We start from the raw sequence: 57,671 nt of genomic DNA on the forward strand, positions 1-57,671 counted from the left end.
GGCAAAATTAAAACTGAGTCCGGTACAATACCGAACTCAGTTTACCCAAGCTGCCTAAATGAAAAAACCGTGTCTAACTTTTAGGGGTCACTTCAAACAATTGGGGGGCAGTTCATCACGGAGTGGTCTTTTTCCAATAATACAAAATAGGTAAATTACGTTAGAAAAAATCAATTTAATCCCAATATTTATCCATTAATGACGTTGACCAATTTGGCTGTTTCACATCGCCTTTTGGTAAGAACTCTTTCATTACAGGTTTAATATCAATAATAGGTGTTCCGTCTATCGCATCTAATCCTTTAACAATTAATGTTCTTTGTTTTATATCTATTAGTTCTACAATAGTTACCCCCAATTTATTGGGTCTATTTTTTCCTCTTTGTGCAAAAATGCCAACCTCGGGATAATTTTTATTGTTTCTAGGATGTCTTGCATCGTACTGAATTTTTTCATCAGCAACCTTATCAAAATAAAAAATGATTTCCAAGTGAGAAAACTCGTCAACACCCTTTAAAGACGATTCATTAAAATGTTCTGTAAGTTCAATTGTTGATATTATTGAACCCCAATTATCATCCTCAATTTCTTTTCTATTATTATTTACAATCGCTACTGGCTGTATAGAGTATTGCATAGTTAACTCTCCTCCCATTAGACTTTATTTTGATAATTTCCACAAAAAAATCATGTCGATGATTAATGATTGGTCACTTGCTTAGTTTTCCAACTTATTTGTTGGAACATAGCTCTTTAAAATTACATCTCAAACAGCGCCATTTATCTTGTGTTTGCTCAAAATCTTCAAGGTCTACTGGCTCGTTTAAAAGGATATCGGCTTGAAACTTTTTCATTTCTAAAACACTGTGTCGAAATGTATGTAAAATATTGTCCATATCGAACGATGTAAACATATATTGTTTGCGTTCCCCTGTCACTAAATATTCATTATAAACTTCGATTTTTTCTAATGAAACACCGTATTTTTGTTGGATATAATAAGCATAAAGTGCTAATTGCTGACGATCATCGTCTGATTGACCACCTGTTTTCCAGTCAATAATAATCCATTTATCTTCTATATCATCGTAATAATGAAAGTCCATCACGACAAAAACTTGTGTATCCTCAATTTTCATCGAGCGAAACTGTTCGGGCTCACCAATTCTTAATGATCCTGTATGAGCAGTAATTTGTAAAAACGTCTCACTTAGAAGAAAGTTCGTAAACACCGCTTCCATTCGATTTTTATAATCTGTAATTAACTCAGCATTTAGCTTTCCCTCATAATAGATTTCCTGCATCATGTAAAACTTGTTAGGTTTATGTCTCCATAAATCCACATGGCGAGTCGAATCAATAAAGGCAGCATTTAGTTGGCCACGCGCACGATTTACAAGCTCTGACACAGATGGTACTGTCTTCGTTTGCAAATAATCGATAATTGTTTGCTCGATTAATCGATGGACAATTTGCCCAAATAATATAGGCATCGCTTGCAGCTTTTTTAAGCGATACACATGCTGGTGAAATGGTTCCACCTGATGGCTCAGCCATCCATTATGAGAAAAATAGTATTCATAGCCATATTTTCTGGCGCAGCTTGTTAATGTTTTATGGCGTGAAAGTGACCACGAAAATGTTGGAAAAGGTGAAATTTCAAACATGCGAACCCTCCTTATAACTGTTGGAAGAAATCATAAACAAGTTGTAGAATAAGCACTATTGTCACAACACGTAACAGTATCTTTACTTGATTTGCCTTTACCTTTCTTGCAAGGACAATGCCAATTTGTGCACCAATAATGGATCCAAGCATTAAAACGATTGTGAGCGGCCATTCTATTTTTCCAGTGGCAATATACGTAATGGCTGCCCCTGAGCACATCGCAAAAACACCAACACGAGACAAGCCTACAGCTTTTATATAGGAAAGTTTTTCATGCGCATACGTATACAGCGCCAATGTACTACTACCAGGACCAAATAAGCCATCATAAAATCCTACGCCCAGCAAAATGGGACCATTTTTCCTAGTCATTTTAAATCTTTCTACATCACCAAAATCTGCCCCACCTATAAAGGACATGATGAGTGCGAAGCCAAGTAAAATAATAGCAATAAGCGTTAACGTCTGGCCGCTCATAAAGGAAGCAAAGAGCCCACCCAAAGTTCCACCAATCAAAGATACAAGCAGAACTGAACGCATTTCCGCCCAAGACAATTCCTTTCTTCTAAAAATCGTATAAAAGCTAGAAAAAGCACTTACCATATTGGAAACTTTATTCGCTCCAATTGCTGAGTGAACCGGTACACCCATCAACATCATTGTTGGTAATGTGATTAATCCACCACCGCCAACTAATGTGCCGATGACATTACCTGCAATACCGATTACTAAAAATAAAACGTATTCCATCTAATCCTTCTTTCTAACCACTTGATATCAATCTTATGTTACAGTATAACAGAATCCTATTTTGAAAGAAGACAATATCGAGGTGATCTTATGCATGCACAACAAAAAACACCTACTCCAAAGCTGTGTAAACAACTAACAATAATTGTGGCAACCATTTTTACAGCTGGCATTACCGCAACTTTGATTCAATATCGAAAGCTCCCCTCCTCCATTCCAGTTTTACAAAGCTTTACGACGGACCATGCACAGTTCGGGCCTAAAATCGCTATCTTTTATTTACCATTTGTAGCGTTAATGCTCTTTTTACTTTTGCATTACTTGGAAATAAAAGCGGCTTATCCATTAGTACGTAAACATAAGCCTACCTTATCTCATATTGAGCGACAAAATGGGATAATCACCTTCTGTCTTATGAAAAACAGTATTTTGCTGTATTTTACATATTCACTTTTCAATGATTTATCAGTGGCAATGGGACACAATCGTATTTTACAACAATGGCATGCTTATGGATTTCTTGCCTTGTTATTCATCATCTTCATAGCGGGTATCATCCGCGGACTATACCTCCAACCTAAAGCAAAAAGCTAGCTGCACAATCACCTTTGTGCAACTAGCTTTTTCTTATGATAAAACACTGACAAATCGCTTAGTAATGCTTCTCTTTCATCATCAACTATTGGCAAAAAACTAATACAATTTCCCCGCGAACCGATTGACCGAGAACGATTCTCAATGATAAAATTTTAGTAAATAAACCATAATATGACAAAGGAGGACGACTTAAATCGAGTTGGGGAACAAGTATTGCCAATGCAGCTAAAAAAACGGCTAATGATCAGATATGGCCAGTTACAACTATTGCTAGTGCGGTAGTTTGTGGAATATCAGATGCAAAAATAGCTAGAGAAACAGCCAATCAAAACAAAGCAAATGTACACGTTAAAAATGTTGCTAAAACTGTTGTTTCAAAAGCAGTAAAAACAACTGGTATTGGTTTAGGAGTAACACTTGGCGTAAACGGCGCAAACAACAGCGCATATTATCACAATCGAATGGATAAGTCCTGAAGAAACGTATTATATAATGGACAACCTTTTACGATTCGAAAAAGGCGCAACTAAAGTGCAGGCAAATCCTCATTTACGAATCGCCCCTTCTACTATGAAACTAGGTATTTGGCACATAAGGATTTTAATTAGTAACATTCTCGTGCAAAAAGTACAATTCAAGTTATCAAACATTTCGTACTTCAAGGAAAGTTGGTGAAGTATTATGTGGTATTATCAATCGCTCGCACATTTTTTGTACTTTACGCTAATTATTTTTATTCCTTCATTTGTAAGGGGTTCTCCTTACAAGGAGACCCCAAAGTCTTCTTATACAAGAAGATTACTAGCCTCTATGGTAGTGGCTCTTATCATGACATGTATTGTTACTCTTTTAGATATAAGATTTCCTTTTGGATTTGATTAGACTTTTCTTTACTTCGTGTGAATGGTAAATAGACTATACTATATTTGCTCCATTCCCTTTTAATAGGGAATGGAGCATAGCAACTGAACCTACTACCTTCTTATCTTCTTATGCTGGAATACAATTTACTATTTCATTCTTAATAGAGAGTTGGTGACGATTCAAGTGGTATTATCAATCGCTCGCATATTTTTTGTACTTTACGCTAATTATTTTTGTATCTTTGTTTGTAACGGGTTCTCCTTACAAGGAAACACCAAAATCCTCCTATACAAGAAGATTACTAACGACAATGGTATGGGCTCTTTTCTTAACATGTATTGTTACACTTTTGGATATAAGATTTCCTTTTGGATTTGATTAGTACTTCTATTACTAATGAAGTTCGGTGGATAGGCATTCACTCATATATGAACCTCTTCTATTTAAATTAAATGACTCTTCCTCAAAATATTCAGGAGGTGTTTTCCATTAAAGATAATACAAAAAAAGATAAAGCATTAATCGCATCTGGCTTTTTCTTTATCGTTTTTTTCGTTAAGTTAATACAGGATTTTGATGTTATAAATCTACAAGATTTACTTGCATATACTCTTTTTGCTGCAATAGCTACTGGGATATTTTTTATTTTAAAGTACCCATTTAATAGCAAATAATTTTTATTAAATACATTAAACTGGAGTGATATTATGATAAAAAATAGTCCATATACATTATTTAAAGGAACTATGGTCGTTGTTATTGTAATGTTTTCTATTCTTGGTGTATTTACAGAATAAACGGTTGCGAACGAATACCCAGATGACGAAGAGGTTCTCGCTTTGATTGAGGAATCTCTAAAGTTAATTTATGAAAAAGGAATTGATACTGACACTCAAGGTAATTTTTAGGATATAATAAAGAAAAATTTGTAAACAGTTTAAAAAAATATGATAGTTATGAAGAGCTTATTCAAGCATTCGAAGATGAAAATTTAATCATAGATATTAATAAAGTAGATGTTTCTATCCAATCGAACTTTGGAACTAGTGCTGTTGCGTGTGAATGGCATTTAATGAGAACAATGCTGAATACAGAGCGGCACAAAAACAGCTGTCTTTCCAAAGGATTAAAAGCACATTTTGGTTTAGTTTCCTCAATTAGCACCTTAGCGAATTTAATATATGATAAAAAGTTCAAATTAGCTGCTTCACATATATTAAAGCTCTGTATTAAATCCAATATTGCTGGAGCAATTGCAACATTAGGGTATATTTAATATCAGTGTGCAAAAGAAATGAATAAGAAATTCCCTGGAAAAAGTAGTAACTGTGAATAATCAAAAAGTATACTTGGCTAGTTAGAGAAGGTGTTTAAAGTTAAAAATATAATAAAAAATAGATTAGTAGTAGCATCTTTATTTTTCTCTATAAGTATTTTCATCATGATAATTGTGAACACTGATGATATCAGTATATCAAACCTAATAAGTTCAATTATTTTTGGGGTATTTGTAGGTGTCATATTTTTCATTCTAAACTACCCATTTAAAAATAAGTAAGATGCACATTTTCAACTCATAAAATTCAAATCACATGCTCTTTATTAAGCGTTGAAAAGGTAGAATTAACATTTATTGTAAAGGAAGAGGCAGAATTAGATATTATCAAAGTATTTTCTGTATAGAACCACAATGTGCCTATCTAATCGTTGAAATAGTCTGGATTCTTTAAAATAAACCCAATTTTAACATCCCATATCAAAAGTCGATTGAATTCCAACATTTCGGACCAATCGACTTTATCGTTTATATCACATCGTTCACTTTCTTTTTATTGTGAGAAAAACTACTTTCAAAGTATAAATTCATTAATATAAGCCCTAAAGCAAAGGCAATAAGTCCTCCACTAATAAATGAAAGTAACAGTTTATAAAATAAACCAAAATCAGCTGTATATTGATAATAATCTAATATTAAAAAAATAGCGATTGTGCCAATAATTGAAGTAACACTAGAAATACAATAAGCCCAGATGAATTGTTTTCTGCTGTACAAAATACTTTCCACTTCCTTTCGATGTGCTTGTATATATTAGAATGAGAAAAATCAAATGAAAATATGCATATTTTAAACATTTATTTGTAAATTATCACAGAGCTTTTCTTTATTAATTTATACCCCAGAAATAGATTTCTTAGCCATGTATGTTACGAGGCTAAAATTCCGTATTGTACTGAGTTTCACAAATTACGGAAAATAGATTATACTGGAACTAACTATTAACAATCATATTCAAAAAGGGGAATCTCCTATGACAGAAAATAATCAGACTGAAGCACCAAAAAAGAAAATGACTCTGCAAGAAGCAGTAAAGCAACAGCTTGAAAACAAAAAGAACAAAAACGCTACAACTAAGGGTAAAATGAATGGCGACACTTCAACAAAGAAAATGAAAAGCCAACAAACGAAAAAAACAAGTAATACACGTAGAAAAATGGGCGTTTAAGAACGGTTTAAAAAAATTCGTTTAACGCAAAAAAGCATTCAAGGAATCGTCAATTTCCCTTGAATGCTTTTTACTTTATTTAACTTCTTGGCGTAATGCTTGTAACTCTTCAAATGATAAGTTAGTTAAATCCATAATCTCTTTATCACTATTCCCTTTTAAAATCATCTTTTTCGCAATGCTTTCTATCCCTTGTTTTATTCCTTTTTCTATTCCTTTTTCTATTCCTTCTTGTTCCGCGTAGTATTTTGCATCTTCAATTTTAGCCTCTTCATCTAGCAAATACTTGACCCGTGATTGGTAAGCGATAATATTATCTGGATCTTGACTAATTTCTTCCCATGCTTGAAGTGCTTTACGTATGTTTTCATCTGTCATCGCTATTTCTTCCAATGCTCTATAAATATCCTCACGAACTATCTTTTTACCGTCATCTACCATACCAAACATCAGTAACCACCTCTCTATAATATCAATTTAGCATTATATCCACTTACTCCTGTTGCGCTTAGCATTATTACTGATAATCCTAATACTAATACTAATAAAGTTTTGTCATTCTTTTCATGAAGACTCCTCCTTATTAGCAAAAATTATTTATGGAGCTTCTATTAATATATAGTTATCATCTTATTGAAGAATGGCTATAAAATTCACTTTTTATTCTGTCTAAATATAAATTAGGATCTTCCCCATCCTCTTTCGGGTAACGCTCCAGTAAAACTGGCATTAATTTATCCCATAGCGTGTCCATAACATAAAAATCTCGATCAAAGTTATAATCTAAATCATAAAGAGATATACCCAATGCCTTAGCATAGCGCTCTTTTTCGGGCAACACGACATCCGCAACATTTGTAGCAATATATAGATTTACTTCCTCTTGGGTAATACTTACACCATAAATCTCTTCAGCAATTCGAATTGCGTCTATATATCTTGCTGTTTCCTCTATAGCGACTTTCTCCAAGTAAGCATTATCATGTTTCAAATTACTCATCTCATTATGGACTTTCAAGCGAAACTCAGCTTTTTTGTTATCCATCGTATTTTCTACTGACTGTGAATTTAAATTTACACTTTTTCCTAAAGATTTAGCTTGATTTTTAGTCACATCAGGCATTTCATTTAAAACCTTTGCAACAGCTGTTTCTAAATCAACACTAACATTATTTGTAACATTTTTTTCATTACCAAATACTATTTGCCTACTAAACGCTACTATAAAAAACAATGCGCAAACTGAAAAAATAATAATTCTATTTTTTTTTTGCACATCAAGCTCTCCTTTCTGAAATTTTATATAGGTTTCGTAAATGTTCTATCTCCACAAGCCAAACTAGCAGTGTCTTTTTCACATGTTATAACAAATGTTGTTGTTAAGTGAGCATTCTCACCTGTTTTGGCTACAATATTTTTAGTTGAACCTCCAGAACTTATTCTATAAGGATCACCTGGTAGAACATAACTGTATTTATTTCCCTGACTCCATTCCAAGGAAGAGACAGAACCAATCACATTTCCAGAAGCATTTCCTGTTCTATAGATAAAAGATGCATTAAAACCAAGAGAAATATTGGGATCCATAAATTTATTGGTATAGTAACTAGCGGTATATCCACTATAAGTAATTTCTGCTCTAGCAAGATAATTCTTATCAACATCAATGTTATAAGTATAAATTGTATTTGTTAATCCAGTCATTAAACTAAAGTGACGAATAGTACCGCTCCAAGTATCACTAACCCTTATTGCATTTGCAGTTACTGCTTCTCCTCCAAATAAAAACATAGCAACTAAAACAAATGATATTATTATATGTTTCATAAATACACCCCTTCCTTCTTTCATCAAACTCCAACTCTTCTAAACAATACAGTTATACTCTGCTATAGCACACTTATACTCGAGTTAATTAAATTTTATCTTGCAATAAACCGACATTTCAACCGACAAAATTTCAGTCGGTTACCGTCAAGATTGCTGTCGGTTATAGAAAATTTTTCTACTGAGTGGGCTGGAAAATTATTAAATAATTAGAAAATTAAGAAACTAATAACAAGACTTTTCGTCTGATTCTTTAAGGGGGGATTAAAAATTAATACGATAAGAAAATATCCGATTGTGTTAGTCTTTTTAAGTTTATTATCCTTAGCAGCTTGTACATCAAATGAAACAAATAATGAGGTATCGCTACCCGAAGGTATTCCTAATTTTGTTGAAGTAAGTGATTTTGAAAAGATCGACTGGGATAAAAAAGCGGTGACTTTCAATAACAATATTATTGGAAATGAAAATAAGTCAGGTGTTATTGGTGCTGACGCGCCAAGCTTAAATGTTCAAAAATGGATGTGGCATCTTTGGGGAATTGAAAATCCTACAAAAACAAAGTTAACGGTAGTAGGTTATCACAAAAAAACAGGGACAATTCATCAAATCTTAACGACTGGCTGGACAATTGACCTTGGAGGGGCAAATAATGGAGCAGATGCCCATGCCCCATCAGGCGTTAAAATACCAGAAAAAGGACAATGGGCGATACTGCTTTATGCAAACGAAAAGTTATTTGATATTTTAATTTATGACATCAATGAATAAGGGAATTTTTCAATAGCAATTGTAAAACCCGCTACAGAAATGAAATCTGAGTGGGTTTATTTACTTATGTAAAGCGTGATAATGGAACTTTTACCTTCTCAAAATCTATAATATGATCGACCATCTCTTCCATGTAATCATAATATTCATGGTTTGTGAAAATAATATTTTTATTATCTTTTTTTAATTTACGCATTATATCAATAATGATATTTTTCATTTCTTTGTCTAAAAAAGCAAATGGTTCGTCTAGTACATACCACTCTCTTTTTAATGAGAAAATAGCGAGTATATAAATTGCCCTTCGTTCACCTCCTGATAACATGCCTAATTTTGTATTTTTTAATTTTTCTATTTTAAAAGGAAAAGCATTTTGTTCTAGAAAAAAATAAAAATTATTTTTATCTTCTCCACATAAATCATAGATAAAATTTATAAATTCTTTTACTTTTAATCGATTATAAAATGAAAAATTTTGCCTCATATAAATAACATTGTTATTACCTGTTATTGCGTTAACCGGATATTTTCTAATTTTGCATAGATAATCTAAAAAGAATGTTTTGCCCGTACCATTTTGTCCAGTAATATAAGTAATGCCATTCATTATTTTTAAAGTGACTTTTGAATTGATTTCTTTTATCAATAGTTCATTTACACAAATCATTTAATCACCTATTTTCAATAGAAATTGGTTTGAATAAAATTATACTTGGTAAACTAAGAAGAGCGAGTAGGATGAGTATACAAAGCGATCCTAAAGGGATTATACCTTGTAATAAATTAAGTTGAACTTGTGCAATTTTGTATAAAGGATTATAGTGATTGAGGTTATTTGAAAAACCAATCGTTATAAACATTGAAAAAACAATTATATTACAAATTGAAGTAATAGATGTACTATACAAGCTTTTAATGTAGGTAAAGTTATAAGAAATAAAAGCCAATGGAATACAAATAATTAAGCTTAATGAACCATAAAAACATAAAATGATAAAATTAAAGCTTAATAATATGGAAGCAAGCAGATTGAAAAGTATCATACAGATTAAACCATAAACGATTTGAGTTAAGAGGCATCCTAAAAAGAACTGGAAATTTATCCATTTAATTGAGTAAATAAATATTAATATACCAGAATCCTTTTCACTTAAAGCATATAATCCAACACCATATACAAATGATGTAAAAAAAATATATACCCACCAGTATACTAAAACACTTGAATTTTGAATGTTATTTATATTGAATAATAAGGTAATAGTTGGTAGAATTAATCCCCATATTAAAGAAATCTTATCTTTCAGTAATAATGTTAAATTTAATTTCAGGATCGCATTTGCTTGCTGCATAAAATCACCTTCTCCGTCAAAAATCTTGGTAACTAATAATTTCAAGGAAATGGTATCCAATCTATATTATAATCTAGCCTTTTCCCTATAATTTTAGAAACATTATCTATATTTTCTTTAGTGTATAAAGAGGGATTTAAATGTGGAAACCAATTTGTATCGAAAACTTTTACTATTTTTAAATGTGGAATTTTTCTATGGCTTGGGAACATGCTAATCATAGGGTTCATCTTTAGATTAATGTTGCACCAATCCAATAATTCTAAAAATTCAGAATTTAATTGCGCAACAGTTTGCCGAATAATAGTTGACTCTGTCTCTAATAAATAATGATATAATTTCCTAAACTGTGGTATGGTTATCGAATCAAATTTTTTATGATATAAGTCTTTTTGTTCTATATCATCATTTTTGTCAAAATCAATTTCACATTCTTTAGTATGTTTTGTTGCAAAGTATTGTAAAGCTTCAATTTGACTTTTCTTTATTGCTTCCTCTAAAATAAACGAAGTTCCAAGACCTGTACATTTATTTACTTTTCCTATACCTAATGTTAAAATCACAAAAACTTTTGGTGACAAAGAAATATTATAGTAATAAACATTATCAACATAATTCAATAAATAAGTGTTAAAACTATGAAATTTACTTATATTGATCGAATCTTCCGGAGTTTTTGTAAGATAATTAACAATTAAACTTTGTCTCTCGAAAAATTCCAAAAATGCATTTTTTATTACAGCATACGAACTTGTATGTGCTGCCATACCACAAGAATCAACAAATTTATCTTTTGCAATTAATTTATTTTTAGCAACACTTTTCTTTTCTCCATTTAGTAAACTGTTTGAAAACTTATAATCTATTTTGGAATCATTATTATTAATTAATATTTCTCTTTCAAAAAATTCTCCTAATACTTTTTGAATATTTTTTCTTCTATTCTTAAAACCTACTTCGTATGCCTTAACTTCCATTTTATCCTCTCTAATCATAAAATTATTAAAATGGTGATTTAAAAAGACCCCCCTATCAGAAAAATACCTTGTTGAATTCAATAAAAACCCCATATTTATATCAACTCCGATCAAATTTGTTTTAAAATATTAGACTAGTAATGCAATCGAACGATATAACTATAATATAGTTATATATTATCTAATTTCCTAAATAATTATTTCATTATTCCCTAACAATATACATATTCTTGAATTTAAATTAACATCTTTTGTAAACCTTTGACTGTACATGTATATATTAAATTCTTTACATTTTATAGAAAATAAATTTTCTAAATATATTCCAAAAAGAGTTTGTACCTTAGAGACATACTTTGTCCCTTCTAATACAATTGCTTGTCCAAATAAAGCAATAGCAGACTCTAAATCTAAAAACCAATGTATAGAAATGGGAGGATTGTATTTTATTCTTTTAGAGGTAAATTTCATAGTTAACAATAAATTTTTTTGTTTTAAATCAAACATATATGCTCCAGGATTCAAATCATTAATAGTTGTATTTATTACCAATACAGGAATGAAAATTACATATTCAATTTCATTGACTATTTTCTCTAAAACTATGGCTATATTATTGATAAAATATGGTAGACTATCTAAAATTATTTTTTTATGAAATATTTCCGGCTTTTTCATTCTATCCAACTCAAATAAATTAATAATTTCTGTAGTATTCGAATTATAAGTTTTAAGTGTTGAATATTGAAATATTTTAGAAATTTGGTACTCGATATTTTTATCAATATATATATTTTTATATTTGTTCCAATAATTACTCATAACAATCACACATCTCCCAATAATAAGAAAAATCAGTATTTACATAATAATCTTTTAAAGATATTCTATAAACTTTATCTATTTTTAATTCAATTTTTTCATTTGTTATATCCCTTAAAATAATGTTCATCAAAGGAAGATAATCTCTTTCAGAAATCAAGCCATCATATTCAAACTCTATATTTTCTTTGTAAATCAGGTCAATCATCATTTGGAAATTGGGATTATTATACCCATTTATATTTCCTCTTAATTGGGCTTCTAGACTATCAAAAAAACATAATGGACATGGATTATTCCACTTTTTCGAATAATAATTAGAAATATAAATTGAATTATTATATGGGAAAATTACTTTGTATACTAAATTTTCATATTCTTTTAATTTTTCAACTACTCCTTTCAAGTTTTTTAGATTAAATGGATTAAATAATATAAACAATATCCCTATTTCATTAAGTTTCTTTTCATCTTCTAAAGTATTTAAAACAATCATTTCATCAAATACCATCCTAAAGAGATATTCAACTTCATTTTTTTTATCATTTGAATATATAGCTATATTTGAAAAGTCTAAATCTTTTTTCACCTTCGTTTTAAAAATATCATTATCACATAAAAAGCTAATTACTCTATCTGAAAACTCCTTATTTTCTTCAAAAAAATTATAAATTTCAAATTTAGATATACAAGATAATTCATTCTCTTCTAAAAAAGACAAAAAGCTAATTAATGGATTACTCTTAATAATCATTGAATTACTTTTAGTTTGTACAATATGTTGCTTCTCTTTTTCTTTATTTATTGAATACAGTAAATAAGGATTAATTTCATACATTCTTATCTCTCCTTTGTAAGAAAATAAAAATATCTAATGTAATACATTAGATATTTTTATTTTAATGCAATATCGCGCTATCAACTTGATGAGCTGCTATTCATACAACAACAACAGCAGCAACAGCAACCGCCCCCTCCACCGGTCTTATCAGGTTTTTTTAAATAGTTTGAAGACAAAGAAATACCTAGTTCTTGATTTAAATCAAAATCGAATTTTCGTTTTAAGTTTTTTTCTATATATTCCATAAATACAACCTCCTTATTTTGTAATAGATAACCGTTTTTTTCAGTCTAAATTAATCTTTTGGCATAAAATTAAAAACTCACTATAAAAATTAATTTTCTACATAATCAGAAATAAACTTCAGATTTTCTTTAACAGATCTTTAATTATTAGAATTATCAGTTAATTATATAGAGATTAATTTATCTTAATTATTTAATCTGCATTTGTTTATTAATTTGAGGTTTTAGTTTTCTTATTCAAACATGTGTTGCTATAAAATGCAGTCACGTAACACAAAAAATATCAACTCTGCCACAAGATATCCCTGTATGATACTTGAGCATTAAATATTCTAATTAATCAATTCTGAAAACCTTAGAACTTTTAATCTAAAATTTGCTATATATAGCATACTTGCACTCGAGTTAATTTAATCATACCCCCTCACCAACCGATATTTCAACCGACAAAATTTCTGTCGGTTACCGTCAAAATCATCGTCGGTTATAGTCAATTAACTCACTGATATTTACTTTTGAAATAAAAGTACTAGCCGATTCACTTTTTCGGGAGCAAACGTTATTATAAAACTAGAATGAATAATCATCAGAAAAATAAGAAAATAATAATATAATTTTTCGTCTGATTCTTTAAGGGGGAGGTAAAATTAATAGGATTAGAAAGTTAATACTGTGAAAAGTAATAACAAAAATAACAGCCCACTTAAATTAAGAAGTGGGCTTGTAAAAATTTTATTATTAATTACCTAGCTAAATTCATTCTGTTTTTGAAAAGAATTATTAAAATAACTGTTGTACTAATAATTATACCAGCGTAAGGAAAAATCAAAGGTAGTTGAATAATATTAAGCAAAGTTAAGCCCACTAAAAGCCCACAAATCATTAATAACAATGAGAAAATATTTTTAATCATTTTAAATTAAACCCCCTTTCTGGATAATGTTTATCATAAATGCTCTAACTTTAAAAGCGCAGTAAGCGACTACTCCTTCAGAGCTAATCCTGCTCCTAACAAGCAAGGTATACAATCGAGTTTTTTATTTCCTTAAATATTATTTGCTATAGCACATCTCTAATCGAGTTATTTAAATCATAAATCCTCAACTACAGACATTTCAACTGACAATATTTTTGTCGGTACCGTCAAAAATATTGTCGGTTACATAATTATTTCTATTGAGATTTAGACCATAGATTTTTAAAGAGTCGGTTTTAATGGATTATTTTCTTTTTCGATTGATTCGGGCGTTATGATTCTTCATTATCGTATAAAACCATATAAAAAAAAGTGCCGATTATTTATCGACACTTCTCTCATTCACCTTTATATTCATCAATCAATTGTTTTTCTTTCGCAACCTTAACTGCCTCTATTCTTGAAGAAACGCCTAACAGGCTAAAGAGCTGAGATAAATGGCGTTCTACCGTTCGTACAGAAACATTGAGTGTTGCTGCAATTTTCTTATTTGGATAGCCTTTTATTAGCATCTGAATTAACTGTTTTTCTTTATGGCTTAGCTTTAAGTTAGAAAATCTATCATGCATTTTTTCATTAATATAATCTAAAAAACCCGCTGGAACTACAATCTTTCCTTGAACACTTAAACGAATTGTTGAGATGAGTAACTCAATGGAAGCGTTTTTTGAAACAATACCATTCACTTTTTTTTCAAATAGTAGCGAATAATAGAAGCTAATCTTATCACTTGTATATACAATGACAATCGCATGGGGCTGATTTTCTTTTATTTTAGTCACTAGCTCTAAGTCGTTCGTTATCGCCATATTTGCGTCAATTAAATATACACTGAATTCTTCCTTTTGCATTCTACACAAAATATTATGAGGATCCTTCTCTGTTTCCAGTTTAAAATCTTCTATTTCCCTTAACAGCATCTTTAATCCTTTTAAAACAATTGGATGATCATCCACAACTAAAATTGAAATCAATCGCATCCCTTCCTTCGAATTAGATTCATTTTAAGTTGCGACATCTTATATTATCTATTAAATTACAGAGAGTTACCCCCATCTAAAGTTGATAAAAGGGATAAACTCATAAATAATAGCAAGATACTAAAAATAATCAGGCATTCTCCTCTTAATATGAAACAAACATAGCGATAATATGATAAATGACCACATTGCAGAAGATATAATAATCTACGATTGATGATAATTAAACAATACATTTTTATAAAGAAAGTCTAGTTTTACTCACGGTAATTCCTCCTCTCATGCATAGAATTCTGCAAAATAGTATAAGAACTACTTATCAACTAGAAAAGACAATTTGACTCTTTTATTTTAACAACCATATTTTTCTTAGACATCTGGTTCGCCATTCTTTTCACAAAATTTTCAGATAATAAAATGATATACAATAAAACTCTTCAAAAAACAGCCCATTAAAGGTTGTTTATACCTTTCAATCGACTGTTTATGGTCAAACTATACTTTGTTCAAAAACCAAGAAACCTATGTACCTTACCTACAGAACTTCCAATTGAAATCGCGATTTTTTTCCGCTAGTTACATATTCTATATTTAAAAGATTCTATTGTAATTTCTTCCGCATCCTTCTTGTGAATAGTAAGCCAGCTCCAATAAAGAAAATAAGCATCATAACTTTTATAATCGGAAAGATAAATAGCTTACTAACAACAAAAATAACGAAGATATAATAAACGACCATTGCTAATAAAAACAATCTAAGTTTATTCAAACTGTTACCTACTTTCTTTTAATGCTGCTTCAATTGCAGCAAGCGCCTTGGGACCCATGCCATGCAAATTTTTTAATTTCGCTAAATCGACCTCTTTTAGTTGTTGCAATTGTGTATATCCAGCAGCATTCAATGCACGAATAGCAGGCTTAGCAACGCCTTTTGGCCATTCTGTCATATAAAACCGACCTTTCTTTTTCGAGGATTCTCGATTAATAATAGCTAATAGAAGTATAACTAGCAATGCACTATCCTAATCAAAGCTAATGTCTAATGTAGTACGTATCTCTTGCTTCCCATTATGCAAGGAGTGATAGTGTAATGCAATTTCTCATTTAATAGCCTAGTATTGTTTTATTTCTTCTTCTACCATTTCTAATAATGCGAGTTGCTAAAGGGTCATTAACATATTTACACCTTTCCTTATCCATTTTTCATCAGATTGATCAAAGTGGTTAAGACAGATGCCCTTTCTCACATAGCAAATAGCAAGAAGGATGAAATCATGTTCTTTTCTGCATAAACTATGGCGTTTAAAATTTCTCTAATACGCAAAAAAAACCTTAAAAAAAATTTCCCTTAAAGCGATACAACGTAAGGCTAAGAAAAAGTTTTAATGCCGTTTCATATGCACTTGTAGAAAACTAGCAAACACAACACACTTAACATTCAAAGAGTCGGTGACTTTTTTCATCGAGTCACCGATTTCCGTTTTTAACCTTAGTACTCCCTCTTAATTGCCTCAAATCTAAATAGTATGTTTTAAGATAATGCGAAAACAACCCCTACTATAAAGTAAATTTCCCACCATGATAACAATAGTACGTGTCAGCTTGAAGGCTTTTAATATTACGCAAAGACAGTTCTGCGTTCTCTATATTTAAACAAAAATGTGGATTGGCAATGACCAATTCTTGATTTTCGTGTGCAGCTGCATCGCCTGTAATAACGCTGTTTAACTTTGGAAAATATAAAGAAATATGCCCTGAAGTATGTCCTGGTGTAGCTATTACTCTACACTCATTGTTTAAAATCACGTCCCCATCATGTACCTTTTTATCGATTGCAACATGCTTTAAATCCTTTAATTGTTGAATAAACCATTTACCAAATTCTATTTGTTCTGGTGACATATTTTCAAGCAATTTTTCAGCTTGAAGCAATCTCTCAGACTTCATTTCACCACTAATATATTTCGATTCTATTTCACTTGCTATAACATTAACCCAAGGATGTTTTGCTTTAAAATCATATAAGGAACCTATGTGGTCATCATCGTAGTGCGTAATAATAATATGCTTTAAATTCTTCATCTCAAAGCCATTTTTTAATATTTCATCTTCAATCAAAGGGTAAAAATTTGAATACCCTGTATCGACCAACGTTAGTTCATCATTCACAACAATTAAGCTCGGATAAATAGTGTTCTTTTGTCCATTAAATTCAAATTTAATTGGTAGTTCTACTATCTTCATTTTTCTTCCTCCATACGCGTGCATTTGAAATAATCACTAATATCCATTAACTGTACATTATAATATGGCTTTTTTTCAATAAGTACATTTCAAAAAACAGTTATTGTCATTTATAAGCAGGACATTTCCCTTATAAAAACCTCATATGTCATTTCCTTTCAACGTGGATTCCTGTACTATAATACATAACTATCTGACATATAAAAAAGAACATTATTATCTCTTTTTGCATGTCAAGGAGGTCTTACATATGCACGATTTTATTTTTCCATTTAGCAATGAAGAGCCTAAATATAAACAGATTTATCAGCAATTAAAGGCTTTAATTGAGCAAGGAAACTTACAGTCGAATGATTCTCTACCTTCTATTCGAAGGTTGGCGGAGACGTTACAGGTCAGTCGGAATACTACTTTGACTGCCTATGAGCAGCTTGTAGCAGAAGGATACATACGAGGTGAAGGACGCAAAGGCTATTTCGTCAATGTATTGGAACAAGTCTTTTTAAAGGACAAGGAAGCATCATTGCTTCCGCCAAACGTTAAGCAGGTGCCTCCTGCTATAATGATTGATTTTCGGGCAGGAGCTGTCGATCAAGCACATTTTCCGTTAAAGGCATGGCGACACTTTGCTAATCGTGCACTCCAGTTAGAGGAAAGTTTTGTGTATGGGGAACCGTTTGGGGAACCTTTATTAAAAGAGCAGCTTGTCCAATACTTATTACAAGCACGCGGGGTTAAATGCGAAGCAGATAATATTATTATTGGTAGTGGTACACAGCAAATGTTACTGTACTTAGGCTTTATTTTGAAGCACGATTTCGCAAGTGTAATTGTCGAGGACCCTGGTTATCTTGGCGCACGACAATCGTTTAAACTAAACGGCTTTGAACTAGAAGCACTCCCTGTTTTAGAGCAAGGTGCACAGCTACAATTATTATTAGAAATGCAATCAAGACTCTTATATGTTACACCTTCACACCATTTTCCTTACGGCGTCACAATGTCTATACAGCAACGCCAAATAATTATTCAGTGGGCAAAAACAGTGGATGGATACATTATCGAGGACGATTATGACAGTGAATTTCGCTATGCGCAGCAGCCATTTCCTGCGCTTGCATCCATTGATCATTCACGGGTTATTTATATTGGGACCTTTTCAAAATCTTTTTTACCTGGTATTCGACTAAGCTATATGGTATTACCAAAGTCACTTCTACATCGTTACAAGGAACAGTTTAGTGAATTTGAACATAATGCATCCTCCCTTCATCAATTAACGATGGCAGCATTTATGAAAAATGGTGAGTGGACACGTCATATTAAAAGAATGCGCCTTATTTATAAACAGAAAATGAACTATCTTGTTGAGCAGCTTCTACAACAATTTGGTGCCAATATTACAATACTAGGGGAACATTCAGGCCTTTATGTATTGGTCAAGTTGCATGTCCAACAAACGGAAGAACAACTTATCCAATCTGCAGAAAAATACGGCGTAAAAGTGTATCCGACAAGCCCGTATTTTCTTGAACATCTCACACCTGAACCAATACTGCAATTAGGCTTTAGTAAATTGGAAATGGAAGACATCAAGCATGGGGTTCAACAGTTAGCAAAAGCGTGGCAGTTATCTTCAATCAACAAATAAAAAACGCAGGAAAGTCATATCCCTGCGTTTTTTTTTATGTATTATTTTTGTGCATATTTTTGTAAATGTTTTGGTATTTCACGAAGATCCATTAACAACGGCATCATCATAAGTAATACGATTAAATAGGTAGCAATCCCGATTGCTACAGCTGAGCCTTTCACTTCATTATCGATCACATAAGGCATTGTGATATAAGGTACAAATACCAATAGTAAAATAGAAATGCGTGTCATTGATGTAAACATTTGTTTTTTTGCACAATATGGACAGCTAATGAATCGTGAAAATGTCACAATCGAACGCATCGACTGCTTCCAAGTCCATTTCTCCTTACATTTAATACATTTTGGCATATAAATCCCCTCCATTCACTAATTATGCCATATCACGTAACAGAGAAGCACTAAATTTAAAGTAAAAAGAATTTGCACAGTCATTCACTGTACAAATTCTTTTAAAAATAATCAATGAACGTCGGAATACCTACTGGTAACACAGCTTCTAATAGCGCCATTTCAATCGCTTCACCCTGTAATCGTTCGATTTTCTCCAAATAGCTAGGGCGTTTATAGCCCAGTAGCATCGTCGCTAACGTCTGGACAGTGAGTTGAATCGCATTCTCGGATAGTTGTTCGCTGACCTTTTCAACGGATACTTTTCCGTTTTGTACCGTTACAACAAACGTACCGTTATTCCAAGCAACAATACGATCGCTTACTGCTAAGCGCAGTTGAAAGTCATTCCCTACAAACGGATAGCGCAATAAAAATTCCTTTATGTCTACAATACGTGCCATAAAATAAGGTGATACTTTTTGAATAATTTCACTGTCCTCAAGTAAAAATGCCACCGCTTCATTGCCGGTCGTTTTGCCATATACATTGTAAACCATTGAGCTATGTGCAGAGACAAAATTCCATAACCCTTTTCGAGCTTCTTCTTGTATATAAACGATTTCATCGATATAAAAATTTTCTTCCATAATACGATAGAACATATAACCTTGTGGCTCATCTTCCTCATCGTAATAGACTGCTGCCTGTAGTTTGACATCACTATCTATAAATTTTTCTTCCCAAAAATCTTCTTGAAATTTCTCATTCCAAGCAATGCTATTGCGCACCATTACACCATGTGTCTTTATTGCATAACGTGCATAAATTGCAACAACATCTTTATCTTTAGGATCGACACGACGAATTTTGCCATTTAATCCACCATAATGAGGAAGTTGTGTATCTTTCACTTGAAATTCCACAATATCACTCATAATTTCCCAGCCTTTTTTGCGATAATATGGAATTGAATAAGGGAATAAATAAGAAATATACCGACCTTCCTCACGCATTTGTTCTAAGCACTTTATAATGAGACTTTCCATTAAGCCGTGCCTAGAATATTCAGGATACGTACCAACTGCCGTTATTCCCCCCATTTCATAAAACTTGCCATGTACATTGATTTGAAAAGGCAAATTTAAAATTTGTGACACAAGTTGTGAGCCGTCAAACCAACCAAACGCATGCCCTTCGTCAAATTGTTTACTTTTGGCATTAACGAAACGACGATCTTTATGAATAGACATAGACATCTGAAATACGTAGTTTAGCAAATCGATTGACTGTGCCATCTCATCTAGTCGTATTTCCCGCATTACTAAACCTTTCCGTTGATTCATGCTTTTCTCTCCTCATCAAATAGCTCTGCAAAAATAGTATCCGGAGCATTTAAAAACCGCTTCGTTATAATATAATGTATAGTGTCCTCGTATCGGATAGATTCAATTCCTCCATCTTCAAAACTGTAGATGGTAGCATTCGGATAACCGAGTAAAATAGGTGAATGTGTAGCGATAATAAACTGGGCTTCATGCTCTAAATCCTTCATTATTTTTAGGAGACTGAGCTGTCTCGTAGGTGATAAAGCAGCTTCAGGCTCATCAAGTAAATAAATCGCCTTTCCTTTAAAGCGATTCATAAATAGCGATAAAAATGACTCCCCATGTGACTGTTGATGTAGGGATTTTCCTCCAAATGCAGCATACTTATTAGGGTGATTCTCTAACAAATCAATATGGCTTGCAAATTGATAAAACGTTTCTGATCGTAGAAAAAAGCCGTTAGAAACTTTAGGCCACCACGATAATCGTATGTAGTCTCCAAGTGCAGATTCCGCTTTATGTACTTCATAAATGTTTTGACGTCCACCACCTGCTGTATTAAAATCACAGCGATCCGCAATTGCTTCCAGAAGCGTTGATTTCCCAGAGCCATTTTCCCCAACAAAAAATGTCACATTCGTTGGAAACTCTAGCTCGTGTAAATCCTGCAAACTGGGTATATTAAATGGATAAAGTCGTTTATCGTCTATGTTGTTCTGTAAAACCTTACATGATTTTAAATACATTGTGTTCCCTCCTTAGTACTAGTATAACTCGCATACGCTACTATGAAACGGTTCTTCTTTCAAAATACAAACTAAAAATACCTACTATGAATAATAGTATGATACCGATTTAGGAAATAGATAACCACGTAAGCTTAGCATCGAATAATTGAAGGAAATAAGTGAATATTGAAACAAATCACAAACTCATCATCACTATTAAAGAAGAACAATACCGAATGCCTATTTGCAATAAATACATCGAAAGCATGACACCCGTTGCTGTTACAGCAAGTATCCACCCAATATTTCCTGAGAAATACTCAAAAAATACAGCATAAGTAGCGAAAAAAGATAATAAAATTATGCCATAATAACGATTTGCCAAAATGATAGAAGTTGTCCAGACTTCCTCACTTAATTTCGTTGAAAACACGGTGCATAAAACAGCACCTATCCCACAACTAATACTGACGAATTTCCGCTAAGTACAGCTATTAAGTACAATACACGCGATCATAGCTGCTAGGCAATTGGCCACTGCATCCTTGGAATTGGTTCCTACAAGGTCTTAATAATTATTGCTTCACTATAATAGTGTTTAATTGTGGTCAATATGATTGATTTTATTCAATTGTAAATATCCACTTAGCGACAACTTACCAGTACTGTTAAAATAAAAAAATCTCCAAGCTTTCGCTTAGAGACTTTTTATTACCAGAAACTATATGGGATTTTGCCCGCAATCCTAAGCAAATAATCTCATTTCGAAGATGTTAATGCGAAACAATTTAATACTTTTATTTTGCATTTTTATCTGGCTGATGAATACCAAATACATTGCCTTCAGTATCTGTATAATATCCTTGCCATGCCATCCCTGGAAGAGCATATTTTGGTACTGCTACCTTCCCACCATTATTAATAATTTCGGCTTCTGTTGCATCGTAATTTTCCACACCCATTGTACAAGCAAATCCATTCATAGCTTGGTTTGGTTCTGGAGGAGGACCTTGTCGCTGCATTAAAGCACCATTGATGCCCAGTTCATCCTCACTACCCGTCACTGCACCAAAATACGACATTCCTGCGTAGTCACTCCAATCTTCAAATGACCATCCAAATATGTTGCCATAGAAAGCCTTTGCCCGTTCCATGTCACTCACATGAATTTCAAAATGAACTAATCTCCCCATCGTATCCTCCTAAATGTAATAGAATATATTTACTATAATGCATTTATTTGCAGATTAAAAATAATTTAATTTTTATTTTCTATTAATTCAGTGTAATTGATACCTTCATTAGACAGGCTTATTGATAGAAGTAGAAATTATCGAGTTAAATCTTGGGATACCGATCGCCCAGGATAAAACTTCATTTGTTCCTCACCTTTATGTTCCTTTGCAGTCATGGTAATAGGTTTCAGTTTAAGTACAACAGTTTTACTACCTAAAGAAGATAGATATTTATCGACATGTGCTTTCGATAAAGGTACTTTATAATAATTCGGGACATATTTATCAAGCATTTCTTGCATAGCTACTGTTGCTTCATTTAAATCCGTTACAATTTCGATTTTTCCATTTGCGATAACGCTCATATAAGCTGTATCTGTATTCGCTGGAATCGGATCAGCGATTGTTCCGTAAATTTCACTTATTGTAAGGCAAGCATTAGCATTAGTATTTAAAATGTTAATTTTTCTTCCTTCATTTGCACCATGAATATAAAAGTTTCCATTCGCAAATACAAAATTTAAAGGAATTACATATGGCATGTTGTTATCCACTAAGCCAAGAAAAACTGTTTGAGCTCCTCGTAAAAATTTATTGATTTGCCCCTCATCTGTACATGTTCTATTCACCATACGAATTTTAGTTTCCATCCTAATCACTTCTCCCTTATTTAACGAGTTTAAAACTTCTAACTTCTAAAGAGAGTCTATAGCAGGATTGACGTCTAAAAAAGGGACAGTTTGATGAAAAGCAATGGGTACAACGTAAATCTTCATCCTTCTTATTGAACTTCACTATTTTGAACTGTTGTCTTTGTTTACTTTTCGTTCCTGTTACTTAGAATGATTTGCCTCTTCACTGTTCCCGATAAAATAATTTAAGCTGTGCGACAATCATAATGCTAATTACGACAAGTAAAAACCAAGAGCTGATTTTTCCAAAATGCACAATTGTCCAAGCTACCTCTTGGTTAGGATATGACCATGCACCAAAGTATGTTGCAATATTCTCTGCAATCCAAATGAAAAATCCAATTAAAAGGAATGATACAACAATAGGCATTTTATAGTGATTGTGCCGTACTGTGAATTGGACAACGGTCCGATAAAACACAATAAAAAGTGCAGCCATTAATAGCCATCTCACGTCATATATAAAATGGTGTGTGAAGAAATTTAAGTAAATCATAGCTCCTAATGGGATAGCAACATAACTTCTTGGCCAATTTCTAATTTTCAAATCAAACCTACGCCAAGCTTGGCAAATGTAACTAGCCACACTGGCATACATAAAGCCGCTATATAAGGGCACACCACCAATTTTAGACCACGCCTCTTCTGGATAAGACCAAGAATGAAAATTCACTTTATATAATTCTAGTAAAAGACCAATAATATGAAACAAACAGATTACTTTTATTTCATCTTTAGATTCTAGACCAAATTTATACATCAAGTACTGTGTCACAAGACAAATTATTAGAATAAAATCATATCTTGCAAGTGGTAAATGAATCATTTTTGACAGTGCAAGCGTAACAAATATGACAACAGGAAAAATACAAGATAAGGATTGATGGTACGTAAAGTACCCTAAGTCTTTTAAAAAATTTTTTAACATTTATTCACCTCATGTAACAAAGTACGAGAAAATTTACTCGCGTAAGAGTAATCTCTTCTTGTATGAAGAATAAATGATTTTTTATCTTATTACAATGTTTTTTTATCGAAAAACGATAAATTTATTTACTTTTTAGTGGAACAATTTTTTATGTAATACGTCTTTTGTAAACCTAAATAAAACAACAAGAGTAGCCACATCACTGCAGCTACTCTTGTCATTTAAAGAAACATTTTTTGATCTAATTTTAACTGTACTTCTTGTTGGTTTACTTTTATCGCCTTCGTTTTCTTCACTTTTACATAATAAACGATATAACAGCCGATAAAGAATGCTCCTCCACAATATAAAGCTAATCGTTGTGAAGGATCAAATGCTAAACTTGCCATAACAATACAATTAGCTACTAAACCTAAAATAGGCACTATTGGATACAGCGGTGCTTTGAATTTTAAATCTTCCACTTTACCACCTTGACGAACATACGAACGTCTAAAGGCAATTTGTGATGCAGTAATTGCTATCCAGCCTATTTGAGCACCTAAACCTGCTAGAGATAATAACCAAACAAACACTGTTTTTGCCGCAAATACACTTGATAATAGAGATAAACCAGCGACAGCAAGTGTAATTAATAATGCGTTCATTGGAATTCCTCTTTTATTAACTTTCCCTAAAACTGGGCTAGCCATCTTTTCAACAGATAAAGAGAACAACATACGTGTTGCTGCATATAGACCAGAGTTTGCAACCGATAATAGAGCTGTCAAAATTACAAAATTCATAATATCAGCCGCATAAGGGATGCCAATACTGTCCAGTACAACTACAAATGGACTTTCAACAACTCCTGCTTTATCCATTGGAATTATAGCGGCAAGTATTACTACAGATAATACAAAGAAGAAAAGTGTACGCCAAACTGTTTGTTTAATAGATTTAGGAATTGTCTTTTCAGGATTTTCACTCTCCCCAGCAGCAATACCAATTAATTCAGTCCCTTGGAATGAAAAATTTACAGTAATCATTGTAATAAGTAGTGCTGTTACACCATTTGGAAATAGCCCATGCTCATAAAAATGAGTAAGGAATGGAGCGCTGGATCCGTCTTTCATATCAATAAGGCCAAACATAGCCGCTCCCCCAACAATAAGGAACATAATGATAGCCAATATTTTTATGCTTGAGAAAACAAATTCTGCTTCACCAAATGCTTTGGCTGATAAACCATTTAATAAAAAGAGCAAGGCACCAAATATTAAACACCACATCCATACTGGTGATTCAGGAAACCATCTTTGCATAAGTTGTCCAGCCCCTAAAAATTCAAGGGCAACCGTTACTGCCCAACCCAGCCAATACAGCCAGCCAACGGCAAAGCCAGTAGCAGGACCAATAAACTTCGTCGTATATGTTTGAAATGAACCAGATACTGGCATAGCAACAGACAATTCACCCAAACAAAGCATCGTTAGATACATCACTAACCCGCCTACTAAATAAGAAAGAATAGCACCAGTTGGCCCGGCTTGATTTATAGTGAAACCTGATCCAAGAAAAAAGCCAGTCCCAATACATCCCCCTAGTGAAATCATAAATAAGTGTCTAGCTTTCATAGTTCTTTTTAATTCATATTGTTCTGTTGCCATAAAATAACCCCTTACACTATTATCATGTAAGCACTTTCTTTTTGAAGTGCAAAAAGATAATGATGAAAAATATTAATAGATGTGATTTTTAAAATTAAATCTATTTTGTGAACAGTCAATTTTCTGACAAATAAAAGTGCTTAATTAGTCTAGAGCATTTGTTCCTTCTATTGTAAACTACAATTAGGGAGAGCATTTTTCTTAAATTTGGTTGTCGCGACCTCATTTTACTAAAAAGTTCTTCCTTATCAGCTAATTGATTTTTCCCAATCCATTGTTTAAAGTAATGTGTCGCCAAATAAAGAGCTAATTAAAGCTACAGCAGCAATAGCAGTTTTATTATATTGATCTAATACTGGGTTTGTCTCTACAAACTCTGCAGAAGTAATAATATTTGCTTCCGATAGCATTTCCATAGCTAGATGACTTTCACGATAACTAATACCGCCTGCAACTGGCGTGCCTACACCTGGTGCATCGTTTGGATCAAGTCCATCTAAATCTAAAGATAAATGAACACCATCTGTACGTTCCTTTAAATATTCAATCGTTTCTGACATTACTGTATTCATACCTAAGCGATCGATTTCATGCATTGTATAAACTTTAATGCCAATTTCCTTAATTAGCTTTTTCTCTCCTGGATCTAAATCACGAGCTCCAATAATTACTACATTTTCAGGCTTTACTTTTGGAGCATAACCACCAATATTCGTAAGTGCAGGATGTCCAAGCCCTAGGCTTACTGCTAAAGACATTCCATGGATATTTCCTGAAGGAGATGTTTCACCTGTGTTTAAATCGCCATGGGCATCATACCAAATAACGCCTAAATTCTCATAATGTTTCGAAACACCTGCTAATGTTCCAATGGCAATACTATGATCTCCTCCTAAAACTAAAGGAAAGCGATTAGAGGAAATGACATGATCTACTTTTTGACCAAGCTTGTCATTAGCATCTGCTACAGTTTTTAAATTTTTTAAGTTTGTTGTTGTTTCTATTGTTTCATCATTTTTAACAAATTCGATATTCAAATCCCCTAAGTCATCAATCGAATAGCCAAGGCCTTCAAGTCGATCTGTTAGTCCAGCATATCGGATAGCACTCGGCCCCATGTCAACCCCTCTTCTAGTTTGACCCAAATCCATAGGCACCCCAATAATTGTAACTTCTTTGCGCATAATATTTTCTCCTCTCCAATAATTACTTTCACAGTATAAAGAAAATGAAAAATTGACTCAACTCGACATTATTTTTAATTTTTATACAGTTTAGATTATTAGAAACATAGATTTTCTCTTGCATAAATGAATGCATAAACACAATTACAATGAATAAAGATACTTATTTTGTAAATTTTATTTATATTTTTGTCAGAAATTTCAAAAACGAAAGATTAAAACTATTCATTTTTATTGTTTTTTTAGAAAATTATTGCGTTAATTTCAGGTTTTATATCAATATAATGTAAAAATATTAAAACTATATCCATATTTGTATAAACGTAATAGGTTTCGATATTGATATATTTTAATAATATAATAAAAAAATAAAACCAGAATCTCATTTTACAGTGAGTTCTAGTTTAAAATTTTTGTATGAATAATTTTTCATCTGATTGGATTTCAGCATAAAAGACTTCTTCAATATTATTGATTCCTGCTTTTTTTAATTCGCTTTTTAGCCATTCTCTATTTTTTCCAACTTCTAATAAATTTCTTTTTAATAATTTTCCGTCTGATATGATTTCTATAGGTAAAAACGGTGGGTTTTTAGATGAAATGTCCATATCTATTTTTTGCGTGCCTTGAAATTGAGGTTTCTTTAGAATACTAAGCATGCCATTCGGTTCTAGTATCGCAAAATCGATTTCATCAATTGAAAAAACTTGATATTGCCTTATCATCATCGTTAAGTCATCTATATTGACGCCCGTCCTTTTCAATGCTTTTCTATCGATTTTGCCGTGTTTTATTACGATTGTAGGTTGACCATCAAGAATCATCCGTATTTTTCCAGATTTCAGACTTATATAGCCAATAATTGTTGTTAGCAAGCACCATATAACCAAGCTCAGTAAATCTTTTGTGTAATCTTTTGTACTAAGAACAATCATGTTAGCGGCAATTGAGCCAATTGTTATGCCTGTTACATAGTTAAAAAACGTAAGTTGACTTAATTGTTTTTTACCTAAAAAACGTGTTAGTGCAAGAAGTACAAAAAAAGTTATGACTGTTTCTATTGCTATTTGTAAGTAGCTTTCATCTTTCATGCCTCCACTCCTATCTATACAATAGAATGTGTTATGCATAAAATAAAATACACTAAAACTAGGCACTAATTAGCGATTCTCATCAAGGTTTTCCAATGACTCCAAAGATCGATATAACGTCGATTTGCTAATGCCTGTTTCATTTTTAATATCATGTAATGTGAATCCTCCGGAATGGTACATCGAAATAGCTTTTTGAATGTTTACATCTGGTTTTCTCGGTCTGCCAATTGTCTTTCCCTGCTCTCTTGCATTGGAAATGCCGATAATAGCTGACTGCTTCGCAACATCTGTTTGGAACTGGATATAGTGTTTCATCATTTGTTGTAATGTACATGTTAAAGATTGATTAGTAGAAATATCCTCATTTAAAAAATGAATGCTCACATCGTCTTTTTCACATACATTGAAGATGTCTTGCAGTTGTCGTGTCGTGTCTGCAAGTGCAAACATCCGTTCAACAATAATCGTATCTCCTGGTTGCAATGCCATTAGCAATTCTTCTAATTTATGTCGCTTTTTAGGTGAAGCATGCAGTTCTCGATAAATAGTTTGGCATTTTTCAGATACTACTTTTAACTGTTTTTCACACGTTTCATCATCATATAAAGGTCTTACATAACCGAAAATCATCAATATACCTCCTTACGTTGTCTCAAAAAGGTTCCATTTTGGGAATATGAATGTTATGATACTCAAAGAATTTTCATATTAAAGGAGTACATCATGCAAAGTTTAAAACAACAATGGTTTGGAAACATCCGAGGCGATCTATTAGCAGGTATTGTCGTAGCACTTGCTCTTATCCCTGAAGCCATTGCCTTTTCCATCATCGCAGGCGTTGACCCAATGGTCGGGTTATATGCATCTTTTTGTATCGCTGTCACAATAGCTTTTGTCGGTGGTAGACCTGGTATGATTTCAGCAGCTACAGGCGCAATGGCACTCGTAATAGCACCATTAGTAAAAGATTACGGACTAAATTATTTACTAGCTGCTACAATTTTAACAGGCATTATTCAAATAATTTTTGGCTTGATAAAAATCGCAAAGTTAATGAAATTCATCCCAAATGCTGTAATGATTGGCTTCGTTAACTCATTAGCTATTTTAATTTTTTTAGCACAAGTCCCTCAAATTATCGGCATGTCTACGATGACATATATATTTGTCGCATTGACACTTTTACTTTTGTATACTTTACCACGATATATTCAAGTAATACCAGCACCACTTATAGCAATCGTTGGACTAACTTCTATAGCGATTTATAGTGGTGTTAATTTACGAACAATTGGTGATTTAGGTGTTATTACGCAAACACTACCGAAATTTGCCATTCCGAATGTACCTTTTACATTTGAAACACTCAAAATTATTTTCCCCTATTCGCTAGCATTAGCAATCGTTGGACTAATCGAATCTTTATTAACTGCCCAAATTGTGGATGATATGACCGGAACGGAAAGTGAAAAAAATAAAGAAGCAAGAGGACAAGGCATTGCTAATTTCATTAATGGATTTTTTGGAGGAATGGCCGGTTGTGCGATGATTGGTCAATCTGTCATCAATGTTAAGTCTGGTGGACGTGGGCGCTTCTCAACACTTGTAGCCGGTTTATTTTTAATTTTTTTAATTATTGTCTTAGGTGATTTAGTAGTAAAGATTCCAATGCCAGTACTTGTAGGCATCATGATTATGGTTTGTATCGGTACATTTGATTGGAATTCATTCAAGTATTTGGTGAAGGCCCCTCCTAGTGATGCAATTGTTATGCTAGTAACGGTTATCATCGTAGTATATACACATGATTTATCGAAGGGAGTTATTGCTGGGGTTATTTTAAGTGCAATCTTCTTTGTAGTAAAAATTTCAACTTTGAAAGTAATAAAAAATGGAGATATATACAATATAGAAGGTCCACTATTCTTTGCTGCCACACATAATTTTGTCCATTACTTTAAAAAAATTGATAGCATGAATACGAAAGTTACTATAGATTTTAAAAATAGTCGTCTATGGGATGAGTCTGCTATAGGCGCCTTGCATAAAGTAGAACATTTGCTACAAGCAAAAGGGATTACAGTTGAACTAACGGGACTCGATAGTTCCAGTCAAAAACTAATAAATCGATTACAAAGTATAACTTCTTCTCATTAAAGACCAAGGAATTCCGGCATACTTACGCGGGATTCCTTCTTTCATTCGTTCGCGGGATTATACCACGCTTCCGCGGGATTATACCTTCCTTCCGCGGAATTATACCTCCCTTTCGCGGGATTTTACCTCTCTTCCGCGGAATTCTACCTTCCTTTCGCGGAATCCTACCATGCTTTTGCGGGATTACACCTCACTTCCGCGGAATTCTACCACGCTTTCGCGGAATTCTACCTCTCTTCCGTGGGATTACTCCTCTCTTTCGCGGAATCCTACCATGCTTTCGCGGGATTATATCTCACTTTCGCGGAATTCTACCTCGCTTTCGCGGAATTCTACCTCGCTTTCGCGGAATTTCCCCCCTCTTCCGCGGAATTACTACTCTTCCGCGGGATTATGCCTCCCTTTCGCGGGACTATACCTCCCTTTCGCGGAATCCTACCATGCTTTCGCGGAATTCTACCTTCCTTCCGCGGAATCCTACCTCGCTTTCGCGGGATTCTACCTCCCTTTCGCGGAATTATACCTCTCCTTCGCGGGATTCTACCTCTCTTCCGCGGAATTATACATTCCTTTCGCGGGATTACACCTCACTTCCGCGGAATTTCCCCCTCTTCCACGGAATTACTACTCTTCCGCGGAATTACACCTCCCTTTCGCGAAATTCTCCTCTTCTTCCGCGGAATTACTACTCTTTCGCGGGATTATACCTCTCTTTCGCGGGATTACTCCTCTCTTCCGCGGAATCCTACCTCGCTTTCGCGGGATTCTACCTCCCTTTCGCGGAATTCTACCTCGCTTTCGCGGGATTATACCTCTCTTCCGCGGAATCCTACCTCCCTTTCGCGGTATCCTACCTCGTCTTCCGCGGAATCCTACCCTCTTCCGCGGAATTACTACTTTTTATTTTATGTGTTAAAACGTATGCAGAAAAAAACACTGTAGAAAACTGCAACTACAATCGCTTGAATTAGTATAGCCTCCTAGGTTTAAGGGGCATATTTTCATTTTGTACGCGCATGCATTCCTATCGTTTTTCCCCCCTCTATCAATAGTTCTATATTCTTTCAATGTTTCATAAATTGACTAAAATACAGAATAAGGAGAACTGTGAATATGCATGTTGTTCATTTTTATGAAAATAAGTCCTCGATTTTAAATCAGTTATTAATTCGTATCCCCACTGTGGACGAAAATATTCAACTAAAAGGGCGTAAGGCTAAAGTAATCGATGTTATTCAAATCGATGAACGCCAGTATCATGTAAATGTGTTGTTTGAAAAAATTCCGAAAAAACAGCCTTTAACAAAAGATTTAGGGAAGAAAAAAAGATAGTTTCTTCCCTATTTCTATGGGGAAACAAGTTTACCAACAGTCAAAAAGGGTAAATTATATTATCTATACCAATTAAAGTGCGACTTATTCTCATTCAATATAATTTATTGGGCAGAAAGATTGACTTTTTAATTGATAACAATTATCATTATCATATAGATTATTTCTTTTCTCTATTTTTGTTTATTTCAGAATCCCCCCTTATTTTTTGAAATAAACATGCATTAAACGGATATTCTTACATCAGACTAAGAATATCCGTTTTTTAATTACATAAATCGAAGGAGCTGTTCTAAATGGATTATCGTATCGAAAAAGACACTATGGGTGAAATTAAAGTACCTGCCAATAAAATATGGGGTGCTCAAACTCAACGCAGTAAGGAAAATTTCCAAATCGGCACTGAGCAAATGCCTGTTGAACTTATTCAAGCAATGGCTATTCTAAAGAAAAGTGCAGCACTTGCGAATAATAAATTAGGAAAACTTTCAGATATTAAAGCCAATGCTATTGTGCAAGCTGCAGATGAAGTTTTAAATGGTCAATGGGATGATCAGTTTCCACTTGTTGTATGGCAAACAGGTAGTGGTACACAATCCAATATGAATGTAAACGAGGTTATTGCGCATCGTGCAAATCAAATTTTACAGGATGCAGGCGAATCTGACCGAATTCATCCAAACGATGATGTTAATAAATCACAAAGCTCCAACGATACATTCCCGACGGCGTTGCATATTGCAGCAGTACTAAAAGTAGAAGATTATTTACTGCCTCGCCTTCGCTTATTAAAAGCAACGTTCGATGAAAAGGCTGAGAAATTTAAAGATATTATTAAAATCGGACGTACCCATTTACAAGATGCTACGCCACTGACTTTAGGTCAAGAAATAAGTGGCTGGTCCGCAATGTTGGGCAAATCTGAGCAAATGATTAAACATAATGTAGAATACATGAAAGAGCTTGCAATTGGTGGAACGGCTGTAGGTACTGGTATTAACGCACATCCCGAATTTGGTGACCGTGTAGCAGCTGAAATTAGTGAGCTAACTGGCAAACAATTCACATCTGCCGCTAACAAGTTTCATGCACTTACAAGTCATGATGAAGCTGTCGTGGCACATGGTGCATTAAAAGCACTCGCTGCGGACTTAATGAAAATTGCCAATGACGTTCGTTGGTTAGCAAGTGGGCCCCGTTCTGGTATTGGTGAAATTACCATTCCAGAAAATGAACCAGGCTCATCCATTATGCCCGGTAAAGTGAATCCAACTCAAAGTGAAGCGATGACAATGGTCGTGACGCAAGTCATTGGAAATGATGCAACGATTGCCTTTGCCGCTTCCCAAGGGAATTTTGAACTTAACGTCTTTAAACCAGTCATCATTTATAATTTCTTACAATCAACTCGCCTACTGGCTGATACGATGAAATCATTTAATGATAACTGTGCTATTGGTATCGAACCAAACATTGAAGTGCTTGATCATAACCTGCAAAACTCCTTAATGCTAGTAACTGCATTAAATCCTTATATTGGCTATGAAAATGCCGCTAAAATTGCGAAGAAAGCACATAAAGAAGGCACTACATTAAAAGAAGCTGCCATTGCTTCTGGCTTGTTAACAGAAGAACAATTTAATGAATATGTGGATCCAGCTACGATGATTTATCCAAACGCATAATGATATAAGTGTAGGAAAAGAACTGCACATAAGAAAAAGCCTTGATATTACATCAAGGCTTTTTCCTTTAGCTTTCAGAAATGAAAAATGTACTGTAAAGGTCAGATTCAACATCAAACGTTACCGCATTTAAAACCTGCACTTTTAAGAACAGTACTACTGTCAATTGACGTGCCATTCTTTGATAGTAATCGTTATTGTTAATTACATATGGTTTGAAATGCTGTACAGTATCTTTTGTGACAATAAATAATGTATCCCTATTTACAACTTGCAGTTCGATTAGTTGAATATCAGTTGGATTAATTTTTCGCTTTAATGCGACTTGCTATGTAATTTTAAAAAGAATAAGGGCTGTATAAACACTATGCTTATCATAAAAAGTATATGTAGAAAACTTAATGTCTATAAAATCTCCTTCTGGTAAATCATATAAAAATTTATTAATCATGTTTTCAAGCGTATCTTTATCTCTCGCCTCAAGTATGTTCGTTCTTAATCGTGCCATTTTTATCACCCCACTTCAATCATCATATAATAAATGGAGTCATTTTCCAATATTTTAAATTTAGTATGAATGGTAGGAAAGTAAAGAGCCTTACTATTTTATTGTAATCAGGCTCTTTGCTCATCTAAACTATTGTTGTAACTCTATTTTTCGTTTTTGTTTAAGCGAATTCCAAATTTTTATGGATGCTGCGAATACTAAAATTAGTGATACTATGACAAACACTAGACCTACTGTATATTTATGAAGGTTACCTCCCATAAAACTATATAATATCCTTAATGGGGTACTCGCTATAATGATTGTAAAAATGTAGGTTGAAAATTTTATCCCTACGGATGCGGATAAGAAACAGATTACATCCGCTGGTGCTATTGGACAAATAACGCCTATTGCTAGAAATTTGTAATTGTAAGTTTCTAATAAATCATTCAATTCAGGGTACCGATTTTCTAAATATTTATTGATTTTATTTCCAGCGAAACTTCTTGAAACTATATAAACTAATGTTTCACTCAATACAAAGCCCACTGTAGATAACATTAAAGCATCAAATGGCTGGAAACAGACCCCACCCAAAATCATTAAAGTTGTTCCTGGGATAAAAAATATAAGCCTGATTAGCCATAAACCAATAAACAATAAGTATGCATTATTTTTATTGCCCGAAATAAAATCCTTTAGTGTATTCATATCGAGTGACAGTAAATCAAAATGCTTTAATGTATAAGCGAATAAGATCCAAATAACGATTATGGTTAATTTCTTTCTCATTTCTTCCTCACCTCAACACTTCGATAGACACATAATAAGAAATAAAAATTTAAAAAAGGCCTTGAAATCATTAAGGATTCTTAAAATGGCCAATATAAATACTTATGTCAATGTATGATAAATAGCGTTACACAGTGATTATTGAAAATGTTAAAAATTAAAAAAGAGTTGTATCAGTATGCACATCGCGAGCTTCTTTTCGTTAATGCGACATCAAAAAACTTTAATAATTTTTTAATTCTAATAAAAAAAAACAGATTTAGAAATCTCTTATCTTCTAAAACCGTTTCTTTAGTGAAAATTGTTTATTTACTTTATCCAATTAATCGGCTTCCAATCTTCTTCTATCCATTTTGAATTTGGTACTTCGTATGGTGCTGTCGCTAATAACTTGTCCTGTTGCCATATCGCTGCTTTAGAGCGAATCATTTCATCAAGTAATAGCTGGACAAATTCCTTAGGCTCTAAACGGAAAGAGTGCACGGCAAAATCATGAAACCAGCCACAGCCAAGTAAATACGATGGAATTTCCTTGCTCGTTATTCCATTTTTCAGCATCAGTGTAAACGAAAAAATTCGCTTACATGCGTGCCAAGCCATTTTTTCAGGAGATATCATCCACTTTTCAAGTCGGTCTCTTGCTTTGTCTATCATTAGTAATGGTTCTTCAATCGCTCGTCCATGGCCAGGAAAGGCTATTTTTATTGGCAATTTAGCAAGTCGCTCTAAACTTTCGTAAGAACGTCTTACACTATTAGTACCTTCACGAAAAATATTTAACCACCCTACATCATTGTATTGAAACAAATCACCACATATTAGTATCTGTTGCTGTTGTTCATATAAAGCTATATGCCCTAATGTATGTCCTGGTGTATGTAAAACCTTAAGAGCACTATTCCCCGTCAAAATTTCCTGTTCATCTATAAGTAGCTGTTGTACGACATATTGTTCTACAGGTTGATCTAAATAATGGGAACCACATGCCTCTACATCACATTGATTCACCAGCTCCCCCTCCCAAAGATGTGCAGCAATCGGTAGGTCATACCGCTGTTGAAAATAATGATTTCCCCCAACATGATCACTATGATAGTGTGTATTGATGATACTATTTAATTGCTTTGGTAATATCCCAGCATCGGATAAAAGTTTCTCCGTTTGGAGTACATCACTACCAAAGCCCGTATCAACTAAAAAGGTTTGATCATCTTGAATAACAATACTATTGGCACTTGGAAACGGACGTTCAAAAAACATAATATTTGTAGTTTTCATATGTAAGCCCCCACTTCTATATTTTTATAGAATAATGCCAGAAAAGCTCCCCTTTAATACCTCTTTGTTGAGTTGATTTGTGCAGGAAAATGTTGTACTAATCGCCTTGCGATTTTTTTCATCCAGTTCAAATTGTTCAATTATGACATCACACCGAATGGTATCACCACTAAAAACAGGGCGTAAAAATTCGAAATTCATTGTACGGGCTAATACGTTAAAGTCACCACCCACTTTTGTTGGGAGCGTAGCTGTCAAAAGCCCCTGCACAACAAAACGACCTTGTTCATCTGGTGTAATATGATGATCCCCTTCATCTTTGGATACCTTTGTAAATAATTCAACGTCTTCCATTGTAAACGTACGTTCAAATGTAATCTTTTCACCCACTTGTACTGTCATCATTTATCCCCCTTTATATAAATCAAATTGTAGACTGAATGTTGAAATAATTCAATTTTTGAAACTGTTATTTCTAGCGTAACAATTAAGAAAAATTCTTAGAATAGTAACATTTTGCAATAAAAGCAGCCACCTAGTGCCATTTGAGAGGTAAACTAGGTGGCTGAATGAACTTTTTTAATACAATTTGAGAGTCAGTCAATTGTTATTCTTGTTTTCTAAAAAAAATGAACTTCTTTCTTTCGTAATCCAATCATTTAAATTATCATCACTTCTTTTTACTAATCGATTTACAAGTACGTCATGCCAAATATAATCTTCTAAAAAGTTAATATGAAACGCATCATCAGTAAAAAAAGCTAAATCTTTGCGAAAAGGTGATGGACCATAAATCATTTCGTTTCCATCAACAGCAATAATAAACCAATGGGCAGTTGTTTGTGCTTTAATATAGTTTGTTGTTCGATGTTGGTCTACAGTAGCTATTGGGTTGTCTACGTTTATTGTAATGCCATGAATGGGTACTTTTTTCCCAATTTCCTCTAAGTCCTCGCGTAATATGTTATAGACGTCATCCCACATTGAAATGAGTACTTTTTCTTTCGCTCGTTTTAACATCGCAGTACAAAAGCTCAGAATTGTTTCCTTATCTCGAATAATTAATATTTGATTTTCTTCTTCTTTCTTTTTTTGTTCTAAAACTTTTAATTGATCCGTAATGGACGTAAAATTGGATTGCCATTGTTGTTCTGTTTTTTGTATAAAAATAGAAATTGGTATCGCTGAATAAGTTGTTTGATCGGGTGTCTCTTCCTTCATAACTAGTCCTTTTTCAACCAATTGATTGAGCGTATCGTATACACGTGCTCGTGGAACTTTAGAATCTTTACTAACTTGATATGCCGTTACATTATTATTTTGTACAAGCGCTATGTATGCTTTCGCTTCATATTCTGTATACCCTAATTGCTTCAATTGGGAAATTAACTCCATCATCCATTACCTCCATTTGTTTCATTATAGTAAATCTATTCATCTAATTGCGAATGAAAATAGTCTTTACTTATAAATTTATTTTAGTTACTATTACAGTAGTAACTAAAATGAAAAGAGTGACATTATGATATTTGATTTAGATCCACAAGTTTTAACTATCCTTATATTACTTGGCTTTCTAGCCGCTTTTATTGATTCTGTTGTTGGAGGTGGGGGTTTAATAGCACTACCAGCTCTTTTATTTGTAGGTTTAAATCCAACAACTGCTGTTGCCACTAACAAACTTGCAGGAACGATGGGGTCATTAACTTCTGTTATTTCTTTTTATCGTTCTGGAAAACTCGATTTCCGATCTGTTATAAAGTATTTCCCACTAGCATTTATTGGGTCACTTATCGGAGCTTGGTCCGTTACATTAATTAGTCCAGATATATTAAAACCTTTAATGCTCATAATGCTTGCTGCAGTGGGTGTTTACACGATTTTTAAAAAGGATTGGGGAGGCAGCACTACAATAAAAAAACTGTCACCCATTCGGATTTTCGGATTAATCCTTTTACTATTAGCGATTGGCTTTTATGATGGGTTTTTAGGCCCGGGTACAGGTTCCTTTTTTATTTTTACATTTTTAATGCTTGGCTTAGATTTTATAAAGGCAGCTGGAAATGCAAAGTTTTTAAATTTGGGAAGTAATATGGCGGCACTTCTTATGTTTGTCTATTTAGACGAAGTTCATTATCTATATGGATTTATTATGGGGATTGCTCAAATTTTTGGCGCTATTGTGGGGACACAGTTCGCAATAAAAAAGGGCAGTACCTTTGTGCGGAAATTGTTCATAATTGTCACAATGACCCTTCTTATAAAAAACACATATGACTATTTTTTCAGTTAAAGTGCCAGTCACCCAAACAATTCTGAATTTTCTTATAGTAAAAACCCCCTCCAAAAACCTTTGGAGGGGGTTCTGATATGTTATTGCATTAATTCTTCGAAAAATTCAACAGGTACATATGTTTTTGTTGGTTCTAATAAAGCAGGTGCTACCTCAAAGTGACGAAGAGCTTTATTGTAGCCATATGCTTTTTCACCACGTGTAATTGTATAAGATAATGCGCCTTTTGAAATAATTGCGCCAGTTCCTGTTGATTCTACTTTAAAGCCAAGTTCTTCAGCAATTAACCGTAAAGGCACCATAGTTGTACCATTGATATCATAGAAATCATTTTTAATAATTTCTTGAACTGCTGAATTAGAAGAAGTTTCCTCTCCTACTTCACCTTGTTCTTCAGTTGTAGCGTCTAACACGATTACTTTTGTTGGCGGTGTTTGTGCTGGGATACTTCTTGTTGTAATTGTATAGAACACAAGTAAATGTTGCTCTGCTAAATCTTTAGCTGATACTTCTTTACCTGATTGGCTTTGGACTACTGTTTCTTCCCCAACGTTTAATTTTAGACTGTTATCCGTATTTACTAAATCTTTATTGAAAAAGTCAACAGTCACACTGCCCATTTCTTTCGATTCTACAATGATAACTTCAGGGTTATATTGTGGTGGATAGATCATCAGCATTGGCTTATTTGCATACGTATATGCCGTTACTTTATCTCCTTTTTGAAGCTTTACTTCTTTCCCCGTATTATCAAAAATAAGTGTGTCCTTATTTACAACAAATACGTTCGTATTTTCCCCATCTTTCGTTGTATAATAAGTCGCATCGTTACGTTCTTCTACATTTTCAATAGTACCAGCTACTTTTATAAAAATCGGCTGCACTTGTGGGCTTTGTTCATCTTGTTGTGTAGCATTTGTCACAACTGCTTCTCCTCCGTTTGCTGATGCTGATGGAGCGATTGCCACACTCCCTAGTAATAATGCTGTCATTGCAAATGGTACGACCTTAGTCATTTTCATAAAAAATACATCTCCTTCATTTCAAGAATTCAATGAAGTAGTCGATTTCAAAAGAAAAAGGTTACAATATTGCCAAATTATTTTTATATTCGTCTAAATATAGCAAATTTATGATTTAACGAGCTAGAAAACAAAGGACAATCTATTCAATATCCTTTGTACAAAATATTGTTGCTCATTTTGCTTTGATCTTATTTCTAATGCCACATCTGGATGATCCGTAATCACACCCGAGACATTTTTCTCAATAAACTCTTGTAATGAACGATCTTTGTTTAATGTCCAAACAAATAAATCCATATGTTGTGCCTTTAATACTGTAATTAAGTCCTCATTTACCCACGATTCTTCTAATGCAATAAAATCCACATTTAAATCATCTATTGGTCCAATATTAAGCGCATAAACTATTCCTACCCGCAAATTAGGTGTTAAATTTTTCAACTGTGTCATCAATTGTGAATCTGAGGACTGTACATAGTACGTATCAAGCACTTTATAGGCTCGCAACTTTTCTACTAATCGAGGCAATAGGTCTTCCCTTTCTTTACCGTGTACTTTTAGTTCAATAAGCAATGTAACATCAAGGGCTTTTGCGATTTCTATAAAATCATCTAAAGATGAAATTTTATCGGTTAAACCATTTTCATAGATAGTGATTGTTTTTAGATCACTTAATGTCATATTTGCGATAACTCCATTTTTACCAGCTAAGCGCCTTAATGTACGATCATGAAAAACGACAAATTCCCCATCTACCGTTTGCTGAATATCTAGTTCGATTATATCTGCACCTGCATTGGCCGCACTAACAAGTCCGCTAATGGTGTTTTCTACGTTTCCTGCTGTGTATCCTCGATGTGCAATAATTTTTGTATCTGGTGCGTAAACACTTTTTTCTAACGAATAGATATTCATAATGCTTAATATTGAAAAAATAACACAAAGCAGTAGTGGCAAAGCGTTATTGCGTTTGCTTTTATAAGAATATCTTGGCATTGCCACATTACGGGTATTATAAGTAATGGCAACCGTTACTTGTGAAAACATTGCTTGCAACAAACTAAATAACACAACAAAGACCATTTCTAAAAACGCTAGTGTTAGCCCTGCCGTTACAAGCGCTGTACTCGGCATATTTCGCTCCAAGAAATATAGAGGTAATGTACTGACAACTGTAATAGCTAATAAAAGAAATAGATGAACTGTTAAAATCATTGCCAGTAATACGAGTAACTCAACCAAACCTCGTCTTGAAAAACGCCAGCTTTGTAGAAATGACTGACAAATAGATATTTTCGGCTGTATTGTAAAAATTGGTAATGTCAAAATACTTCGTATACCTACTATTACTAAAATACTGGCTACTACTGCATAAAGTACCCTTCCAATACGTGTACTCATTATTTCATTTGTAATAAAGTGAGGTAATGTAATCCCTTGCGTTAATGTAAGAGGGAGCATAAATGAAGCTAAAGGCAACAATAGGGTAATATAAATGATTAAATAAATAACTTGCAGGCTAAAAAAGTAAACAAGCTTACGATTTAATTGCTGCCACATTGTAAGAAAACGATAATGGATGCCCCTTTGCTGATTAAAAGCCATGATAAATAAAAAACCCATCTCATAATAAATAAAAAGCAAGACAACTAGTACTAAAAGAAGCATCATAGCTAGGACAAAGGGGTGCATAACAAAGCTTTGTATATTTTGTTCAGTAATGTGGGTGTAGCCCGTTACATTTAGCATTAGCTTCAAAACGACTGTAGACACCGGTATTACTAATAAAAACTGAAATACACGAATCATAATGAAAACTCGGATATAGTCGATACGATACGTATAAATATTATAGATGGCTTGTCGCATAATTTGACGTGCTTTTTGCATTACCTCACCCCTGTCGCGTACTAACCGTTACTAGCCGTTTCACGCTATTTCTTCTTATAACGTATGATAATTTTTGCATTTCAAGTTATCTTTCAAATAGAAAATGTTATAAATTGTGCCTCGATATTGTAGCGTCCAGATTTTTTGAGCTGCTCGAAACGCTCATGTAAGTATTCATCCCAACTTATAGAAGTTGCGGAATTCCGTTCAGACAAGTTAAACGCAAGAAATTGTCACGAATGATGAGATAAATGTTTGAGGGGTACAGCTATATTTTTTTGAAACCTTTTGTTAGCCGATTCAGTAAATAAAGAATCACAACTAATTAGGGGGAGGAATTCAGATGCAATTCTACATTGGTGATATTATTAGTACGATTTTTATTCTTGTCGTTTTAGGCGCTATGTTTTTCTTTCTAATAAAGATGATTAAGATTGGAAAGTCTACCCATCTACCACTTCCTCCAGAAACGCTTCAACAACAAATAAATGAACTTAAGACACGCGTTAAACAATTGGAGAGACAAGTGCAGCATCTATCAGAAAGAGGATAGTTTAATCGCTTTTAGTTACTTGAAACATATGGTTACTAAAAAAATCGTTGTGAGGCTAAGCCTCACAACGATTTTTTGTATTTTCATATACGATACGACCATCCACAACTGTATAGGCAACATGAATATGTGGAACTTTTTCGATATCTACCTCAAATATATCATCTTCGAATACGGTGAAATCAGCACTATATCCTTCTTTTATCTTACCTCTCGTATGCTCCTGAGCAATTATTTCAGCAGAGCCTACTGTATAGAGACGCACTGCATCGAAACGCGAAATTTTCTCCTGAGGACCAAAACCATCGTGGCTTTCACCAAAATTTCGTCTTGTCACTGCAGCATAGATGCCGTATAAAGGATTCGGCACTTCAATTGGCGCGTCACTACCACCTGCTACGATCAGTCCGCGGTCTAGAAGTGATTTTAAAGGATGTAGACCTTGTGCGCGTTTCTCGCCTAACTTTACAAGCTCTGCTAAATACTCTCCTTGCACAAACTGTGGTTGCATATCTACAGCTATCGGTAAAGCTGCCAACTTTTCTAAAATAACATCATCAACTAAACTGCAATGAATTAATCGGTCAAATTGCCCCTCACGAGGTGGAAATGCTGCGAAAACATCTAAGATTATGTCAATTGCTAAATCCCCGATTGCATGAACAGCAACTGTTTGTCCATAATGACGTGCAAGTTGAACATACTGCTCTAATTGTGAAGTAGAATGAACAAGTATACCATAATTGTTTGGATCGTCACAATATGGTTCCCGTAAAGCTGCGGTACGCCCCCCGAAAGCCCCATCGACAAATATTTTCATTGCACCAAATTGTACATATGGTGTTGATTGCTCGTTTAACTTAGCAACTTCCTCAAAAACTGTATGGTGTTGTAATAAATGCACTTTAAATGACTTTTGAGCATCAACTATTTTTCGATAAGCATTTATCGGTTGACTAGGAGGTCCGAAGTAGCTTAAATCTTCCGAATGACCTCCTACTAAGCCGTAAGATTGAAGCGATGCTACGGACTTTTGAAGAGCTTCTTCAATATATTCAGGCGTATAATATGGCATATGGTTAACAATTAAATATAATGCTGTATCTTTTAAAACACCTGTTAATTGACCATTTTTCTTATCAATAATGCCACCTTCTGGTGATGGTGTATCATTTGTAATTCCAGCAAATGCTAGTGCCTTAGAATTAGCCAAAATTAAATGATGGCAACTACGTTTAATAATCAGATGGGCTTCACCAAGCGCATCGAGTTCCGACAGAGTTGGGAAAATTGGCTCTGTATAGCCTGTTTCATTCATGCCAATTGCAACAACCCATTGCTCCGCGGATGTGCCTTGCATACGGTCACGAATAATATGTAACAATTCTTCCTTACTAGTTACGTTCGAAACATCAATATGCATTAATTTTTCGCCATAGCCAATAATATGTAAATGACTATCAACAAATCCTGGGTACATCACATTTCCTTGTAAATCTCGGACCGTTGTAGCTTGTGGCAATAAACTATCAGCGGAACCAACCGCCACAATTTGTCCATCTTTTTCAAGAACTGCTTCAACAGTTTCGCCCGCTCGTTCCATCGTATAAATTGTTCCACCTGTCCAAAGTGTTGCCATCCATTTACTCCCCCTATGCTACTGCTTCGATTAAATGCGCACTTTCTAAGCGTCGACGTACAACGACACCAAGCCATGCAGCAAGTACTGCTTTTAATACTCCAACAACAATAAATGGAGCAGCTCCCCCCATAAACGCTGAAGTCCATGTTAAATCACCAACAATTTTCAACCAAACTGTACCAAACGCCAATGTCACTACCATACCGATAATGTTAGCGATAATTGCTTGTACAAAGGTAATGCCAAATTTATTTAAGTATAAACCCATTAACACAGCCGCCGCAAGGAAGCCTACAATATATCCCCCTGTTGGTCCTATGACGATACCATATCCTCCTGACATACCACTAAATACTGGAATACCTGCTGTGCCAAGTAAAATATATACAAGTACAGATAATGTACCAAGTCTTGTACCTAAAATTGTGACAACTAAGCCTACTGCTAATGTTTGGCCTGTAATTGGAATAAGTGGTAGCGGAATCGTTACCTGCGCAAGAACTGCAATAATAGCCGCTCCAAACGCCGCTAACACATAATTGTAAGTACTACTTTTCTTCAAACGAAAATCCCCCTTTTGTTAACCTACTTTTAAAATAAGTTAACAAAAAGATAATGCAAATAAAAACAGTTGTCAATCGAATTTGACAAATTACTATAAAAAGAGACTTTTAATTTTACCAGAGGGGCTCATTACTAGGATCTTCCTCTTGTAATTTTACTATATCAGGTAGTAATAAATAATGATAAATTACGCTACTTGCGATAAAAAATATGAAACCGATTAAGAAATGATCAAATGCTAGGTTTAAAAACACGATAAATGTTATTGGCAGATTAAGTAAGCCGGATAATTGTACCGACTTTTTTGTGCGATATTGCTTTTTACTACAATGTGGACATTCCATTTGCCCATTTTTCCAATACAATTTTCGAACTTGCTTAGCAGACCAAATTTCTCCACATTCAACACATACCGGTAAGCCATATCCTTTTTTATGCAAAATACGTTTAATAATTAATGCTACACTTACAAAAATGCTAATGAGGAGCAACCCCTTTATCCAATCAAGCTCTAATAACGTCCAAAGGCTCCATCTCTCTGTTTCTTGCTGTAATGCTGCGCCTTGCGAATGTCTTGCCCGTTGTTCGGTTTTTTGTGACATAAGAACACTAAAGCCAATAGCAAGCAGTGTAAATGTCGCCAGAACGATTCGATACTGTTGTTGGCTACTACTTCTATGTTTACTTTTAGCTTTTGCTTTTTGGGCAATCCGTTTCTTTTTTTCCTCCGCTAGCTTTACATGCTGTAGCTCATGTAACACGGTCTCTTTAAATTGATTCATAGCGTAGCACCTCCCAGTCATAGTCAGCAATTACTGTTGCTAGCTGCTTTCTTGCTCGCTGTAATCTCGTGCGCACAGTTGCCTCAGGACAATTTATAAGCTTGGCAATGTCTACTGTTGTCATTTCCTCAAAATAATAGAGAATCAAAACCTCTCTATATTGTACGGACAAAGTAAATAAAGCTTCTACTAGCTCCTGTTTTGACGATTTAGCGAGAATTTCTTTTTCCGGCGTAACGGTCGTTGAACGTCCTGATATTTTCTCAAACAGTGACAGCCGTTTACTTTTCCAACTACGTAAATAATCGTGACTGCGATTGACCGTCATTTTGACCAAATATGTACGTAATGATGATTCTTGTCGAAACTGCTGCTGCTTTTGATAAAAGGCAATAAACACATCTTGGACAATATCCTCTGCTGTTGCTTCATTCTTTACATATAAGTAGGCAACCTTCAGTAGATAATCCCCGTGCTCTGCAATAATTTCTTCAATTTCCATTGCTGCCTCACCTTCTTTCTAAACTATTGACGTAACCCAATTTATTTCCGATTCATTTTATATGAAATTTTTTCAATAGAGAAAACTTTTTTCAAATAAGCTAGTCCAATAACTACAAAAATCCGCTCCCTTTACACGAACAATGCTATACCTCACGTTTGCATTTGAGGTATAGCATTGTTCAATGTTTTACATAAAAGGTCACGGATACGTACTTAATCATATAAAGGACATTTAATAAATTACCTTTTTATTACTTTATTTACTATTTCCCACATTACTATATTGGTTATAGAGCGTAATTTGGTTACGTCCATTTCGTTTTGATGTATAAAGTGCACTATCAGCATAATGAATTAATTGCTCCACACTTGTAATATGAGCATCCTCATTCGTGCTAGCACCAATACTAAATTCCAATTGGACAATATCATCATTTACTGTCAATACAAGTGAGGTTAATGTTTTGTATAAATTTTGCGCTATTATAGAGATGGATTCTTCCTCTCTTAAATGGATGAGAACAATAAATTCATCACCACCAAAGCGAGCGACAATTGATTTGTACGGCTGAAAAAATTGTTGCAATGTGGTGGCTGTCATTGTTAAAGCATCATCTCCAAATAAATGACCATTTGAATCATTAATCGATTTAAAATGATCTAAATCAATCATGAGTAAAGCTAATTTCTGATCATTTGTTGCACTTTCCACCATTGCTTTTGCATGTTCATCAAAATAGCGACGATTATATATATTTGTAAGTGGGTCGATGTAGGAAGTTCTTTCAAGATGCTTCTTTTGATCGTTATATTCCATTTCGAATAATACTTGCGTATAATTCTCTCTTTGCATCTCTAATAATATATTAATATATTCCTTTTGCACGGCACTTAAAATAATTTTATTCCCCTGCTCTTCAATAAGCTTAACTAATGAATTATAGATGGTTTGTAACAAAGATAAATCATTATTTTGCAATGCATAGTGCTTCGATTTTTGGTACATATCAATCGCTTCGCCGATATATCCTTGTTTTTCAAATAGTAATGCTTGGGCATTGAACACCTCTAATTGCGCCTTATTATAGGGAGGGTCCTTAACCATCATTAGTAACTCCTTTATTAGAACATCAGCTTCATCATATTCCTTCAGCCAAATTTGCGCAGTAGCTAAATTTGTCTTAGAGTGTATAATACTTTTATAAGGTTCATCATGTTTCGTTTCAAATTCATTGGCGTAAAATAAACTCTTTAATGCAAGTCTCTTTGCCTTTGCATATTTACCGAGTTCAATTTCTAAACCACTTAAATTATTATAGATCTTCCCCAAGCTTTCTATATGTTGTATACGCTCTGCAATTTCCAGACCTTTCATTAATAGCTCTTCCGCTTTTTTTAAATGCCCGAATGTTCCCCAGTAAATGGAGGCAAGAGAATAATATTGAATGATGTCAATATCATTACCATATAAAAAAGTCAGTTCTCGGTATTTATCTAGTAAATTAATGGATATTTGGAGATCCCCTACTTGAAAATAGCTAATACAGCTGTAACGTAATAAATGCATTGCTTTATCGTACAATGCAAGCGCATTGGCACTTTCAATAGCGGCACTACTTAACTCGATATATTCTAAATAGCGATTCGCACTATATAATTCATCTAGCGTAATCCATAGTTCTTCAAATTCTTGTAAATCCATACCGCACCCTCCCTTTTCAACCCCTACTCCCTTAATACTACATTTGCTTATAAAATATTACAATTCTTTATCCTTATTTATTTTCCAATTAATGAGCAATTTAACCTAAAGCATAGTAATATTTACAGTGAGCGCTATAACTTGATGCTGAAACCATCATCCGATGTAGCTTTAAAGCATCACAAAGGCATCAAGAGGTTTACTCTTAATGTAAAATAGAGGGCAACAACTAAGTGTCAGGCACTCAAACAATTTTGAATTTTTATCGTACTGCAAGTAGGGTTATCTAAAAAATTAATGTAAGCCGCAACCATACGCTCATAGCGATGGTTGCGGCTTACGGTTTACTGATCGGAAAGCGTAGAGGATTTTTCAATTTACATACCGTTTGCTAGTGCCAGGCACTCAAACAATAGACTGAAGGCGCATTAAAAGAGAAATACCCATTATTCTTCAATGTTTAATAACGCTTTTAATTGATCTGCTCTTTCTTGGCTAAGTTGTATTTCACCGTATTCTGGCGCTTGTAGCCAAAGTGAATGGCCATAGCCATCCCAAATGTCCACTCGCACTTCGTCTAAAACAAAAGAATATTTTGGCGGTCTCTCAATGTTTTTTTCTTTTACTCTCCAAGTTATTTGTTGAAGAAATTGTTTAACTTCATCCGTATTTTCAAGGTTAAGTTTTTTTGTAACAGTAGGCTCCATAATTTCTATAGCATCTACTAAGCCATAACGTTTTACTGATCCATCCTCATCAGTCGAGCCTCCGCCTACTGACTGAACACTTACATAATCTCCTTTTCGCAAGGAAATATTACCGATGAGTGGATACCATGTAGCGTTTTGATATTTTTCAACAATTTGTTCCTGCGTCAGATTGACAATCTCCTCTGGATCAGCCCCTTCAACAAGTAGAAAGGCATTTTCTTGAATTGCAACTACTGTCCCAATATGATGAGTACCTTGACGAATATTTGAATAATGTTTTAACCCTACTTCCTCCTGAAAGGCCTTTGCCTGTTCTGAAAAATGCGCATTAAAGTAGTTAAGCGCCTCTCGCGAAGCTATGTCCTTCACTATAAAACTCGGAAATGTAGGATACTTTTCCATGTAAAATGCTTTTAGCTTTTCCTCTGCTACCATCATTGGTAACATCGGCTCAATATATTTTGTAAAGTAGCCTTTTAATCCTTGTTTTTCAAAAAGCTTGGCATATTCTGGTGATTCCTGAAGCATTTGCAACTCATCGAAGCGCTTTTTTGCTTCTGCCTGGCGCTCCTCTTTTGTACTTTCGATACCGAGAGACTGCGCAAAATAATAGGAGGCAACACGTTTTTCATAGCGCTCATACGCCTCTTCTATATTAGATTCTCTATCTGGATTAAACGAAATAATTTTTAAAATATCTTCATAATAGGCGAGCTGGGTCTGATTAAATAATGGTGCAGACTGCTTTTTATCACTATCTAAAAGCTGTATGACGAATGCTACTAAACATAGCGTAACAATGGTAGCTATTGCTCTAAAGCGAATGGATTTTTTAGGTTTGACTTCATGGTGCTGTAAAACACGTTGTTTGACACGTTCTTTACTCGGTAACATATCCCCTGCCATTTTAATTAGCTCTTTTTTAACGTCATTCATGTAGTAACACCTCCCATTCCTCCCCTAAATGTGGCTTTAATGCTTCACGTGCTCTTTTTAGTCTTGTTTTGACGGTATTTTCAGGTATTGCAAGCAATTGTGCAATTTCTGCAATCTTCATTTCTTCAAAATAATAAAGTAGAATCGGTTCTCTATATGTTAGCGGAAGGTTTAGAATTGCCGCTCCAATTTGTGACCTTTCCTCCGCTTCAATTAGCGCATCTCGCTGTCTTTTTGCTTGTGTTAGAAAAAATTTTTCTTGTAAAATACATTTTTTATAATGCCAGCTTTTTAAATAATCTTTACTTTTATTAATCGTCAGCTTTGATAAATACGCACGTAGCTGTCCACGTTCCTCATATACATGCTCCGAAAATTTGATAAACACTTCTTGCACAATATCTTCTGCTACATGCTGATTTTTAACATAAAAATAAGCGAGGCGAAGCAAATGCTCTGCATGATCATCGATAATTTTTTCAAGAATGCCGTCCACCTCCTCCTCTTACACTATAAACGATTACCAATAGACGACCGTTTCACTGTATGTACATTTTTTATATAAATATAAAAAAAAGAGAAAATCCACTTTATTTCAAATAGTGGATTTTCTAATATTTAAATAAATCGTTTAACGAGCGTTTCGTATATCCCAACAATGAGCAAGCCGCCAAAGATAGGAATCAGTGAACTGAAGCTAAAATAAAAGCCTTCAGCATCGTACTGTCCTAAAAATCGGAACGCAAGCCATGGTATGTTATATGTTTCACCGACACCATATAAAAAGCCAGTAGTAAATAAAAACAGGGCGAAGCATTTAATAAATTTTTCCTTATGCATACCGTTCACCTCACTGAACAATAGTCATTTCCTCCGCATATGCTAGTATTTCTTCCTTTGTTAATTCGGGATTTTCTGTAATGATGCTGTATTCGTAGCCATTCTCAGACCAACTAATAACAAAGAGTTCCCCTAAATCCATATATGTCCCTTTTTCTCCTCGTACTTGTATATCTTCTTCATTCGCCAAATTACTTCCGAATGTAGTAAAATTACTCACTACTTTAAAAACTGAGACTGAAAATGCAGGTTGCTCATCTTTTTCATATTCAAAAGAAAATTCTGGACGTTCTTCTACTTTCATATCTAGTATCGTTGATAGAGTCAACCCATTTTCTTCAGGTAGTATTAAAAAATCACCTAGCTGTTTTTTCACCTCATCTATTGTGGTAGGCGCTGTCTGATCTAACGTATCAATTTGTTCGATTGTTGCACCCTTTGGTATATCAAAGGCAAACAACGCATCATCTATTTTCTTATTAACTTCAAGCTTCGTATATTCTTGTTGCGTCACATTGCCTGCGTTCGTCGTGATTGTTTTTAACGTCAACCACGTTTTTTTATCGATCCACACTTCAATGTCGCCTAGTAACGTATTCTTTTTTTTGGCTTTTGCCGTAATATGATAAGCATCTCTTCCAGCAATTTTTTCTTCACCCGCTATTGAAATATCATGGGAGTCTTTCACAATGTTTAGTAATACTTGGGCACTGTCTTTTGGCGATTTCCCCATTAATTCTTCTAATTCTCCATTTTCAAATGTCATAATCGAAGCCTTATTTTCTTTTTTACTGAAAGTAGTAATCTGCTTACCATCATTGACTGCAATTACATGATCATCATCGACTGACATTTCAATTCGACGCTTACCATCCTTCATCCATTCTTTTACTGTCGCGCCCCCAGTTTCATCTATATCCATAGTATATTCACCATAATAGCTTTCTAGCTCTTTTGTTTCCTGTAATGCTTGATCTATTATCTCCTGTGGCGAATAGGATGCCTCTGAATTGCAGCCAACTAAACTAATGGTCATTAGTGCGACCAATCCTCCTACACGAATTGATTGTTTCCAGTTCATTGTTCATCTGCTCCTTTGTATAGTGGTAGCCAGCAGAGTACTGCTGTACCAACACCTTGTTGTGATACCATATTTACAGTTCCACCGTGTTTTTCAATAATTTGTTTTGCTATGCTAAGACCAAGTCCAGTTCCTCGTTGTCCTGTCTTTGTTCTAGCGTTATCTGATTGATACAGTGGTTCAAATAATTGATTAATTTCTTGTTCACATACGCCAGCCCCACTATTTTGCACAACTAAATACATTCCTTTCTTTTGGGTAAGCGCTGCATTGACAAAATCAAAGCCCCAGTCAAGTTTACGATTACTGATAGCCGCTAAACCAATAGTAGTGCCCGATGTTCCAAAGTGTGTCGCATTGCTCATTAAGTTATCAATTACCCGTTGCATTTGTGAAGGATGAACAGCATATGCTCCCTCTACTTCACTTAATGTACGCAGCGAAAATCCTTTGCTTTGACAAAGTGGTTCATATTCAGAAAGCGCCATATCAAAAAATTCCTGCCCCTCCACTTGAACAAGTGATACATCATAACTTGTAGATTGAAGCAATGTATACATAAGTAAATCTTCTAGCATTTCCTTCATATCCACTGCCTTAGTTAAAATAACAGCACGGTATTCCTCCTTCATCTGAGAAGAAAGTAAAGGATTTTGTAAGCTTTCTGCATATGCTTGAATTGACGTTAATGGTGTTTTTAAATCATGTGAGATACTGGCAATCATCAGCTCCTTTTGTTGCTGCTCTTCTTTTAAATGAGCACGAGCTGTTTCAATTTCACTTTGCATACTTAGGAAAGTGTTTGCAAGTTCCCCAATTTCATCTTTTCTTGTTGCAATAGTCGATTCTACATGTTTTCCTTTACCAAAGGCATGCATTTGTTGCATTAACTTTTGTAATGGCCGATTCAATTTACGGTTAAGCAACAGAATCACGGTTATATAAATTGCGAGAAATAGTGTAATGATGCTTGCAATAACAAACCATGAACGATTCTCTACACCTTGAACCCAGTCCTTCCTCACTAATTGGATTTCATAAATTCCAACTAATTCACCTTTTTGATAAATGGGTTCTTTGTATGTAAATGCATTATATTTTTGCTGTAATTCAAATAAGTTTTTCATTATGACTTCTCTTGAAACAAACCCAGAGTTCAAAGGATTAGAAGAATAGTAAACAAAACCAGATTTAGCGTACAGCGTAATAGCAAGTTGATCACTCGTCAGTACTTTCACCTGTTGCAAATCAGCATTTTTTGTATATAACGATGGATCGTTAAGAACTGATTTTACACGATTTAGTTCAGTCCATTTTTCCATATACTCTGCAAAGCTTTTATCATGGTAATAGGCATTAATCCACATGTATAAACCATAGGCCCCGCCAATCGGTACAATCATGACGATGAAAAACATGATGAGCAGCCAAGATTTAATTTTCATAACGGTTCTCCAATAAAGCGGTAGCCTTTGCCCCAAACTGTTTGAATATAATGTGGGGTTTTAACAGAATCCTGTAGTTTCTCTCGTAGTGCTTTAATATGTACTGTTACTGTATGTGTTTCATCAACGCTTGCTTGCTGCCAAATATGCTGATATAGCTCTTCCTTAGAAAATGTTTGACCATGGTTTTTCGCCAGTAGTTTTAACAGTGCAAACTCCTTTTGTGTTAAGGTTAGTTCTTTATTTTGAAGTGTCGTTATTTCTTTTTGCCAGTCGATTGTTAAACCAAAAGCAAATGTAGCTACATGTTCCGTAATTTCTATTTTCTTATAGCGTTGCCATCGACGTAGATGCGAGGCAACACGCGCCTTTAATTCTGCCAAGCTAAAAGGCTTCGCTAAGTAATCATCAGCACCTTGTAAACCTTCAACCTTATCAGCTTCGTCTTTACGAGCGCTCATCATTAATATTGGTACATCACTTTCCCAACGAATATTTTGGCAAACGGTAAGTCCATCCATTTCAGGTAGCATCCAATCGACTAATACTAAATCAAATGGTTGTGCTTGAAAATCTGCTAGCCCTTCTAACCCTGTTGTAGCCCAAGTGACTACATATCCTTCTTGTACTAGCGTATCTTTGACTATACGTCCTATTGCGGGATCATCCTCAATTAGTAATAGCTTTTCACTCATCTGTTTTCCTCCTGTACTTACCTTACTATGGATTCTTGCATTTACTCTGAACTTTATACTTTCTTTATAATTACGATAGATGGACTTTCTTGTATTAACAAGGACAAATCAAAAAGAAAACAAAAAAAGAATGCACATAAGTTGTGCATTCCTGAGTAGACAAACTTAAAAAATTAAACTACTGCCGTTGATTTCCGCTACGGGGAGACCTTTCCATGGGTGCACACATAAGCCGTAACCCTCGTTACCCGTAGTTTGTTGCGTTTTACAATTTGTGCTGTTCTAAGCAGGATTCGCCGCTCTCTGCTCCATTATAATTCAAAAAAAATGACAAAAGGCATCGAGTTCAACTTCTTGAGCCTTTTGTCAACAATGTGGAAGGCACGTAAATCGTGCATTCCTTCAATCTATTTTAAAAAAATAAGCTTAAGATAAAGTAAATTGTAGCAGCCATAACTGCTGAGATAGGCATTGTGATGACCCAAGTCGTCACAATTTTACGTGCCATACCCCATTTAACCCCTTTCACACGATGTGCAGTACCTACACCCATAATGGAAGATGAAATAACGTGCGTTGTCGATACAGGTAAATGGATTAACGTCGCACCGAAAATAATCGAAGCAGATGCTAAGTCCGCTGCTACACCATTCACTGGGCGGATTTTCATAATCTTACCACCCACCGTTTTAATAATTTTGTAACCACCTACCGATGTCCCAAGACCCATCGCACACGCAGCTGCAAAACGTACCCAGAACGGAATATCATCCCCTTGGTGCAAGCCACCTGCGATTAACGCAAGTGTAATAATCCCCATCGCCTTTTGCGCGTCGTTCGTACCATGCGTAAATGACTGTAATGCCGCTGTACCGATTTGAACTGTACGAAATCCTTTATTCGTACGATATAAATTCATATCTTTAAAGATTACTTTAAATAGTGACATCATTAAAAAACCAGCAGCAAACGCAAGTAATGGTGAGAAAATAAGCGCTTGAAGGATTTTAATGAAACCCTCGTAATTTAGAATATCAAAGCCTGCTGCTGCAATTGCTGCTCCGGCTACCGAACCTATTAATGTATGAGAGGAACTAGATGGTATTCCGAAATACCAAGTTAATAAATTCCATGTAATCGCTGAAAGTAATGCCGCTAAAATAACAACTGAGCCTGTAATATCACCGTCATAAGTATTTAAGGTGAAAGGGTCGACAATATCTTTCGTTAGCGCCTTTGCAACGCCAACGAATGTAATTGCTCCGACAAAGTTCATTACCGCAGCCATGTAAACGGCCGTGCGAGGCTTTAATGCACGTGTTGATACAGATGTTGCAATCGCATTGGCTGTATCATGGAAGCCGTTAATAAAGTCGAATACAAGTGCGAACATAACGACTAATATTGTTATCAGTAATATTGTATCCATTATTTAGTACACTCCATCTTACGCATTTCGCATGATTATTGTTTCAATTGTATTAGCTACTGTTTGGCAGCAATCTGCAATATCTTCAAATTGTTCATAAATATCTTTGAATACGATGATGCGCATTGGATCTTTTTCTTGAATAAATAATTGCTTCATAGAAGAACGGAAAATTTCATCACATTCACGCTCATAATCTTTAATTTGAATTGCATGTTTACGCATTTCAACAAGCTTTTTACTATTTAACAGTTCCATTGCTTGTACCATTTCATCTGTACTTTTTGCAATGTAAGTAAGGAATTGGCGCATCGGCTCTGTCACTTCTGTTAAGTTATACATATTAAAATGAGCAATACAGCCTTCCATCCCATCAATTACGTCATCTAATTTATTTGCTAGTGCTAAAATATCTTCGCGTTCAATCGGTGTCATAAATGATTTATTAAGCATTACAATTAGCTCGTGAATTAATTTGTCACCGCTTGTTTCATATTGTTTCATTGTATCGGCAATTTCTTTCAATGCATCAATATTATCTTGAATACGCGCATTATGTGCGTAGTAAATGCCTTCTTTCACATTTTGAGAGATTTTTAATAATGCTTGGAAAAATGGATCTTGCTTGCTTGAGTTGAACATTATGTTCCTCCTGTTGATTAAATATTGTCGATTGCTGCAACTATCATAACAAAACCTTTACATAATTCTACATAACTTTAAAGATAAATAAATTGAATTTACAATAATGTAATATAAAAATCGCCACATTTCATTTTAATGGTCTTTAACAAGTTACAAACGTTGGGAATCTTCTAATAAAAACACGGTTTTTGCTGTGAAATGTAACGATTTTTCTTTAGTTTTTATAAAAATACTTGAAAAAAATTTTTTCTTTCTATTTTTTAATGTAAAGGAATTGTAAAGAATTTTTTCATTAAAACAACAAACATTATTGTTATTTTTAGCCATTCACAGTACGCTTATAAGAAAGCGATGAATTATAAAAGGATGTGTATCACTTTATATGGATATTGATTTACTTTCACTCGGAACATTATTAGTTTTTGGTTTTATCGCATCCTTTTTGAATGCTATTGTTGGTGGTGGCGGATTAATTTCTTTACCAGCGTTAATGGCAGTTGGTTTACCTCCAAGCACAGCAATTGCGACAAACAAACTTGCGAATACCATTAGTAATGGAACAAGCATGCTCACATTTTTGAGAGCAGGTAAAGTAGACTTTAAAAAGATTGGAAAAACCTTACCCTTTATTTTTATTGGCTCACTAATTGGTGCTTACACTGTGCACCTCGTGTCTCCCTCAATTTTAAAGCCACTTATGCTTGTTATGCTCATACTTGTAGCTACTTATACAATTTTAAAAAAAGATTGGGGACAACAACCTACACAACGGATTTTAAGTATTGGAAAGAAACTTGGGTTTCTTTGTGCTTTTGCGGCAATCGGCTTTTATGACGGATTTTTCGGTCCAGGAACAGGCTCTTTTTTCATATTCATATTATTAATGATGGGTAATGACTTCTTACAAGCTGCAGGCAATGCAAAAGCATTTAATTTCACATCGAATTTAGCAGCCCTTGGAATGTTTTTAGTTTTAGGACAGGTTAATTTTTTATATGGTCTACCGATGGGCTTCGTAATGATTTTCGGTGCCATTTTAGGTTCCAAATTTGCGTTAACACGCGGTACGAAAATAATGCGTATTATTTTTATTATGATGACTTGTATCTTAATTGTGAAAAATGCGTGGGATTACTTCGGCTCACATTAATTAGAAGGTAGCGATATTGATCGCTGCCTTTTTAATTGATAGAATTTTCAATCAATTGACAATAATCTTTAGCGTGCTATAATACTTTTGGGCTTCACCGCATTGAAGCGCAAAAGTAATTTTTAGGAGGATTTATATGTTTCGAATTGAAGCAAAAAGTAACCCTCGATTTATTGAGGCTTGCTTCATTACACTTTTAATTATTGCCACGATGGCAATTAGTATTGGCTATTTAAAGGCAACGCCCCATATTCCTATTGTCCTAGTCATTTCAATTTTAATTGCCTATGGACTGCTTAAAAAAGTACCGTTTCGTGAGCTTGAATCTGGGATGATCGCTGGTGCTAGTGCAGGTTTAGGCGCTGTCTTTATTTTCTTCTTTATCGGTATTTTAATTTCAAGTTGGATCATGGGTGGCACCATCCCAACGCTCATTTACTACGGCTTTTTAACTGTTTCGCCTAGCTTTTTCTTTGCAATTGTATTTCTAATTTGTAGCATCGTCGGCGTATCTGTTGGTAGTTCATTAACAACAGTCGCAACAGTTGGTGTTGCCTTTATGGGAATCGCTGGTGCAATGGATATTTCATTAGCAATAACTGCTGGTGCAATCGTTTCGGGCGCTTTTTTTGGCGATAAAATGTCACCACTCTCCGATACGACTAATCTAGCATCTGGTACGGTAGGTGTTGATCTATTTGAGCATATTAAAAATATGGGTTGGACGACAATTCCCGCCTTTATTATCTCGTTTATACTGTATGCCTTGTTATCTCCATCTAGCGCCAATACTTCTTTTGAAACAGTCGAACTATTTAAAGTAGGATTACTAGAAACAGGTCTTATTCATTGGTATACATTGCTACCAATCGTTGTGCTTGTCATCATGACATTATATAAAGCTCCTGCACTTATTACACTTGCAGTTGTTTCTATCGTTGGTGTTGGACTTGCTTACATTCAAGAACCACTTGCACTTTCCCATGTATTCGAAATGCTTTTTAATGGCTACGTATCCAATACTGGAAATGAGGATGTAGATGCCCTGCTGACGCGTGGTGGTATGAATAGTATGCTATTTACGATTGCGCTCGTTTTACTAGCATTAACAATGGGTGGACTTCTATTTACGCTCGGTATTATTCAAAGTATTTTAGCAAAAGTTGAAAGTATATTTACAAGTGCAGGTTCAGTTATTACTGGTGCTGCCCTTACTGGGATTGGTGTCAACACATTAATCGGTGAGCAATATCTATCTATTTTGCTTACAGGAGAAGCTTTTAAAGCTCAGTTCGCAAAGGTCGGACTTGCACCCAAAAATTTATCACGTGTAATGGAGGATGCTGGTACTGTTGTCAATCCGCTTGTGCCTTGGAGCGTGTGCGGAATTTTTATCGCTAGTGTACTAGATGTATCAACGACAACTTACCTTCCGTTCGCCTTCTTCTGTTTACTCGGTCCAATTTTAACAGTACTATTTGGCTGGAGTGGCAAAACGTTAACAAAGCTTGAAAAACTAGATTAGCATAAAAAATCTGCTAGCAGTCTACGTAATTACATCGTAGATTACTTGCAGATTTTTTCTATTTCTATCATTCCAAATTGGAATCAACACAGTGATTTTTTTGCATTTCCGAACAATAAATAGCTTTGTTATGCTAAAGCAAAGGAGTTGGAATAACAATGACAATAAAATGGAATGCAAATCTATACGATCAAAAACATGATTTTGTTTCAAAATACGGGGAAAGCTTAGTGAACTTACTTGCACCCCAAAAACATGAACATATTTTAGATGTTGGCTGTGG

61 protein-coding genes (1 of these 61 running past the window's edge) are annotated in these 57,671 nt (G+C 34.3%); 12 read left to right on the forward strand and 49 right to left on the reverse strand.

Annotation, left to right across the window (positions count from 1 at the left end):
* Positions 1 to 175: 175 nt before the first annotated feature.
* The 3 genes from tsaA to ACIP9G_RS05890 all read right to left on the reverse strand — a co-directional run bounded on the left by tsaA (position 176) and on the right by ACIP9G_RS05890 (position 2,419).
* A complete protein-coding gene (tsaA, locus tag ACIP9G_RS05880; RefSeq protein WP_401018204.1) occupies positions 176 to 637 on the reverse strand; it encodes a tRNA (N6-threonylcarbamoyladenosine(37)-N6)-methyltransferase TrmO in 462 nt (153 codons plus the stop codon).
* Between the two features lie 94 nt (positions 638 to 731).
* The gene (locus ACIP9G_RS05885) at positions 732 to 1,667 is read right to left on the reverse strand and encodes a PD-(D/E)XK nuclease family protein (RefSeq protein WP_401018207.1); all 936 of its coding nucleotides are present in this window, start codon (positions 1,665 to 1,667) and stop codon (positions 732 to 734) included.
* An 11-nt stretch (positions 1,668 to 1,678) separates the two neighbouring features.
* Complete coding sequence (locus ACIP9G_RS05890; protein ID WP_401011706.1) at positions 1,679 to 2,419, reverse strand: sulfite exporter TauE/SafE family protein; 741 nt, start codon at positions 2,417 to 2,419, stop codon at positions 1,679 to 1,681.
* Positions 2,420 to 2,509: 90 nt separating this feature from the next.
* Between ACIP9G_RS05890 and ACIP9G_RS05895 the strand changes: the two genes are divergently transcribed.
* Positions 2,510 to 3,013 (forward strand): DUF1648 domain-containing protein, encoded by a 504-nt coding sequence (locus ACIP9G_RS05895; RefSeq protein ID WP_401018210.1) that lies wholly within the window; start codon positions 2,510 to 2,512, stop codon positions 3,011 to 3,013.
* Between the two features lie 2,671 nt (positions 3,014 to 5,684).
* On the opposite strand, the gene ACIP9G_RS05900 is transcribed toward ACIP9G_RS05895, so the two are convergent.
* Positions 5,685 to 5,933 (reverse strand): hypothetical protein, encoded by a 249-nt coding sequence (locus ACIP9G_RS05900; RefSeq protein ID WP_401018213.1) that lies wholly within the window; start codon positions 5,931 to 5,933, stop codon positions 5,685 to 5,687.
* Positions 5,934 to 6,189: 256 nt separating this feature from the next.
* Between ACIP9G_RS05900 and ACIP9G_RS05905 the strand changes: the two genes are divergently transcribed.
* The gene (locus ACIP9G_RS05905) at positions 6,190 to 6,384 is read left to right on the forward strand and encodes a hypothetical protein (RefSeq protein WP_172771304.1); all 195 of its coding nucleotides are present in this window, start codon (positions 6,190 to 6,192) and stop codon (positions 6,382 to 6,384) included.
* Between the two features lie 75 nt (positions 6,385 to 6,459).
* Here ACIP9G_RS05905 and ACIP9G_RS05910 read toward each other — a convergent pair whose 3' ends face one another.
* The 3 genes from ACIP9G_RS05910 to ACIP9G_RS05920 form a co-directional block, all read right to left on the reverse strand.
* The gene (locus ACIP9G_RS05910) at positions 6,460 to 6,834 is read right to left on the reverse strand and encodes a hypothetical protein (protein ID WP_401018217.1); all 375 of its coding nucleotides are present in this window, start codon (positions 6,832 to 6,834) and stop codon (positions 6,460 to 6,462) included.
* A 175-nt stretch (positions 6,835 to 7,009) separates the two neighbouring features.
* Positions 7,010 to 7,660 carry a hypothetical protein gene (locus ACIP9G_RS05915; protein ID WP_401018220.1) on the reverse strand — a complete coding sequence of 217 codons (651 nt, stop codon included), beginning with the start codon at positions 7,658 to 7,660 and terminating at the stop codon, positions 7,010 to 7,012.
* A gap of 23 nt (positions 7,661 to 7,683) precedes the next feature.
* Positions 7,684 to 8,238: a hypothetical protein gene (locus ACIP9G_RS05920; protein ID WP_401018223.1), complete on the reverse strand. Its 555-nt coding sequence runs from the start codon at positions 8,236 to 8,238 to the stop codon at positions 7,684 to 7,686.
* 270 nt (positions 8,239 to 8,508) lie between these two features.
* Here ACIP9G_RS05920 and ACIP9G_RS05925 point away from each other — a divergent pair, with 270 nt between their 5' ends.
* Positions 8,509 to 8,982 carry a hypothetical protein gene (locus ACIP9G_RS05925; protein ID WP_401018225.1) on the forward strand — a complete coding sequence of 158 codons (474 nt, stop codon included), beginning with the start codon at positions 8,509 to 8,511 and terminating at the stop codon, positions 8,980 to 8,982.
* Positions 8,983 to 9,046: 64 nt separating this feature from the next.
* Here the strand turns inward: ACIP9G_RS05925 and ACIP9G_RS05930 are convergent, their stop codons facing one another.
* The 11 genes from ACIP9G_RS05930 to ACIP9G_RS05980 all read right to left on the reverse strand — a co-directional run bounded on the left by ACIP9G_RS05930 (position 9,047) and on the right by ACIP9G_RS05980 (position 17,419).
* Positions 9,047 to 9,649, reverse strand: a complete 603-nt coding sequence (locus tag ACIP9G_RS05930; protein WP_401018228.1) for an ATP-binding cassette domain-containing protein — start codon at positions 9,647 to 9,649, stop codon at positions 9,047 to 9,049.
* A gap of 4 nt (positions 9,650 to 9,653) precedes the next feature.
* Entirely contained in the window at positions 9,654 to 10,379 is a 726-nt protein-coding gene (locus ACIP9G_RS05935; protein ID WP_401018231.1) for a hypothetical protein, read from the reverse strand.
* Positions 10,376 to 11,404 carry a YcaO-like family protein gene (locus tag ACIP9G_RS05940; RefSeq protein WP_401018234.1) on the reverse strand — a complete coding sequence of 343 codons (1,029 nt, stop codon included), beginning with the start codon at positions 11,402 to 11,404 and terminating at the stop codon, positions 10,376 to 10,378. Before ACIP9G_RS05940 ends, ACIP9G_RS05935 begins: the two co-directional genes overlap by 4 nt.
* Before the next feature lie 96 nt (positions 11,405 to 11,500).
* A complete protein-coding gene (locus tag ACIP9G_RS05945; protein WP_401018237.1) occupies positions 11,501 to 12,133 on the reverse strand; it encodes a hypothetical protein in 633 nt (210 codons plus the stop codon).
* Positions 12,126 to 12,971 carry an McbB family protein gene (locus tag ACIP9G_RS05950; RefSeq protein WP_401018240.1) on the reverse strand — a complete coding sequence of 282 codons (846 nt, stop codon included), beginning with the start codon at positions 12,969 to 12,971 and terminating at the stop codon, positions 12,126 to 12,128. The genes ACIP9G_RS05945 and ACIP9G_RS05950 overlap by 8 nt, the downstream gene beginning before the upstream one ends.
* A gap of 80 nt (positions 12,972 to 13,051) precedes the next feature.
* Entirely contained in the window at positions 13,052 to 13,219 is a 168-nt protein-coding gene (locus tag ACIP9G_RS05955; protein WP_401018243.1) for a hypothetical protein, read from the reverse strand.
* Between the two features lie 742 nt (positions 13,220 to 13,961).
* On the reverse strand, positions 13,962 to 14,132 hold the full coding sequence (locus tag ACIP9G_RS05960) for a hypothetical protein (RefSeq protein ID WP_401018245.1): 171 nt from the start codon (positions 14,130 to 14,132) through the stop codon (positions 13,962 to 13,964).
* A gap of 401 nt (positions 14,133 to 14,533) precedes the next feature.
* A complete protein-coding gene (locus ACIP9G_RS05965; protein ID WP_401018247.1) occupies positions 14,534 to 15,169 on the reverse strand; it encodes a response regulator transcription factor in 636 nt (211 codons plus the stop codon).
* 607 nt (positions 15,170 to 15,776) lie between these two features.
* Entirely contained in the window at positions 15,777 to 15,944 is a 168-nt protein-coding gene (locus tag ACIP9G_RS05970; RefSeq protein WP_401007405.1) for a hypothetical protein, read from the reverse strand.
* Between the two features lie 4 nt (positions 15,945 to 15,948).
* Entirely contained in the window at positions 15,949 to 16,122 is a 174-nt protein-coding gene (locus tag ACIP9G_RS05975; RefSeq protein WP_401018249.1) for a helix-hairpin-helix domain-containing protein, read from the reverse strand.
* Between the two features lie 610 nt (positions 16,123 to 16,732).
* Positions 16,733 to 17,419, reverse strand: coding sequence for an MBL fold metallo-hydrolase (locus tag ACIP9G_RS05980; protein WP_401018251.1), 687 nt, complete (start codon positions 17,417 to 17,419; stop codon positions 16,733 to 16,735).
* Between the two features lie 250 nt (positions 17,420 to 17,669).
* Between ACIP9G_RS05980 and pdxR the strand changes: the two genes are divergently transcribed.
* Positions 17,670 to 19,070 (forward strand): MocR-like pyridoxine biosynthesis transcription factor PdxR, encoded by a 1,401-nt coding sequence (pdxR, locus tag ACIP9G_RS05985; RefSeq protein ID WP_401018253.1) that lies wholly within the window; start codon positions 17,670 to 17,672, stop codon positions 19,068 to 19,070.
* Positions 19,071 to 19,111: 41 nt separating this feature from the next.
* Here the strand turns inward: pdxR and ACIP9G_RS05990 are convergent, their stop codons facing one another.
* From ACIP9G_RS05990 to ACIP9G_RS06040, 11 genes are all read right to left on the reverse strand, one after another.
* Complete coding sequence (locus ACIP9G_RS05990) at positions 19,112 to 19,426, reverse strand: TIGR04104 family putative zinc finger protein (RefSeq protein WP_401018255.1); 315 nt, start codon at positions 19,424 to 19,426, stop codon at positions 19,112 to 19,114.
* Positions 19,427 to 19,527: 101 nt separating this feature from the next.
* The gene (locus ACIP9G_RS05995; protein ID WP_401018257.1) at positions 19,528 to 20,751 is read right to left on the reverse strand and encodes a GNAT family N-acetyltransferase; all 1,224 of its coding nucleotides are present in this window, start codon (positions 20,749 to 20,751) and stop codon (positions 19,528 to 19,530) included.
* Positions 20,748 to 21,479: an AAA family ATPase gene (locus tag ACIP9G_RS06000; protein WP_401018259.1), complete on the reverse strand. Its 732-nt coding sequence runs from the start codon at positions 21,477 to 21,479 to the stop codon at positions 20,748 to 20,750. Before ACIP9G_RS06000 ends, ACIP9G_RS05995 begins: the two co-directional genes overlap by 4 nt.
* Positions 21,480 to 21,657: 178 nt before the next feature.
* A complete protein-coding gene (locus tag ACIP9G_RS06005; protein ID WP_401018261.1) occupies positions 21,658 to 21,894 on the reverse strand; it encodes a hypothetical protein in 237 nt (78 codons plus the stop codon).
* Between the two features lie 364 nt (positions 21,895 to 22,258).
* Complete coding sequence (locus tag ACIP9G_RS06010; RefSeq protein WP_401018263.1) at positions 22,259 to 22,654, reverse strand: VOC family protein; 396 nt, start codon at positions 22,652 to 22,654, stop codon at positions 22,259 to 22,261.
* Between the two features lie 137 nt (positions 22,655 to 22,791).
* Entirely contained in the window at positions 22,792 to 23,346 is a 555-nt protein-coding gene (locus ACIP9G_RS06015; RefSeq protein ID WP_401018264.1) for a pyridoxamine 5'-phosphate oxidase family protein, read from the reverse strand.
* Positions 23,347 to 23,551: 205 nt separating this feature from the next.
* Positions 23,552 to 24,316, reverse strand: a complete 765-nt coding sequence (locus ACIP9G_RS06020; RefSeq protein WP_401018266.1) for a DUF817 domain-containing protein — start codon at positions 24,314 to 24,316, stop codon at positions 23,552 to 23,554.
* A gap of 221 nt (positions 24,317 to 24,537) precedes the next feature.
* On the reverse strand, positions 24,538 to 25,965 hold the full coding sequence (locus tag ACIP9G_RS06025) for an amino acid permease (protein WP_401018267.1): 1,428 nt from the start codon (positions 25,963 to 25,965) through the stop codon (positions 24,538 to 24,540).
* Between the two features lie 278 nt (positions 25,966 to 26,243).
* Positions 26,244 to 27,149, reverse strand: coding sequence for an arginase (rocF, locus tag ACIP9G_RS06030; RefSeq protein ID WP_401018269.1), 906 nt, complete (start codon positions 27,147 to 27,149; stop codon positions 26,244 to 26,246).
* A 404-nt stretch (positions 27,150 to 27,553) separates the two neighbouring features.
* Positions 27,554 to 28,240 carry a DUF421 domain-containing protein gene (locus ACIP9G_RS06035; protein ID WP_401018271.1) on the reverse strand — a complete coding sequence of 229 codons (687 nt, stop codon included), beginning with the start codon at positions 28,238 to 28,240 and terminating at the stop codon, positions 27,554 to 27,556.
* A gap of 69 nt (positions 28,241 to 28,309) precedes the next feature.
* The gene (locus tag ACIP9G_RS06040) at positions 28,310 to 28,873 is read right to left on the reverse strand and encodes a recombinase family protein (RefSeq protein WP_401018273.1); all 564 of its coding nucleotides are present in this window, start codon (positions 28,871 to 28,873) and stop codon (positions 28,310 to 28,312) included.
* A gap of 90 nt (positions 28,874 to 28,963) precedes the next feature.
* Between ACIP9G_RS06040 and ACIP9G_RS06045 the strand changes: the two genes are divergently transcribed.
* From ACIP9G_RS06045 to fumC, 3 genes are all read left to right on the forward strand, one after another.
* The gene (locus tag ACIP9G_RS06045; RefSeq protein WP_401019074.1) at positions 28,964 to 30,400 is read left to right on the forward strand and encodes a SulP family inorganic anion transporter; all 1,437 of its coding nucleotides are present in this window, start codon (positions 28,964 to 28,966) and stop codon (positions 30,398 to 30,400) included.
* A 1,113-nt stretch (positions 30,401 to 31,513) separates the two neighbouring features.
* Positions 31,514 to 31,732: a hypothetical protein gene (locus ACIP9G_RS06050; protein ID WP_401018275.1), complete on the forward strand. Its 219-nt coding sequence runs from the start codon at positions 31,514 to 31,516 to the stop codon at positions 31,730 to 31,732.
* Positions 31,733 to 32,028: 296 nt separating this feature from the next.
* A complete protein-coding gene (gene fumC / locus ACIP9G_RS06055; RefSeq protein ID WP_401018277.1) occupies positions 32,029 to 33,417 on the forward strand; it encodes a class II fumarate hydratase in 1,389 nt (462 codons plus the stop codon).
* A gap of 328 nt (positions 33,418 to 33,745) precedes the next feature.
* Here fumC and ACIP9G_RS06060 read toward each other — a convergent pair whose 3' ends face one another.
* The 5 genes from ACIP9G_RS06060 to ACIP9G_RS06080 all read right to left on the reverse strand — a co-directional run bounded on the left by ACIP9G_RS06060 (position 33,746) and on the right by ACIP9G_RS06080 (position 37,375).
* On the reverse strand, positions 33,746 to 33,925 hold the full coding sequence (locus tag ACIP9G_RS06060; RefSeq protein WP_401018279.1) for a sporulation protein Cse60: 180 nt from the start codon (positions 33,923 to 33,925) through the stop codon (positions 33,746 to 33,748).
* A 129-nt stretch (positions 33,926 to 34,054) separates the two neighbouring features.
* Positions 34,055 to 34,699, reverse strand: a complete 645-nt coding sequence (locus ACIP9G_RS06065; protein WP_401018281.1) for a TVP38/TMEM64 family protein — start codon at positions 34,697 to 34,699, stop codon at positions 34,055 to 34,057.
* A gap of 309 nt (positions 34,700 to 35,008) precedes the next feature.
* Positions 35,009 to 35,977, reverse strand: a complete 969-nt coding sequence (locus ACIP9G_RS06070; RefSeq protein WP_401018283.1) for an MBL fold metallo-hydrolase — start codon at positions 35,975 to 35,977, stop codon at positions 35,009 to 35,011.
* A 24-nt stretch (positions 35,978 to 36,001) separates the two neighbouring features.
* Positions 36,002 to 36,379: a hotdog family protein gene (locus ACIP9G_RS06075; RefSeq protein ID WP_401018285.1), complete on the reverse strand. Its 378-nt coding sequence runs from the start codon at positions 36,377 to 36,379 to the stop codon at positions 36,002 to 36,004.
* A 198-nt stretch (positions 36,380 to 36,577) separates the two neighbouring features.
* Positions 36,578 to 37,375, reverse strand: coding sequence for a TrmB family transcriptional regulator (locus tag ACIP9G_RS06080; protein WP_401018287.1), 798 nt, complete (start codon positions 37,373 to 37,375; stop codon positions 36,578 to 36,580).
* A gap of 124 nt (positions 37,376 to 37,499) precedes the next feature.
* Here ACIP9G_RS06080 and ACIP9G_RS06085 point away from each other — a divergent pair, with 124 nt between their 5' ends.
* Entirely contained in the window at positions 37,500 to 38,270 is a 771-nt protein-coding gene (locus tag ACIP9G_RS06085; RefSeq protein WP_401018289.1) for a TSUP family transporter, read from the forward strand.
* 80 nt (positions 38,271 to 38,350) lie between these two features.
* On the opposite strand, the gene ACIP9G_RS06090 is transcribed toward ACIP9G_RS06085, so the two are convergent.
* Positions 38,351 to 39,292, reverse strand: a complete 942-nt coding sequence (locus ACIP9G_RS06090) for a stalk domain-containing protein (protein WP_401018290.1) — start codon at positions 39,290 to 39,292, stop codon at positions 38,351 to 38,353.
* A 123-nt stretch (positions 39,293 to 39,415) separates the two neighbouring features.
* Complete coding sequence (locus ACIP9G_RS06095) at positions 39,416 to 41,185, reverse strand: glycerophosphoryl diester phosphodiesterase membrane domain-containing protein (protein ID WP_401018291.1); 1,770 nt, start codon at positions 41,183 to 41,185, stop codon at positions 39,416 to 39,418.
* 343 nt (positions 41,186 to 41,528) lie between these two features.
* Here ACIP9G_RS06095 and ACIP9G_RS06100 point away from each other — a divergent pair, with 343 nt between their 5' ends.
* Complete coding sequence (locus ACIP9G_RS06100; RefSeq protein WP_401018293.1) at positions 41,529 to 41,738, forward strand: restriction endonuclease subunit S domain-containing protein; 210 nt, start codon at positions 41,529 to 41,531, stop codon at positions 41,736 to 41,738.
* Positions 41,739 to 41,793: 55 nt separating this feature from the next.
* Here the strand turns inward: ACIP9G_RS06100 and ACIP9G_RS06105 are convergent, their stop codons facing one another.
* The 13 genes from ACIP9G_RS06105 to ACIP9G_RS06165 all read right to left on the reverse strand — a co-directional run bounded on the left by ACIP9G_RS06105 (position 41,794) and on the right by ACIP9G_RS06165 (position 54,710).
* Entirely contained in the window at positions 41,794 to 43,377 is a 1,584-nt protein-coding gene (locus ACIP9G_RS06105; RefSeq protein WP_401018294.1) for an amidohydrolase, read from the reverse strand.
* A 13-nt stretch (positions 43,378 to 43,390) separates the two neighbouring features.
* Positions 43,391 to 43,942: a biotin transporter BioY gene (locus tag ACIP9G_RS06110; protein WP_401018295.1), complete on the reverse strand. Its 552-nt coding sequence runs from the start codon at positions 43,940 to 43,942 to the stop codon at positions 43,391 to 43,393.
* A gap of 115 nt (positions 43,943 to 44,057) precedes the next feature.
* Complete coding sequence (locus ACIP9G_RS06115; protein WP_401018296.1) at positions 44,058 to 44,726, reverse strand: TIGR04104 family putative zinc finger protein; 669 nt, start codon at positions 44,724 to 44,726, stop codon at positions 44,058 to 44,060.
* A complete protein-coding gene (locus ACIP9G_RS06120; protein WP_401018298.1) occupies positions 44,713 to 45,228 on the reverse strand; it encodes a sigma-70 family RNA polymerase sigma factor in 516 nt (171 codons plus the stop codon). The genes ACIP9G_RS06115 and ACIP9G_RS06120 overlap by 14 nt, the downstream gene beginning before the upstream one ends.
* A 258-nt stretch (positions 45,229 to 45,486) precedes the next feature.
* A complete protein-coding gene (locus tag ACIP9G_RS06125) occupies positions 45,487 to 46,932 on the reverse strand; it encodes a tetratricopeptide repeat-containing diguanylate cyclase (RefSeq protein ID WP_401018299.1) in 1,446 nt (481 codons plus the stop codon).
* A 446-nt stretch (positions 46,933 to 47,378) separates the two neighbouring features.
* Positions 47,379 to 48,578: a hypothetical protein gene (locus ACIP9G_RS06130; RefSeq protein ID WP_401018300.1), complete on the reverse strand. Its 1,200-nt coding sequence runs from the start codon at positions 48,576 to 48,578 to the stop codon at positions 47,379 to 47,381.
* Entirely contained in the window at positions 48,571 to 49,074 is a 504-nt protein-coding gene (locus tag ACIP9G_RS06135) for a sigma-70 family RNA polymerase sigma factor (protein ID WP_401018301.1), read from the reverse strand. Before ACIP9G_RS06135 ends, ACIP9G_RS06130 begins: the two co-directional genes overlap by 8 nt.
* A 122-nt stretch (positions 49,075 to 49,196) precedes the next feature.
* The gene (locus ACIP9G_RS06140; protein WP_401018303.1) at positions 49,197 to 49,418 is read right to left on the reverse strand and encodes a hypothetical protein; all 222 of its coding nucleotides are present in this window, start codon (positions 49,416 to 49,418) and stop codon (positions 49,197 to 49,199) included.
* 10 nt (positions 49,419 to 49,428) lie between these two features.
* Positions 49,429 to 50,499 (reverse strand): LolA family protein, encoded by a 1,071-nt coding sequence (locus ACIP9G_RS06145; protein ID WP_401018304.1) that lies wholly within the window; start codon positions 50,497 to 50,499, stop codon positions 49,429 to 49,431.
* A complete protein-coding gene (locus tag ACIP9G_RS06150; RefSeq protein ID WP_401018305.1) occupies positions 50,496 to 51,944 on the reverse strand; it encodes a sensor histidine kinase in 1,449 nt (482 codons plus the stop codon). The genes ACIP9G_RS06145 and ACIP9G_RS06150 overlap by 4 nt, the downstream gene beginning before the upstream one ends.
* Positions 51,941 to 52,639: a response regulator transcription factor gene (locus tag ACIP9G_RS06155; protein WP_401018307.1), complete on the reverse strand. Its 699-nt coding sequence runs from the start codon at positions 52,637 to 52,639 to the stop codon at positions 51,941 to 51,943. The genes ACIP9G_RS06150 and ACIP9G_RS06155 overlap by 4 nt, the downstream gene beginning before the upstream one ends.
* Before the next feature lie 412 nt (positions 52,640 to 53,051).
* Positions 53,052 to 54,068, reverse strand: a complete 1,017-nt coding sequence (locus ACIP9G_RS06160) for an inorganic phosphate transporter (RefSeq protein ID WP_401018309.1) — start codon at positions 54,066 to 54,068, stop codon at positions 53,052 to 53,054.
* Positions 54,069 to 54,086: 18 nt separating this feature from the next.
* Positions 54,087 to 54,710, reverse strand: a complete 624-nt coding sequence (locus ACIP9G_RS06165; protein ID WP_401018311.1) for a DUF47 domain-containing protein — start codon at positions 54,708 to 54,710, stop codon at positions 54,087 to 54,089.
* A 385-nt stretch (positions 54,711 to 55,095) separates the two neighbouring features.
* Between ACIP9G_RS06165 and ACIP9G_RS06170 the strand changes: the two genes are divergently transcribed.
* The 3 genes from ACIP9G_RS06170 to ACIP9G_RS06180 form a co-directional block, all read left to right on the forward strand.
* Positions 55,096 to 55,863 (forward strand): sulfite exporter TauE/SafE family protein, encoded by a 768-nt coding sequence (locus ACIP9G_RS06170; protein ID WP_401018312.1) that lies wholly within the window; start codon positions 55,096 to 55,098, stop codon positions 55,861 to 55,863.
* Between the two features lie 136 nt (positions 55,864 to 55,999).
* On the forward strand, positions 56,000 to 57,388 hold the full coding sequence (gene nhaC / locus ACIP9G_RS06175) for a Na+/H+ antiporter NhaC (RefSeq protein ID WP_401018314.1): 1,389 nt from the start codon (positions 56,000 to 56,002) through the stop codon (positions 57,386 to 57,388).
* Between the two features lie 158 nt (positions 57,389 to 57,546).
* Positions 57,547 to 57,671 carry the beginning of a class I SAM-dependent methyltransferase gene (locus ACIP9G_RS06180; RefSeq protein WP_401018316.1) on the forward strand. 634 nt of this gene lie beyond the right edge of the window, so 125 of the gene's 759 nt are visible here — the first part of the coding sequence; its start codon is at positions 57,547 to 57,549; its stop codon lies off the right edge, out of view.

It is taken from the genome of Lysinibacillus sp. NPDC093197, from assembly GCF_044754025.1.
GTDB lineage: Bacteria > Bacillota > Bacilli > Bacillales_A > Planococcaceae > Lysinibacillus.

Excerpts from the sequence above, each read along its gene's own strand:
- ACIP9G_RS05990 (WP_401018255.1), bottom strand. The coding sequence starts at position 19,426 with ATGCCAAAATGTATTAAATGTAAGGAGAAATGGACTTGGAAGCAGTCG.
- ACIP9G_RS06035 (WP_401018271.1), bottom strand. The coding sequence starts at position 28,240 with ATGAAAGATGAAAGCTACTTACAAATAGCAATAGAAACAGTCATAACT.
- ACIP9G_RS06160 (WP_401018309.1), bottom strand. The coding sequence starts at position 54,068 with ATGGATACAATATTACTGATAACAATATTAGTCGTTATGTTCGCACTT.
- ACIP9G_RS06130 (WP_401018300.1), bottom strand. The coding sequence starts at position 48,578 with ATGAATGACGTTAAAAAAGAGCTAATTAAAATGGCAGGGGATATGTTA.
- ACIP9G_RS05940 (WP_401018234.1), bottom strand. The coding sequence starts at position 11,404 with ATGGGGTTTTTATTGAATTCAACAAGGTATTTTTCTGATAGGGGGGTC.
- ACIP9G_RS06050 (WP_401018275.1), top strand. The coding sequence starts at position 31,514 with ATGCATGTTGTTCATTTTTATGAAAATAAGTCCTCGATTTTAAATCAG.
- fumC (WP_401018277.1), top strand. The coding sequence starts at position 32,029 with ATGGATTATCGTATCGAAAAAGACACTATGGGTGAAATTAAAGTACCT.
- ACIP9G_RS06115 (WP_401018296.1), bottom strand. The coding sequence starts at position 44,726 with ATGAATCAATTTAAAGAGACCGTGTTACATGAGCTACAGCATGTAAAG.
- pdxR (WP_401018253.1), top strand. The coding sequence starts at position 17,670 with ATGCACGATTTTATTTTTCCATTTAGCAATGAAGAGCCTAAATATAAA.
- ACIP9G_RS06170 (WP_401018312.1), top strand. The coding sequence starts at position 55,096 with ATGGATATTGATTTACTTTCACTCGGAACATTATTAGTTTTTGGTTTT.
- ACIP9G_RS05975 (WP_401018249.1), bottom strand. The coding sequence starts at position 16,122 with ATGACAGAATGGCCAAAAGGCGTTGCTAAGCCTGCTATTCGTGCATTG.
- ACIP9G_RS06100 (WP_401018293.1), top strand. The coding sequence starts at position 41,529 with ATGCAATTCTACATTGGTGATATTATTAGTACGATTTTTATTCTTGTC.
- ACIP9G_RS06155 (WP_401018307.1), bottom strand. The coding sequence starts at position 52,639 with ATGAGTGAAAAGCTATTACTAATTGAGGATGATCCCGCAATAGGACGT.
- ACIP9G_RS05890 (WP_401011706.1), bottom strand. The coding sequence starts at position 2,419 with ATGGAATACGTTTTATTTTTAGTAATCGGTATTGCAGGTAATGTCATC.
- ACIP9G_RS06095 (WP_401018291.1), bottom strand. The coding sequence starts at position 41,185 with ATGCAAAAAGCACGTCAAATTATGCGACAAGCCATCTATAATATTTAT.
- ACIP9G_RS06015 (WP_401018264.1), bottom strand. The coding sequence starts at position 23,346 with ATGGAAACTAAAATTCGTATGGTGAATAGAACATGTACAGATGAGGGG.
- ACIP9G_RS05955 (WP_401018243.1), bottom strand. The coding sequence starts at position 13,219 with ATGGAATATATAGAAAAAAACTTAAAACGAAAATTCGATTTTGATTTA.
- ACIP9G_RS05950 (WP_401018240.1), bottom strand. The coding sequence starts at position 12,971 with ATGTATGAAATTAATCCTTATTTACTGTATTCAATAAATAAAGAAAAA.
- ACIP9G_RS06080 (WP_401018287.1), bottom strand. The coding sequence starts at position 37,375 with ATGATGGAGTTAATTTCCCAATTGAAGCAATTAGGGTATACAGAATAT.
- nhaC (WP_401018314.1), top strand. The coding sequence starts at position 56,000 with ATGTTTCGAATTGAAGCAAAAAGTAACCCTCGATTTATTGAGGCTTGC.
- ACIP9G_RS05995 (WP_401018257.1), bottom strand. The coding sequence starts at position 20,751 with ATGAATCAACGGAAAGGTTTAGTAATGCGGGAAATACGACTAGATGAG.
- ACIP9G_RS05910 (WP_401018217.1), bottom strand. The coding sequence starts at position 6,834 with ATGTTTGGTATGGTAGATGACGGTAAAAAGATAGTTCGTGAGGATATT.
- ACIP9G_RS06090 (WP_401018290.1), bottom strand. The coding sequence starts at position 39,292 with ATGAAAATGACTAAGGTCGTACCATTTGCAATGACAGCATTATTACTA.
- ACIP9G_RS05930 (WP_401018228.1), bottom strand. The coding sequence starts at position 9,649 with ATGATTTGTGTAAATGAACTATTGATAAAAGAAATCAATTCAAAAGTC.
- ACIP9G_RS05905 (WP_172771304.1), top strand. The coding sequence starts at position 6,190 with ATGACAGAAAATAATCAGACTGAAGCACCAAAAAAGAAAATGACTCTG.
- ACIP9G_RS06060 (WP_401018279.1), bottom strand. The coding sequence starts at position 33,925 with ATGGCACGATTAAGAACGAACATACTTGAGGCGAGAGATAAAGATACG.
- ACIP9G_RS05885 (WP_401018207.1), bottom strand. The coding sequence starts at position 1,667 with ATGTTTGAAATTTCACCTTTTCCAACATTTTCGTGGTCACTTTCACGC.
- ACIP9G_RS06120 (WP_401018298.1), bottom strand. The coding sequence starts at position 45,228 with ATGGAAATTGAAGAAATTATTGCAGAGCACGGGGATTATCTACTGAAG.
- ACIP9G_RS06105 (WP_401018294.1), bottom strand. The coding sequence starts at position 43,377 with ATGGCAACACTTTGGACAGGTGGAACAATTTATACGATGGAACGAGCG.
- ACIP9G_RS06075 (WP_401018285.1), bottom strand. The coding sequence starts at position 36,379 with ATGACAGTACAAGTGGGTGAAAAGATTACATTTGAACGTACGTTTACA.
- ACIP9G_RS06150 (WP_401018305.1), bottom strand. The coding sequence starts at position 51,944 with ATGAAAATTAAATCTTGGCTGCTCATCATGTTTTTCATCGTCATGATT.
- ACIP9G_RS06000 (WP_401018259.1), bottom strand. The coding sequence starts at position 21,479 with ATGTATTTAAAATCATGTAAGGTTTTACAGAACAACATAGACGATAAA.
- ACIP9G_RS06070 (WP_401018283.1), bottom strand. The coding sequence starts at position 35,977 with ATGAAAACTACAAATATTATGTTTTTTGAACGTCCGTTTCCAAGTGCC.
- ACIP9G_RS06065 (WP_401018281.1), bottom strand. The coding sequence starts at position 34,699 with ATGAGAAAGAAATTAACCATAATCGTTATTTGGATCTTATTCGCTTAT.
- ACIP9G_RS06145 (WP_401018304.1), bottom strand. The coding sequence starts at position 50,499 with ATGAACTGGAAACAATCAATTCGTGTAGGAGGATTGGTCGCACTAATG.
- ACIP9G_RS06140 (WP_401018303.1), bottom strand. The coding sequence starts at position 49,418 with ATGCATAAGGAAAAATTTATTAAATGCTTCGCCCTGTTTTTATTTACT.
- rocF (WP_401018269.1), bottom strand. The coding sequence starts at position 27,149 with ATGCGCAAAGAAGTTACAATTATTGGGGTGCCTATGGATTTGGGTCAA.
- ACIP9G_RS06025 (WP_401018267.1), bottom strand. The coding sequence starts at position 25,965 with ATGGCAACAGAACAATATGAATTAAAAAGAACTATGAAAGCTAGACAC.
- ACIP9G_RS06165 (WP_401018311.1), bottom strand. The coding sequence starts at position 54,710 with ATGTTCAACTCAAGCAAGCAAGATCCATTTTTCCAAGCATTATTAAAA.
- ACIP9G_RS06040 (WP_401018273.1), bottom strand. The coding sequence starts at position 28,873 with ATGATTTTCGGTTATGTAAGACCTTTATATGATGATGAAACGTGTGAA.
- ACIP9G_RS05945 (WP_401018237.1), bottom strand. The coding sequence starts at position 12,133 with ATGAGTAATTATTGGAACAAATATAAAAATATATATATTGATAAAAAT.
- tsaA (WP_401018204.1), bottom strand. The coding sequence starts at position 637 with ATGCAATACTCTATACAGCCAGTAGCGATTGTAAATAATAATAGAAAA.
- ACIP9G_RS06020 (WP_401018266.1), bottom strand. The coding sequence starts at position 24,316 with ATGTTAAAAAATTTTTTAAAAGACTTAGGGTACTTTACGTACCATCAA.
- ACIP9G_RS06125 (WP_401018299.1), bottom strand. The coding sequence starts at position 46,932 with ATGGATTTACAAGAATTTGAAGAACTATGGATTACGCTAGATGAATTA.
- ACIP9G_RS05960 (WP_401018245.1), bottom strand. The coding sequence starts at position 14,132 with ATGATTAAAAATATTTTCTCATTGTTATTAATGATTTGTGGGCTTTTA.
- ACIP9G_RS06085 (WP_401018289.1), top strand. The coding sequence starts at position 37,500 with ATGATATTTGATTTAGATCCACAAGTTTTAACTATCCTTATATTACTT.
- ACIP9G_RS05980 (WP_401018251.1), bottom strand. The coding sequence starts at position 17,419 with ATGAAGATAGTAGAACTACCAATTAAATTTGAATTTAATGGACAAAAG.
- ACIP9G_RS05895 (WP_401018210.1), top strand. The coding sequence starts at position 2,510 with ATGCATGCACAACAAAAAACACCTACTCCAAAGCTGTGTAAACAACTA.
- ACIP9G_RS06010 (WP_401018263.1), bottom strand. The coding sequence starts at position 22,654 with ATGGGGAGATTAGTTCATTTTGAAATTCATGTGAGTGACATGGAACGG.